Origin of the sequence: Pseudonocardia ailaonensis, from assembly GCF_039531635.1 — a bacterium.
Taxonomy (GTDB): Bacteria; Actinomycetota; Actinomycetes; order Mycobacteriales; family Pseudonocardiaceae; genus Pseudonocardia; species Pseudonocardia ailaonensis.
The window spans coordinates 57,545-114,372 of the sequence record NZ_BAAAQK010000003.1 but is presented as its reverse complement, the minus strand read 5'-3'; the positions used below and the strand labels follow the sequence as shown (position 1 = coordinate 114,372).

Here is a 56,828-nt window from a genome sequence, read left to right as displayed (position 1 = left end):
CCCTCGAGGTCGGTGACAACAGCTACGAGATCTTCCGGCTCTCCGCCGTCGAGGGCTCGCAGTCGCTGCCCTACAGCCTCAAGGTGCTGCTCGAGAACCTGCTGCGCACGGAGGACGGCGCGAACGTCACCGCCGACCACGTCCGCGCCCTGGCGGACTGGGACCCGAGCGCCGAGCCGGACACCGAGATCCAGTTCACCCCCGCCCGGGTGATCATGCAGGACTTCACCGGTGTGCCCTGCGTCGTCGACCTGGCCACCATGCGCGAGGCCGTCACCGAGATGGGCGGCGATCCGGACAAGGTCAACCCGCTCGCCCCGGCCGAGCTGGTCATCGACCACTCGGTGATGATCGACTTCTTCGGCACCTCGGACGCGTTCGAGAAGAACATCGAGTTCGAGTACGGCCGCAACCAGGAGCGCTACCAGTTCCTGCGCTGGGGCCAGGGCGCGTTCGACGAGTTCAAGGTCGTCCCGCCGGGCACCGGCATCGTGCACCAGGTCAACATCGAGCACCTCGCGCGCACGGTCATGGCCCGCAAGGGGCAGGCCTACCCGGACACCCTGGTCGGCACCGACTCCCACACCACGATGGTCAACGGTCTGGGTGTGCTGGGCTGGGGCGTCGGCGGCATCGAGGCCGAGGCCGCGATGCTCGGCCAGCCCGTGTCGATGCTGATCCCGAAGGTGCTGGGCTTCAAGCTCACCGGCGAGATCCCCGCGGGCGTCACCGCCACGGACGTGGTGCTCACGATCACCGAGATGCTGCGCAAGCAGGGCGTCGTCGGCAAGTTCGTGGAGTTCTACGGCGCCGGCGTCTCCGCCGTCCCGCTGGCCAACCGCGCCACCATCGGCAACATGAGCCCGGAGTTCGGCTCCACCGCCGCGATCTTCCCGATCGACGACGAGACCGTCCGCTACCTCAAGCTCACCGGCCGCTCCGCCGAGCAGATCGCGCTCGTCGAGGCGTACGCCAAGGAGCAGGGGCTGTGGCTGGACCCGGCCGCCGAGCCGAAGTTCTCCGAGAAGCTCGAGCTGGACCTGTCGACGGTCGTCCCGTCGATCTCCGGCCCGAAGCGCCCGCAGGACCGCATCGAGCTGTCCTCGGCCAAGGCCGCGTTCCGCAAGGCCGTCACCGCCTACACCGACGACGCCGTCGCCGAGCAGCTCCAGGGCGTCGACGAGTCCTCGGACGAGTCGTTCCCGGCCAGCGACGCCCCCGCCACCTCGACGACCGGTCACGAGGCCGCGCCGGTCGTGTTCTCCGCGGCCGAGGGCTGCGCGGGTCGGCCGTCGAAGCCGACGAAGGTCACCGGCTCGCGCGGCGAGTTCGTGCTCGACCACGGCGCCGTGGTGATCGCCTCGATCACCTCCTGCACCAACACGTCCAACCCGAGCGTCATGCTCGGCGCGGCGCTGCTGGCCAAGAGCGCCGTCGAGAAGGGCCTCACGGTCAAGCCGTGGGTCAAGACGTCGATGGCGCCGGGCAGCCAGGTCGTCACGGACTACTACGAGAAGGCCGGTCTCTGGCCCTACCTCGACAAGCTGGGCTACAACCTCGTCGGCTACGGCTGCACCACCTGCATCGGCAACTCGGGCCCGCTGCCCGAGGAGGTCTCCGCCGCGGTCAACGAGGCCGACCTCTCCGTGGTCTCGGTGCTCTCGGGCAACCGGAACTTCGAGGGCCGGATCAACCCGGACGTCAAGATGAACTACCTGGCGTCGCCGCCGCTGGTCGTCGCGTACGCGCTGGCCGGCACGATGGACTTCGACTTCGAGACGCAGCCCCTGGGCACGGACACCGACGGGAACCCCGTGTTCCTGAAGGACATCTGGCCCGCCACCGAGGACATCAACGCGGTGATGGACAGCGCCATCGACGAGGACATGTTCGCCAAGTCCTACTCGGACGTCTTCCGCGGCGACGACCGCTGGCGCGCGCTGCCCACCCCGGAGGGCAACACCTTCGAGTGGGACCAGAAGTCCACCTACGTGCGCAAGCCCCCGTACTTCGAGGGCATGGCCTCCGAGCCGGCCCCGGTCGAGGACATCGCCGGCGCCCGCGTGCTCGCGCTGCTGGGCGACTCGGTCACCACGGACCACATCTCCCCCGCCGGTGCGATCAAGCCGGGCACCCCGGCCGCGCAGTACCTCGACGAGAACGGCGTGGACAAGAAGGACTTCAACTCCTTCGGCTCGCGCCGCGGCAACCACGAGGTGATGATCCGCGGCACGTTCGCGAACATCCGGCTGCGCAACCAGCTGCTTGACGCGATCGTCGAGGGCGGGGTGTCGGGCGGCTACACCCGGGACTTCACCGTCGACGGTGCCCCGCAGGCGTTCATCTACGACGCCGCGCAGAACTACGCGGCCGCGGGCACCCCGCTGGTCGTGCTGGGCGGCAAGGAGTACGGCTCCGGCTCGTCGCGCGACTGGGCGGCCAAGGGCACCGCGCTCCTGGGCGTCAAGGCCGTGATCGTGGAGTCCTTCGAGCGCATCCACCGCTCGAACCTGATCGGCATGGGCGTCATCCCCCTGCAGTTCCCGCAGGGCGAGTCGGCTGCGTCGCTGGGCCTCGACGGCACGGAGACCTTCGACATCGCGGGCATCACCGCGCTGAACGAGGGTTCCACCCCCCGCACGGTGCACGTCACCGCGACCAAGGAGTCCGGCGAGAAGGTCGAGTTCGACGCGGTCGTCCGCATCGACACCCCCGGCGAGGCGGACTACTACCGCAACGGCGGCATCCTGCAGTACGTCCTGCGCGGCATGCTCGCCGGCTGACCGCGGTGAGTGGTGCTGCCCCTCGACGCGGTAGCACCACTCACCACCCGGGTGACCTGCGGAGACGGGCCCCGCACCTCCGGTGAGGTGCGGGGCCCGCTTCGTCATCGGGTGATGCCGGTGCCCCTGAGAGCCCGGGCACACCTCGAGCCTGTCGCAGGTCGGGCAGTCGTACAGCAGGAGACGCGGCCGATCAGGACGCGAGCCAGTCGAGGGTGACCGCGGCGGTCCAGGACTGCATGGCGGAGCCGAGGGCCTCGCCGGTCATGGGGTCGAAGTACTCGGCGAAGCCGACCTCGTGGAGGGACTCCAGGGACTCCGCGCGCAGGGCCGCGGCGCGGGCGGTGTCGCCGCCGTCCCGCAGGCCGCGCCAGAACAGCCAGTTGACGATCGGCCAGACGGGACCGCGCCAGTAGTTGCGGGGATCGAAGCACCGCTCGCGGGGGCTCGTGCTGGGGATCATCGCCCAGCGCAGGCCGGGGTGGCCGGCGAAGTCCGCGGAGTCCAGGATCGCGCGGCTGCGGGCGCGCAGCGGGGCCGCGGCGCCGGCATCGAGCAGCTGCGAGAGACCGGCGAAGGTCGCGACCTCGATCGGGGCGCCGGTGGCCATGTCGACGTCGTACGCCAGCCCGGTCCGCTCGTCGACGGTCGACGCGATGCCGGCGCGACCGCGCTCCAGCCAGCCCCGGATCGTGCGGCGCTCGGCCTCGGTGGCCCCGACGACCTCCGCCAGTCCCAGCAGCGCCCGGTTCGCCATGATCAGCACGGACGTCAGGAACACGTCCTTGACCAGGAACGGGTAGTGGGCGTGCAGCTCCGCGTCGTCGTAGCGGTGGTGCTTGAGCAGCTCGAGCAGCCAGAGGAAGCGGTCGTAGGTGTCGTTCGTGGGACGCTGGCCGGCGTCGGCGACGTGGGAGAGATCACGCCGCACGTAGGGCGGGACCTCGCCGATCTCGAGCCGCGCCAGCACGCCGTCCCATCGCGGGGAGTTGTCGATGCCCTCCCACGGGTGGTACGTCGTGACCAGGCCGGACCCGGACGGGTCGCGGGTCTCGGCCAGGTAGCGGTGCCAGGCCATCAGCTTCGGGAACAGTGCGCGGATCTCGGCGCGGACGTCGGCCTCCGCCCCGGTCCCCTCGGCGACCTCCCAGATGCGCGCGACCGCGATCGCGTGCACCGGGGGCTGGCAGATCCCGCTGGTCTCGGCGACGCCGACCGGGGCCGCGGGCGAGACCTCGACCGCCCAGCGGGCCGGGTCCGGGAAGTACGACTCCGCGCCGGCGAGCGGGTTGAAGACGATCTGGGGGACCATCCCGTTGGCCCACTGCGCCTCGAACAGCCGCTGCTGCTCGGTCATCGCCCGGCGCACGTCCACCTGGGCCCAGCCGATCGCGACGAACGCGCTGTCCCAGCTCCACTGGTGCGGGTAGAGCAGGGGCGCGGCCTTGGTCCAGCCGCCCATGTCGTTGGTGCGCAGGACTCCCGCGGCCTGGCCGGCGAGCGAGCCGCCGGTCAGGAGGGACACGTGGCCGAGGTCGGTGTCGGTGCTCACGGAGGCTGCGCATCCTTCCGGCGTCGACCGACGCCCGATCTGTCCCGGCGGTACTTAACTCAACGGTAACCGGGCATCGGATGGATCACAACACCCCGCACTCCCTCATCGGAATCGATCCGGCCAGGCGTTACCGCCCGGCGCTCAGACGGCGGTGGCGAGGCTGAGGGCGAAACGGCGGTCGTCGTCGGCCCACCAGCGGACCAGGTCGAAGCCCGCCTCACCGAGCATGGCGCGGACGCCCGCGGGCCGGAACTTCGCCGAGATCTCGGTACGCATCTCCTCGCCCTCGGCGAAGTCCACCTCCAGGTCGAGCTCCGCGACGCGCACCCGGGTCGCCCGGCCCGCGCGCAGCCGCATCTCGATCCACTCGTTCTCGGCGTCCCACAGCGCGACATGGGCGAACGAGTCGGGCTCGAAGTCCGCGCCGAGCTCCCGGTTCAGGACGTGGAGCACGTTGCGGTTGAACTCCGCGGTGACCCCCGCGGCGTCGTCGTAGGCCGCGACGAGCGGCTCCTCGTCGATCACCAGGCCGGTGCCGAGCAGCAGCTGCTCGCCGGGCTCCAGAACGGAGCGGACGTGCGCGAGGAATGCCGCGCGCTCGGCGGGCCGCAGGTTCCCGATCGTGCCGCCCAGGAAGGCGAGCAGCCGCCGGCCGCCACGGGGCAGGAAGCCGAGGTCCCTCGTGAAGTCCCCGACCACCCCGTGCAGCTCCAGATCGGGGTACTCCGCGCCCAGGGCGTCGAGCGCGCCGCGCAGCGCCGCCGCGCTGACGTCCTGCGGGACGTAGCGGCGCAGCGTGCCGGCGCGGAGGAACGCGTCGAGCAGCAGCCGGGTCTTGGCCGACGAGCCGGAGCCGAGCTCGACGATCGTGTCGGCCCCCGAGGCTTCGGCGATCCGGTCGACGGACCCCTCCAGCAGGGCCCGCTCGGTGCGGGTCGGGAAGTACTCGGGCAGCGCGGTGATCTGCTCGAACAGCTCGCTGCCGCGGGCGTCGTAGAAGTACTTGGGCGGCAACGCCTTCGGGGTCGCGGTGAGGCCGGCGCGGGCGTCGGACCGCAGGGCGGCGGCGAGGTCGTCGGGGGTGAGGTGGACGTCCAGCTCGGCCACACGGGGGTGGGCGTTCATCGGTGCGCTCCTCGCGGTTCGGGCAGGTCCTGCCCGGGGTCGTGCGGGCGGGTCGCCGGATCGGCGGCCCGCGGGTCGGTGGGACGGGGGTCGGTGCGACGCGGGTCGGTTTGACGCGGATCGGTGGGATTCGGGTCGGGCCCTGGGACGGATGCCGCGGGGGCGCCGACGGCGGACGGCCCCGCGGCCGCGACGGGGGTGATCGCGCTGTACGACACGCGGTCCGGTGCGGCGATCACCAGGTGCCCCTCGGGAACCGGCTGCCAGCCGGGCCCCTCGTCCGTCGGCTCGGAGGCGACGATCGCCTCGCCGTCGGCGACGCGGACCGAGAGCGCGTGGTCCCACGCGGTGCCCCAGATCGTCGAACCGTCCGTGAGCAGCAGGTTCAGCCGCGAGCCCGGGGCGGCCACGGCGACCTCGGCGACGGTCTCCGCGAGGACGGCACCGGGCTCCTCCCCCGCCCGCAACCGGTGCCGGACCAGGGCCCAGAGCACCGCGGAGTCGGTGGGGGCGTCGAGGGTCAGCAGATCCGTGACGGGCAGCCGGGCGGCGAGGCCCGCGACCGAGCCGGGCCAGCCGCGCACGACCCCGTTGTGGCTGAACAGCCAGCGCCCCTCCGCGAACGGCGCGGCGGCGGTGCCGACGACCGGCATGCCCGTGGTGGCCGACCGGACCGCGGCGAGCACCGCGCCGGTGCGCACCGACGCGGCGAGGGCGGCGAAGGAGGCGTCCGACCAGATCGGCTGGGCGGAGCGGTACCGGGTGGGGCCGGCCGGGCCGGACACCGCACCGGGCACGGGGTCGGATGCGGGGCCGGACACGGGGTCCGGGTACCACCCCGCCCCGAACCCGTCCGCGTTCACCGTCCCGCCCCCGCGCATGTCCGCGGGGGCGTAGGACTGGTGCAGCAGCGAGTGCGCAGGCTCCAGGAGCACCGCGGCGAGCGACGCCGGCGGCCCGATCCGGGCCAGGTGACGGCACACCCGACTACCCCACCGCCTCGCCCGGGCCGACGTCCCGCGCACAGCGGAAGCCCGAGAAGATCTGCCGGCGGATCGGGTGGTCCCAGTTCCGGAAGGTCGCGCGGACCGCCGACGGGTCCGAGCCGAAGGAGCCGCCCCGCAGGACCTTGTAGTCCCCGCCGAAGAACACCTCGGAGTACTCCTTGTACGGGAAGGCCTCGAAGCCCGGGTACGGGTGCCAGCCCGAGTCACACCACTCCCAGACGTCCCCCATCAGCTGCGCCACCCCCAGCGGCGAGGCGCCCTCGGGGTAGGCGCCGACCGGGGCCGGGCGCAGGTGCCGCTGGCCGAGGTTGGCGTGACGCTCGGTGGGTTCGGAGTCCCCCCAGGGGAAGCGGCGGCTGCGGCCCGTCCCCGGGTCCCAGCGGGCCGCCTTCTCCCATTCGGCCTCGGTGGGCAGGCGCTTACCGGCCCAGCGGGCGTAGGCGGCAGCCTCGTGGAAGCAGACGTGCATCACCGGCTCGTCCGCCGGCACCGGCTCCTCGACGCCGAAGCGCCGCCGCCACCACACGTCCCCCGCCTTCTCCCAGAACTGCGGCGCGACCAGGCCCTCGGCCGTGCGGTGCGCCCAGCCCTCCTCGCTCCACCAGCGCGGATCGCGGTACCCGCCGTCCTCGACGAACGCGCTGTACTCACCGTTGGTGACCGGGTGCGCGTCGATCCAGTAGGCGGGCAGGGCGACGGCGTGCGCGGGCCGCTCGTTGTCCAGGGCCCAGGGCTCGGCGGAGGTGCCCTGCACGAACTCCCCCGCCGGGACGAGGACCTCCCGAGGACCCGTCCAGCTCGCGGCGGACGGCTCGGGCGCGTGCAGCACCGGGCTCCCGGTGCGGAGCTGGTGGGTGGCGAGCATCGTCTCGTCGTGCTGCTGCTCGTGCTGCACGATCATGCCGAAGGCGAAGCCCTCCTCCTCGAGGCGGCGTCCGCGCAGCGGGCTGCGCTCCAGCACGTCGAGCGCCTTGTCCCGCACCTCGGCGACATAGGTCCGCGCCTCCGCCGGGGTGAGCAGCGGCAGCGAGACGCGGCTGGAGCGGGAGTGCCGGAACGCGTCGTACAGCCCGTCGATCTCGGGGCGCAGCGGCGCGCGGCCGCCGACGTCCCGGACCAGCCAGAGCTCCTCCTGGCTGCCGATGTGCGCGAGGTCCCAGACCAGGGGGGACATCAGCGGCGAGTGCTGCGCGACGAGGTCGCCCTCGTCCACGGCGTCCGTGAGGGCGGTGCTGCGGGCGCGGGACCGCTCCAGCAGGGCCGCCACCCGGCCCCGCAGCTGCTCCGGTTCCGGACTCATGGCAGGGCTCCCTCGGTCGTCGGGATGGGGGCGGCGGGGACGCCGGGCTCGCCCGGCAACGGGTCGTCCGCGGGGCAGCGGCCGGCGGCGACCCGCCCCTCGGTGATCTCGGCCAGCCTCGCGACGAGTGCGGGCGGTGCGCCCGGCAGACCGGCGAGCTCGGCGCTGGCCAGCGGGAACAGCTCGCGCGCGGCGCGGGCGAGCACCGGGTCCGCGAGGGCGTGCCGGGCGGCGGAGGTCCAGCGGTCCCGGGTGGGCTCGCAGATCTCCCGCGCCCGGTCGAGCGCCGACGGGCTCGCCGAGAGGGCCGCGAGCACCGCGACCGGCAGCTGCCAGTCCGCGCCCTGCTGCCCGTCGACGTACCGGACCTCCAGGAACCCGCGCGGCCGGACCGGCGGGAACAGGGTGGAGACGTGGTACTCGAGATCGTCGACGGTCGGGGGCGGGCCGGGCAGTCCGCCCTCCGCCCAGTCCGCGAAGGTGACGTGCTCCGGCGTGCGCCACTCCCCCTCGCCGCGGATGCACAGCAGCGGCGTGCCGACGACGCGCTCCGCCCAGGCCTGCGCGGGATCGCCCGCGAGCGAGGTGGGCGGCGCGGTGCGCACGGGATCCAGCGCCAGCCAGGTGGCGAGGCGGGTGGACTTCCAGCCGGTGGCCCGGCCGTGCATCACCGGCGAGTTCGCGAAGGCCGCGACCAGCACCGGCCCCAGCTCGTGCAGCCCGGCCCACCGGTCCGCGATCCCGGCGCGTTCGCCCGCGTCGAGCGCCACCTGGACGGCGGACGTGGAGCACATCCCGCTGCGCCCGTGGGGCCCCACCCGGTCGAGACATCGCTCCATCGCGCTGTAGCGCGGGAGCCGCAGCACCCGGTGAGCGGGCCGGACCGGGTCCGCCGCGCGCGGCTCGGGGAAGAGGCCGGCGGCGGCGAGCCGCGAGTGCAGCACGGCCGTGTCGGACTCGACGGCGGCGACCAGCTCGCCGAGGTCGGCGATCGGGGGGCTGGCGAGCTCCACCTGCCCGCCGGGCTCGACGGTGACGAGGGACCCGGAGGGCAGCGGCAGGGCCGGGGACGAGGGATCGAGGCCGGTGGGGGCGTGCGGCCCGAGGGCCCGCACCAGCGCGGGGAGATCGGCGGCGGGGCCGCCCGGACGGTCCGGCGCGGACCGCAGGAGCCATTCCAGCTCCACACCGACGTACCGCGGTGGCCCGTGCTTGAAGCAGACGGACGCGATGTACGCCTCCGCCGCCTCGCGACTGCGCAGCTCGGTGCCGCCCTCGGCCCGCCGGGCCGGGGTGGGTTGCGGCGCGCCCGGCTGTGAGACGAGCGGCGGCGAGGGGTTCGGCGCTGAGGTATCCGGCGCTGACGTATCCGACGCTGAGGTGTTAGGCGTCGGGATGTGCGGCGTTGAGGCGTGCGGCACCTCCGCCGGCGCGTGGCCGGCGGGTGCGATCCCCCCGTCTGCTGTCACCCGAACGACGCTACTCGGGGGGTACGACAATCGCAGGTCGTTCCTCGGCCGTCGCCGACCTTCGCCACCATGTCCTGTGCCACAAGACGTACGTACGGGATACTGGTCCCGTGCCCCGCGTCAGTACCGACCAGCTCGCCGCCCGCCGGCAGCACATCCTGGACGGCGCGCGGCGCTGCTTCGCCGCCCACGGCTACGAGGGGGCGACGGTCCGGCGGCTCGAGCAGAGCACCGGCCTGTCCCGCGGCGCGATCTTCCACTACTTCCGGGACAAGGACGCCCTGTTCCTCGCCCTGGCCGAGCAGGACGCCCGGCGGATGGCGGACGTCGTCGCCGAGCAGGGCCTGGTCCAGGTCATGCGCGACCTGCTCGAGACCGCCCACAAGGCCGATCCGGCCTCCGCCGACGACGAGTCCGACCGCAGCTGGCTGGGCACCCGCCTGGAGGTCTCGCGCCGGCTGCGCACGGACCCGGACTTCCGGGAGCGCTGGGAGGCCCACTCGGCCGCGCTGACCTCGGCCACCCGGGAACGGCTCGAACGCCAGGCCGCTGCCGGGGCGCTGCGCGACGACGTGCCCGTCCCCGTGCTGGCCAGCTTCCTGGAGCTGGTGCTGGAGGGCCTGGTGTCGCACCTGGCCATGGGCCTGCCGGCGGAGGACCTGGACGGCGTCCTCGACGTCGTCGAGCAGGGTGTCCGGCGGAAACGGACCTAGAACGACCCCAGCACGCGGTCCAGCTCGGCGAGATCCGCCGCGGCCAGCGAGCGCAGCTCGGCCGGCGGGTCGTTCATGATCGCGCTGGCCCGCGCCGCCGCCTCGATCCCCTCGGTCGTCGCGCTCACGATCTTGCAGCGGCGGTCCGCGGCGTGCGGGACCCGGCGGACCAGGCCGCGGCGCTGCAGGTCGTCGACAACGACGGTGGCGTAGGGCCGGTCCACCGACAGCCGTTCGGCCAGGTCGGAGAGCATCGCCGGCTCGCGGACGACCTCGAGGAGCGCCCGGACCCGGACGGGGCTGAGCCCGACCGCGTCCGCCGCCGCGCGCCGGCGGTCGTGCTGGTCGATCACCAGGGCGCGCATGCGCTTCCAGACCCGGACCGCCGGATCTGCGTCGTCGACCGTCCGCACGGGTCCGGTCTCCGTCCCCGCTGTCATCGCGCCCCCACCGGCGCCGCCGGTTCCCGGGACAGTGACAGGCCGACCCGGACGGTGCGCTTGCGCCCCACCAGGTCCGGGGTCGATCCGGCGAGGATGAACGGGCTCGAACAGCGGACTGCCGGCACGAGCCGCCGACGATCGAGATCGGGCACGCGCCACCCTCCACACCCTTGCGGACGACAATCGTTAGCACAGTACAACGATGCCGGGCAACGGATCGGTGAAGGAGAGGCAGATCCCTCCGAGGAGGAGGTCGGGAAGGGAGTACGGGCGTACGGGACCCGCCGCCGTGCGCTCGTCGACGAAGGCGGGTCTCGAGCGCTACTTCTTCTTCGTGCGGGTGGCGCCACCGCGACCGCGCAACGTCACCCCGGTCTCGCTGAGTACACGGTGCACGAACCCGTACGAACGACCCGTCTGCTCCGCGAGAGCGCGGATGCTGGCCCCCTTCTCGTACTTCTTCTTCAGATCGGTGGCGAGCTTGTCCCGCTGGGTGCCCGTGATGCGGGCCCCCTTCTTCAGGTCGGCCACGACACTTGACCTCCTCTGCCCACCGCGGGGTCCGCGGCCCGGAGCCACTCGGCTCGTCGGTGCGGCCATGATGATCCATATCGACGAGTGTGACCAGCGCAACTCTGCACATGATCGGTGAACGGTTCGCCCGATCGGATCACGCGGACGGGTGATCACGACTGCCCGGACGTCGGGCCGCTGTCGTCACAGCGTCACGGAACGCCGCTCGCGACACACGACCGGAGGGCCCGGCCGCGCCGCGCGATCACGCTCAGGCGAGCTGGACGAGCTCCAGATAGTCCGCCGACCAGTGGTCCTCCGTGCCGTCCGGCAGCACGATCACCTTGTCCGGCTCCAGCGCCTCGACCGCGCCCGGGTCGTGGGTCACCAGGACGACGGCGCCCTCGAAGCGACGCAGTGCGTCGAGCACCTGCTCGCGGCTCGCCGGGTCCAGGTTGTTGGTGGGCTCGTCGAGCAGCAGCACGTTCGCCGCGCTCGACACCAGGCCGGCCATCGCGAGCCGGGTGCGCTCGCCGCCGGACAGCGTGCCCGCCATCTGCTTGAGCTGCTCGCCCGAGAACATGAACGTGCCCAGGACTGTGCGGAGCTGCTGCTCGGGCGAGTCCGGCGAGGCGTGCCGGATGTTGTCCCAGACGCTCGCGTTCATGTCGAGCGTGTCGTGCTCCTGCGCGAAGTAGCCGGTGCGCAGCCCGTGCCCGGGGACGACCTTGCCGGAGTCGGTCTCCTCGGCGCCCGCGAGCATCCGCAGCAGCGTGGTCTTGCCGGCGCCGTTGAAGCCCAGGACGACGACCTTGGTCCCCCGGTCGATCGCGAGGTCCACGCCGGTGAACACCTCGAGCGAGCCGTAGGCCTTCGAGAGGTTCTCCGCGGTGAGCGGCGTGCGTCCGCACGGGGCCGGCGTGGGGAAGCGGATCTTGGCGACCCGGTCGGCCTGGCGCTCCGGCTCGAGGTTCGCGAGCAGCTCGTCGGCTCGGCGGGCCATGTTCTTGGCCGCGACCGCCTTGGTGGCCTTGGCGCCCATCTTCAGCGCCTGGGTGTGCAGCACGGACGCCTTCTTCTCGGCGTTCGCCCGCTCGCGGCGGCGGCGCTTCTCGTCCGTCGCCCGCGCCTCCAGGTAGCGCTTCCAGTCCATGTTGTACTGGTCGACCTCGCCGCGGGTGGCGTCGAGGAACCAGACCTTGTTGACGACGTCCGCCAGCAGCTCCGTGTCGTGGCTGATCACCACGAGGCCGCCCTCGTGCGACTTCAGGAAGCCGCGCAGCCAGGTGATCGAGTCCGCGTCGAGGTGGTTGGTGGGCTCGTCGATCAGCAGCGTGGTGGCGGACTGGGAGCCGCCGTCGCTCGCCGCGAACAGGATGCGCGCCAGCTCGACGCGGCGGCGCTGACCACCGGACAGCGTCTCGATCTGCTGGTGCAGCACGCGGTCCGGCAGGCCGAGGTTCGTGCAGATCCGCGCCGCCTCGGACTCCGCCGCGTACCCGCCGAGCGCGGAGAAGCGCTCCTCGAGGCGGCCGTACTCGCGCACGGCCTTCTCGTTCTCCGGCCCGTCGACCAGCTCGGCCATCCGGGTCTGGACCTTCTCCAGCTTGCGGAGCAGGTCGTCGAGCCCGCGGGCCGAGAGCACCCGGTCCTTCGCGGTGACGGTGAGGTCGCCCTCGCGCGGGTCCTGCGGCAGGTAGCCGATCGGGGAGTTGCTGACGACCGACCCGCCGTACGGCTCGCCCTCCCCCGCCAGCACCCGCATCGACGTGGTCTTGCCCGCGCCGTTGCGGCCGACGAGGCCGATCCGGTCGCCGGGCTGGACGCGCAGGGTGGCGCCGGACAGCAGGATGCGGGACCCGGCACGCAGCTCGAGGTCGGTGGCGGTGATCACGGGAGAGCTCCAGGGAATCGAACGAGAGGGGGCGACCTGCGGGCACGGAGGACAGAGACGCAGCCGTGCCGCGGCGCGGCGCCTACTCGATCAGGATCACGGCACCAGGCTACCCGGGCGCGCACCGGGTTTCGGGGCATAGGGTCCCCGGCATGACCGATCTCACCGGCAGGGCGGCCCTGATCACCGGCGCGAGCCGCGGGATCGGGTACGCCGCGGCCGCCGCCCTGCTCGCCCGCGGCGCCTCCGTGACGATCACCGGACGCAAGGCCCCGGAGCTCGAGGCCGCGGCGCGGGAGCTGGGGGCGGGTGGGGGTGGCCGAGTGCTGGCGGTGGCCGGGAACGCCGGGGACGCCGACCACCGCGCGGACGCCGTCGCCCGCACCGTCGAGCGCTTCGGCAGCCTCTCGATCCTGGTCAACAACGCCGGCATCAACCCCCAGTACGGGCCCCTCGTCGACGCCGACCTCGACGCCGTCACCAGGATCTTCGACGTCAACGTGGTCGCCGCGCTGGGATTCGTGCAGCTCGCGTACCGGGCGTGGATGGGCGAGCACGGGGGCGCGATCGTCAACGTCGCCTCGCTCGGCGGCCTCCGCTCGACCGGGGTCATCGGGGCCTACGGCGCCTCCAAGGCCGCCCTGATCCGGCTCACGGAGGAGCTCGCGGGCCAGCTCGGCCCGGGCATCCGCGTCAACGCCGTCGCCCCCGCCGTGGTGAAGACGCGCTTCGCCGCCAAGCTCTACGAGCACGACGAGCAGGCCGTCGCGAACGCCTACCCGATGAAGCGCCTGGGCACCCCGACTGACGTCGCCGAGGCGATCGCCTTCCTGGTCTCGGACGCCTCGGGCTGGATCACCGGCGAGACCCTCCGCATCGACGGCGGCGCCGTCGCCTCCGGCCGCAACGCCTGAGTGCCCCCGATGAGCGAACGACACTCTCGCTCATACCTAGTGAGCGAGCGGCCCGTTCACCGCGCGACCCTCCGAATGAGCGAGCGGCGCGGTGGCTCATACCTAGTGAGCCAGCGGCCCGTTCGCTCATCGGGGAGCGGGCGGTGACGGGGCTCGATGTGGTTGTCGCCGGGGGCGGGCCGGCGGGTCGGGCCCTCGCGGCGGCGTGTGCGGCGGCGGGGCTGGAGACGGCGCTCGCCGATCCGGCGCCGGACCGGCACTGGCGGTCCACCTACGCCGCGTGGGCCGGGGAGCTGCCGGGGTCGCTTCCGCCGCAGGTCGTCGCGGCCCGGGCGCGGGGGCGGGCGATCGCGCTCGGGGAGCACGACCTCGGCTGGGAGTACGCGGTGCTCGACACCGCGGCGCTCCGCTCTCACCTGGACGACGGGCTGGCCGGGGTCGCGGTGCACCGCGCGCGCCTGCGCCCCGACGGGCGGGTCGTCGACGAGGTGGGGCGGGCGGTGCCCGCGAGGATCGTCGTCGACGCGACGGGACACCGGGTCGCGACCCGAACCGGGTCCGGGGAGACGGCGGCCGGCGGGAGCGGGGTCGCTCGGGGCGGCCGGGCCACGATGTCGAGCGGCAGGCCGGCAGCAGACCACCGGTGGCGCCGACGCAGCCCGGCCGCGGAGCAGACCGCCTACGGGATCGTGGTCGACGAGGGCACCGCCTCGGCGGTCGTCGAGCCGGGCTCGGCGCTGTTCATGGACTGGCGTCGCGACCACGGGCGACCCGGCTGGCCGAGCTTTCTCTACGCCGTCCCCCTCGGCGAGGGGGAGGTGCTGCTGGAGGAGACCTCCCTCGCCCGCCGCCCGGGGCTGCCGCTGCCCGAGCTGCGGGAACGTCTTCACGCCCGGCTCGCGCACCACGGGATCACGGTCCCGGAGGGGGCGCGGGAGGAACGGGTGCGGTTCCCCGTCGACGGCCCGCTCCACCCGTCCCCGTCAGCGCTCACCCGCGACGCCGTGGGTGCCCTGCCCGGGCCCGTCGCCGACGCGCTGCTCCGTCACCTCCCGCGTCGGGGAGCCGGATCGGTCCGCTCCGGGACCGACCCCGGCCGCGCGGGCGCGGACGTGGGCGTGGGCGTCCGTTCGGTCGCCGACCTCGGCGCCCTTCCGGACGTGGCGCCGATCGCGTTCGGGGCGGCGACTCCGCTCGTCCATCCGGCGACGGGTTTCAGCGTGGCCACCGCCCTGGCGCTCGCGCCTCGGCTCGCCGCCGCACTCACGAGCGACGACCCGCACCGGGCCGCGCGGCGCGTGCTCTGGTCGCCCGCCGCCCTGGCCGTGCATGCCCTGCGCCGGCGGGGGCTGGAAGCGTTGCTGCGCATGCCGTCCCACGACGTCCCGGCCTTCTTCGAGACCTTCCTGGGCCTGCCGGCCCGGCACCGGTGGGCCTATCTCACCGGCCGCGAGGACCTGCCCGGCACCCTCGCCGCGATGGGCGCGCTCTACCGGCACGCCGGCCACGGGCTGCGGGCCCGGCTGGTCGGCCCCGCGTTCCTGCCCGCCGCGGCGCCCCTCCCGACCGGGTGACGTGCGGCGGGGCGGACCCACCCCCGCCCCTACCCCTCGGTAACCTCCACGGACGTTCAGCGGCGAACCGTGTGAGACAACCCGGAGGCTCCCCATGTCCGCCTACACGACCGTCGTCGTCGGCACCGACGGCTCCCCCACCTCGTACCGCGCCGTCGAGCGGGCCGCCGCCGTGGCCCGGGACTCCGACGCCGAGCTGGTGATCGTCTCCGCCTACACACCGGCCTCGCGCGAGGACACCCTCGCCGCCGAGGACGCCCTGGGCACCGAGGCCTACCAGGTGCGCGGCTTCTCCCCCGCCGACGAGGCCCTGCGTACCGCCGAGGACAAGGCCGCCGCGATCGGTGCCACGAAGATCACGAAGCACGCCGAGGACGGCGCCCCGGCCGACGTGCTGCGCAAGGCAGTGCAGGAGCGCAGCGCGGACCTGCTGGTCGTCGGCAACAAGGGCCTCAACACCCTCAGCGGCCGCCTCCTGGGCTCCGTCCCTGCAGACGTCGCCCGCCGCTCCGGCGTCGACGTCCTCATCGTCCACACCACCTGAAAACGCATTATGGAGCCATAACTGTCGATTCCGACCCCGGAAACGACAGTTGTGGCTCCATAATGCGGAGGGACAGCGCTGCCCTCCTGCGGAGCAGGGTCAGACGCGGAAGCCCAGTGCGCGGAGCTGCTCGCGGCCGTCCTCGGTGATCTTCTCCGGGCCCCACGGGGGCATCCAGACCCAGTTGATCGCGATCTCGTCGACCAGGTTGCCGTTGGACGGGCCGGTGAGGGCGCTGCGGGCCTGCTCCTCGATGACGTCCGTCAGCGGGCAGGCCGCGGACGTGAGCGTCATGTCGATGATCGCCTTCTTGTCCTCGACCTTCAGGCCGTAGACCAGCCCCAGGTCGACGACGTTGATCCCCAGCTCGGGATCGACGACGTCGCGCATCGCCTCTTCGATGTCGTCGAGCGACACCCCGCCCTCGGCCGGCGGCTCGGGCATCCCGGCGGCACCCCGCACGACCTCGGTCTCCGCCGTGTCGTCCGCCGTGCCGTCCGCAGTGACGTCCTGAGCACTCATGATGCCTCCTCCTTCACCCGCGCCACGGCGTCCTTGAACGCCATCCAGCCCAGCAGAGCACACTTGACCCGGGCCGGGTACTTGGACACCCCGGCGAAGGCCACGCCGTCCCCGATGACGTCCTCGTCGCCCGCGATCTTCCCGCGGCTCTGCGCCATCTCCTGGAAGGACTCCAGGATCGTGAACGCCTCGCTGATGCTCTTCCCGACCACCAGGTCGGTGAGCACCGAGGTCGAGGCCTGGGAGATCGAGCAGCCCAGGGTCTCGTACGAGACGTCCGCGACGGTGTCCCCGGTGAGCTTGACGCGCAGGGTCACCTCGTCCCCACAGGTGGGGTTGATGTGGTGGGTCTCCGCGTCGAACGGTTCCCGCAGGCCCGCCCCGTGGGGCTGCCGGTAGTGGTCCAGGATGATCTCCTGGTACATCTGCTCGAGCTTCATCTACGACACTCCGAAGAACGCCCTGGCGGCCCGCACGCCGTCGGCGAGCTGGGCCACCTCCTCCACCGTGGTGTACACGTGGAAGGACGCCCGGACGGTCGCCGCAATTCCGAATCGGCGGTGCAGCGGCCACGCGCAGTGGTGACCGACACGCACGGCGATGCCCCGGTCGTCGAGCACCTGGCCGACGTCGTGCGCGTGCACCCCGTCGACGACGAACGCCACGGCGCCGCCCCGGTCGGTCAGGTCCGCGGGCCCGACGATCCGCACGCCCGGCACCTCGGCGAGCGTGTCCAGCGCGACGCGGGCGAGCTCCTGCTCGTGGGCGAAGACCGTGTCCATGCCGATGGCGGACAGGTAGTCGACCGCCGCCCCCAGACCCACGGCCTGCGACGTCATGGGCACGCCGGCCTCGAAGCGCTGCGGCGGCGGGGCGTAGGTCGAGCCCTCCATCCGCACCATCTCGATCATCGATCCGCCGGTGAGGAAGGGCGGCATGGCCTCGAGCAGCTCGGTGCGCCCGTAGAGCACGCCGACGCCCGAGGGACCCAGCATCTTGTGCCCGGAGAACGCGGCGAAGTCCACGCCGAGCCCGGTGAGGTTCACCGGCATGTGCGGCACGGACTGGCAGGCGTCGAGCACCGTGAACGCGCCGACCGCGCGTGCCCGGCGGACCAGCTCGGCCACCGGCGCGATCGCGGCGGTGACGTTGGACTGGTGCGCGAACGCCACGACCTTGGTGCGCTCCGAGAGCTCGAGCGAGTCCAGGTCGATCCGGCCGTCGTCCGTGATCCCGTACCAGCGCAGGGTCGCCCCGGTGCGGCGGCACAGCTCCTGCCAGGGCACCAGGTTGGCGTGGTGCTCCAGCTCGGTGACGACGATCTCGTCCCCCGGCCCGAGCACGAACCGCTCCGACTCGGCGGACAGGGCGGTCCGGATGGACGAGTTCGAGAACGCGTAGGCGACGAGGTTGATCCCCTCGGTGGCGTTCTTGGTGAACACCAGCTCCTCGGGCTCGGCGCCGACGAGCACGGCGATCTTCGCCCGCGCGGCCTCGTAGTCGTCCGTGGCCTCCTCGGCCAGCTGGTGCGCGCCGCGGTGGACCGCCGCGTTGTGCGTCTCGAGGAAGGTGCGCTCGGCGTCGAGCACCTGGCGGGGCCGCTGCGAGGTGGCCCCGGAGTCCAGGTAGACGAGTGGGCGGCCCTCGCGGACCGTGCGGTGCAGGATCGGGAAGTCGTCGCGGATCGCGGCGAGGTCCAGACCCGTGCTCGGGGCCTGGAGCGCGGTCACGAGGTCGCCGCGCCGATGGTCGACCTCGCAGGCTCCGTCGCCTTCACGAACCGCTCGTAGCCGTTCTTCTCGAGGTCGTCCGCCAGCTCCGGGCCGCCGGAGAGGACGACCTGGCCCGCCGAGAACACGTGCACGAAGTCCGGCTTGATGTGCTGCAGGATCCGCGTGTAGTGCGTGATCAGCAGGACGCCGTTCTCCTCGGTGCGGAAGCGGTTCACGCCCTCGGAGACGACGCGCAGCGCGTCGACGTCGAGGCCGGAGTCCGTCTCGTCGAGGATCGCGATCTTCGGGTTCAGCAGGGCGAGCTGGAGCACCTCGTGGCGCTTCTTCTCCCCGCCGGAGAAGCCCTCGTTGACCGAGCGGTCCGCGAACTCGTCCGAGATCTCGAGGTCGGCCATGGCGCCCTTGACCTCCTTGACCCAGGTGCGCAGCTTGGGCGCCTCGCCGCGGACGGCGGTGGCCGCCGAGCGCAGGAAGTTCGCCATCGACACGCCGGGGACCTCGACCGGGTACTGCATGGCGAGGAACAGGCCCGCGCGGGCGCGCTCGTCGACGCTCATGTCCAGCACGGACTCGCCGTCGAGCAGCACCTCGCCGGAGGTGATCTGGTACTTCGGGTGGCCCGCGATCGCGTAGGCCAACGTGGACTTGCCGGAACCGTTGGGCCCCATGATCGCGTGGGTCTCGCCGGCCTTCACGGTCAGGTTCACGCCGCGCAGGATCGGCTTGGGACCCTCGTCGGTCCGCACCGACGCGTGCAGGTCCTTGATCTCCAGGGTGGACACGTTCTTCTACTCCAGTGGTCAGACGCCGGCCACGGCGAGCTCGGCCTCGATGGCCTGCTCGAGCCGTTCGCGCAGCTCGGGGAAGGTGGTGCTCGGGATGCGGTGCAGGATCTCGCCGAAGAAGGCCCGGACGACGAGCCGGCGGGCGGCCTCGGAGTCGATACCGCGGCTCTGCAGGTAGAAGAGCTGCTCGTCGTCGAACCGGCCGGTGGCGGAGGCGTGCCCGGCGGAGACGATCTCGCCGGTCTCGATCTCCAGGTTCGGCACGGAGTCCGCGCGGGCGCCCTCGGTGAGGACCAGGTTGCGGTTGAACTCGAAGGTCTCGGTGTTCTCCGCGGCGGCTCGGATGAGCACGTCGCCGATCCAGACCGTGTGCGCGCCCTCGCCCTGCAGGGCGTTCTTGTAGAGCACGTTGCTCTTGCACTGCGGCACCGCGTGGTCCACGAAGAGCCGCTGCTCCAGGTGCTGCCCGGCGTCGGCGTAGCCCAGGCCGACGAGCTCGACGTCCCCGCCCGGGGCGCGGTAGGTGACGGTCGGGCTCACCCGGACCAGGTCACCGCCCAGCGCGACCGAGACGATCTTCAGCACCGCGTCCCGCCCGATCGACAGGTGCTGCGCCGAGACGTGCACCGCGTCGTCCGCCCACTCCTCGGTGACGACCAGGGTGAGGCGCGAGGCGTCCCCGAGGACGATCTCCAGGTTGTCCGCCAGCACGCCGGACCCGCGGTGCTCCAGCACCACGGTGGCCTCGGCGTGCGTGGTGGTGCGCAGCTGCAGGTGCCCGGCCGCCGACCTGCCCTCGCCGGGGCCGTCGACCGTGATCGCGGCCGACGGGGTCCCGTCGAGGGTGACGATCGTGGCCTCGGTGAACGCGGACCAGGCCTGGGCCGCCACGCGGTCGGCGGGCGTACCGCCCTCGCCGATCCGCGGGTCGTCCCGGCCGACGGTCTCGGCGGTCGCGCCGGTCACCGTGACCTGCGCCGTCCCCGAGAGGTCCGCCGTGCCGTCGTGCAGGCCCTTCAACCGCTTGAGCGGGGTGAACCGCCAGTTCTCCTCGCGTCCGCTCGGGACCTCGAAGGCCTCGACGTCGTACGAGGTGAAGCGCTCGCCCGCGCTGGCGGCCGGCGCCACACCCTGGCCTTCCTTGGCGCCCTTGAGCTCCGGCGCCAGCCCTGCGACCTCGGTGTTGATCGGAGCGGTCATCCGACCGAACCCTCCATCTGCAGCTCGATCAGGCGGTTCAGCTCGAGGGCGTACTCCATGGGCAGCTCGCGCGCGATGGGCTCGACGAACCCGCGCACGACCATGGCCATGGCCTCGTCCTCGGTGAGCCCGCGGCTCATCAGGTAGAAGAGCTGGTCGTCGCTCACCTTGGAGACGGTGGCCTCGTGGCCCATCTGCACGTCGTCCGTGCGGATGTCGACGTACGGGTAGGTGTCGGAGCGGCTGATCGTGTCGACCAGCAGCGCGTCGCACTTCACCGTGCTCTTCGAGTTCTTGGCCCGGGGGTTGACCCGGACGAGGCCGCGGTAGGACGTGCGGCCGCCGCCCCGCGCCACCGACTTCGAGATGATCGTCGACGACGTGTTGGGCGCCAGGTGCGTCATCTTCGCGCCGGCGTCCTGGTGCTGGCCCTCGCCCGCGAACGCGATCGAGAGGACCTCGCCCTTGGCGTACTCGCCCATGAGCATCACGGCCGGGTACTTCATCGTGACCTTGGAGCCGAGGTTGCCGTCGACCCACTCCATGGTCGCGCCCTCCTCGGCCTTGGCGCGCTTGGTGACCAGGTTGTAGACGTTGTTCGACCAGTTCTGGATGGTCGTGTACCGCACCCGGGCGTTCTTCTTGACGATGATCTCGACGACGGCGGAGTGCAGCGAGTCCGACTTGTAGATCGGCGCGGTGCAGCCCTCGACGTAGTGCACGTACGAGCCCTCGTCCGCGATGATCAGCGTGCGCTCGAACTGGCCCATGTTCTCCGTGTTGATCCGGAAGTAGGCCTGCAGCGGGATCTCGACGTGCACGCCCTTCGGCACGTAGATGAACGAGCCGCCCGACCACACGGCGGAGTTCAGCGCGGAGAACTTGTTGTCCCCGGACGGGATGACCGAGCCGAAGTACTCCCGGAAGAGCTCCGGGTGCTCCTTGAGCGCGGTGTCCGTGTCGAGGAAGATCACGCCCTGCTGCTCGAGGTCCTCGCGGATCGAGTGGTAGACGACCTCGGACTCGTACTGCGCCGCGACGCCGGCCACCAGGCGGGCCTTCTCGGCCTCCGGGATGCCCAGCTTGTCGTAGGTGTTCTTGATGTCCTCGGGCAGGTCCTCCCAGGAGGCCGCCTGCTTCTCCGAGGAGCGCACGAAGTACTTGATGTTGTCGAAGTCGATCCCGCTCAGGTCCGAGCCCCAGCGGGGCATCGGCTTGCGCTCGAACAGGTCGAGCGCCTTGAGCCGGAAGTCGAGCATCCACTGGGGCTCGCTCTTCAGGCGGGAGATGTCCGCCACCACGTCCGCGGACAGTCCGCGGCGCGCGGTGGCGCCGGCGGCGTCCGAGTCCGCCCAGCCGAAGTCGTACCGGCCGAGCGTCGCGAGCGTCTCCTCCTGCGTCAGCGACTGCTGGACCTCAGGAGTGGTCGTCATGCTGCCTCCCTCTCGGGGACGTGGTGGTCGCTTGCTGTCCCGGATCGCGTTCGGGTGCGGTCACGGGTACGTGGGTGGTGCACGCGGAGTCTCCGCGCGCGATGGTGGCGAGCCGCTGCACGTGGGTGCCCAGCAGCACGGCGAAGGCCTCGGTCTCGGCCTCGCAGAGCTCGGGGAACTCGGCCGCGACGTGGGCCACCGGGCAGTGGTGCTGGCACAGCTGGACGCCGATGCCGCCCTCCCGGGTCGCGGCCGCGTAGCCCCGGCCGCTGAGCACCGTGGCCAGCGCCTCGGCGCGGGCCTCGGGGCCCTCGGCCGCGAGGATCTCCGCCTCGCCGCCGCCGAGCAGCTCGCGCACCCGGGAGCGGGCGAAGTCCTCGAGGGCCTGGGGCCCGGCGTGCTGCGCGAGGAAGCGCAGCGCCGAGGTGGCGAGATCGTCGTAGCCGTGGCCGAAGCGGACGCGGCCGGCGTCCGTGAGCAGGAAGTGCCTGGCCGGACGGCCCCGGCCCCGGCGCCCGCGGTGCGGTGCGTCCCGGGTCTCGGCCTCACCGTCGGCGATCAGCGCGTCGAGGTGCCGGCGGACGGCGGCGGCGGAGAGCTCCAGCTCGGCCGCCACCTCGGCGGCCGTGACCGGGCCCTGCTCCATGAGCAGGCGGGCGACGGCGACCCGGGTACGGCCCTCGCCGGCGGAGGCGGAGCTTGCGGAGCTCGCGGAGCCGACCATCGGCCCGGAGGCGGAGCTTGCGGAGCCGACCATCGGCCCGGAGGCGGAGCCCGCGGCGGCGATCGTCGATCCCGGCGGGGACAGCACGACGTCGACGGGGCCCGTGGGCACCGTCTCGGTCGTGGCTCCGCCTGTTTTCACAACACCAGTGTTGCGTATTTGGTCGCGGCGGGCAAAGGCGACCCGCCCGGCTGGTGAGGTGACTCACCTCGAACGTGGTCGCGGGCCGTCGGGAGGGGTGTCGGCGCCCGGAGCGGTGTCGGTGGTCCGCGGGCCACGCTCTACCCTCGTCGCATGGCCGCCCCCGCCCTGGATCCGAGTGGATCCACCGTGGTGGAGCCGGGTGTGCGCCGGGCCGACCCCGCGCGGCTCGCCCGCCGGCTGGGTCTCACGGGGGCCCTGCTCATGGCGATCGGGGCGCTGGGGGCCGGGGCACTGCCCGTCCCCAATCCGCTCAACGGCCTGCGGCTCATCGGTCTGCCCGCCCGCAACGCGACCCTCGCGATCGCCCTGACCTACGCGGGTATGGGCATGCTCGTGCTGGCCTGGCTGTGGATCGGGCGGATGCTGTCGGCGCGGGGCGCGATCCCCCCGGCGCCGGACCGGTTCTCCCTCGGCCGCACCGGGATCCTGTGGGCGATCCCGCTGGCCATGGCGCCGCCGATGTTCTCCAAGGACGTCTACAGCTACCTCGCCCAGTCGGCGATCACGGCCCGCGGCATCGACCCGTACGTCTTCGGCCCGGCCCAGGCCCTGGGCGTCGACGATCCGCTGACCCGCACGATCCCGACGATCTGGCGGGAGACACCGGCGCCGTACGGGCCGCTGTTCCTGATGGCGGGCCGCGGGATCACGGCGCTGACCGGCAACGACGTGGTGTTCGGGGTGCTGGCCCACCGGGCGCTGGCCCTCTGCGGCATTGCGCTCATCCTCTGGGCGCTGCCCAAGCTGGCCCGGCGCTGCGGGGTCGAGCCCGGGCTCGCCCTCTGGTTGGGTGTCGCGAATCCGCTGGTGCTGTTCCACCTGGTCAGCGGCATCCACAACGAGGCGCTGATGATCGGCCTGCTGCTCGCGGGCCTGCACCTGGCGCTGGGCGGAGGCGGAGCTGACCGTCGGATGCTGGGTGGAGCTCGCGGTGCCGATCATCGGGTGGGGCTCGACGATCCGCCGGACTGGCCCCGGGTGGTCGCGGGCACGGTGCTGATCACCCTCGGCGCGTCCGTCAAGATCCCCGCCTTGCTGGCGCTGGGTTTCGTGGGGATGGACCTCGCCCGCCGGCTCGGCGGGGGCTGGAGACGGGTGGGCGGCGTGGCCGCCCTGCTCGGTGTCGTCGTGGTGGCGGTCTACGCCGCCATCGGCTTCGGGACCGGCCTGGGCTTCGGGTGGATCAACACCCAGGGTACGGCCAACACGATCCGTAGCTGGATGTCGTTGTCCACGGACCTCGGCCAGCTCTCCGCGCAGCTCGGCATCCTGGCCGGGCTCGGCGACCACACGGACACCACCCTCACCATCGCCCGCGGGATCGGGGGGCTCGCCGCCGCGCTGGCCTGCGGCTGGCTGCTCTGGGCGACCCTGAAGGGCCGGGTGGACCCGGTGACGGGCGTGGGCGTCGGGCTGGGCGCGGTCGTCCTGTTGGGCCCGGTCGTGCACCCCTGGTACCTGCTGTGGGCCGCGATCCCGCTCGCCGCGACCAAGGGCCTGCCGCGCTACCGGCGGTTCGCGCTGGCGGCCTCGGCCGTCATCGCGGTGGTGGTCCCGCCGACGGGTGCGGACTTCAACTTCCGGGCCTTCCAGCTGCCCCTGGCGATCGTCGCCGGGATCGTGATGTTGCTGGTCGCGCTCGTCTGGGTGCGCCGGGACCTCCGGCGCGAGCAGGCCCGTGACGCCGCGGTGACCCAGCTCCCATCGTGACGCCGGGCGCGCCCGGCGGCGGGGCGCCCGGGGCCGCTGCCTAGAATCGCACCTCGTGCACACCCCTCCGTCGGTCCCTCGGTCGGATGCTGCCGTGTCGACCGCGGTGTCGGTCCGGGGCCTGGTGAAGCGCTTCGGCGGGACCACCGCCGTCGACGGTCTGGACCTCTCGCTCGAGCGAGGCACCGTGCTCGCGCTCCTCGGGCCGAACGGCGCCGGCAAGACCACGACCATCGAGGTCTGCACCGGTTTCCAGCGGGCGGACGCGGGCGAGGTGCGCGTCCTCGGGCAGGACCCGGCGGGCGCCCCGGACTCCTTGCGGGCCCGGATCGGCGTGATGCCCCAGGGCGGCGGGGCGTACCCGGGTGTGAAGGCCCGCGAGATGCTCGAGCTCGTCGCGGCCTGCGCCGCGCAGCCGCTCGACGCGAGCTGGCTGATCGAGGTCCTCGGCCTCGGCAGCTGCGCGAAGACGCCGTACAAGCGCCTCTCCGGCGGGCAGCAGCAGCGCCTCGCGCTCGCCTGCGCCGTGATCGGCCGCCCCGAGCTGGTGTTCCTCGACGAGCCGACGGCGGGCATGGACCCCCAGGCCCGGCGGGTCGTGTGGGAGCTGGTGTCCGCGCTGCGCCGGGACGGCGTCGCGGTGCTGCTGACCACGCACCTGATGGAGGAGGCCGAGGCGCTCGCGGACCAGGTCGTGATCGTCGACCACGGCAGGGTGGTCGCCGAGGGCACCCCGGCCGAGCTGACCTCGGGTGGTGACGAGCAGGAGCTGCGGTTCCGCGCCCGCACCGGCATGGACGTCGACGCGCTGGCCGCCGCGCTGCCCGCGGGCTACCGCGCGGCCGAGACGGTGGCCGGGCGGTACGTCGTGCGCGGGCGGATCGATCCCTCGGTGCTCTCCGCCATCACCGGCTGGTGCGCCGGACAGGGCGCCCTGGCGGACGACGTGCAGGTCGCCCGGCGCAGCCTGGAGGACGTCTTCCTCGACCTCACGGGGCGGGAGCTGCGATGAGCGACCTGACGGACGGGGCGGCCCGGCGCGGGACCTTCGCGCCCGGGACCTTCCTCCCCGCTCCAGGGCGGGGGTCGCTCGGCCGGATGCTGCGGATCCAGGCGGCCACCGAGACCCGGCTGGCGCTGCGCAACGGCGAGCAGGTGCTGCTCACGCTGCTCATCCCGATCGTGCTGCTCGTCGGCCTCACCGGCCTGCGGTTCATCCCGCTGCCCGAGCCGCGGGTCGCGTCCGTCACGGCGTCCGTGCTCGCGCTGGCGGTGATGTCCACGGCCTTCACCAGCCAGGCGATCGCCTTCGGCTTCGACCGGCGCTACGGGGTGATCCGGCGGCTCGCGGCCACCGCGCTCCCCCGCTGGCTGCTCGTGGCGGGCCGGATCGCGGCGGTGCTGGCCGTCGTCGTCGTGCAGCTCGTGGTGCTGGGGCTGATCGCGGTGGCGCTGGGCTGGCGCCCGGACGCCGCGGGCCTGGGCTGGACGTTGCTGCTGATGCTGCTGGGCTGCGCGGCCTTCGGGGCCCTGGGCATCCTGCTCGGCGGCACCCTGCGGGCGGAGATCGTGCTCGCCGTCGCCAACCTGGTGTGGTTCGTGCTGCTGCTCGGCGGGGGCATCGTGATCCCGCTGGACCAGCTGCCCGCCGGGGTCGCCGCGGTCGCGTCCGCGCTGCCGTCCGGGGCGCTGGCGAGCGGGCTGCGCTCGGCGCTCGTCGAGGGGACGGCGCCCGGGATCGGGCCGGTGCTCGTGCTGGTGGCCTGGGCGGTGGTCGCCGCGGGCGTCGCGGCCAGGACCGTGCGGCTGCGCTGAGCGAGCGGGGACCTTCTACGATGCGTAGTATGTTGCAGCGGATCCCGGCGACGTCGCCGGCCTGGATGTTCCGGCTCGCGGTCCTGTCGCTGATCGGCCAGGCCGGGATCATGGTCACCGGCGCGGTCGTGCGGGTCACGGGATCCGGGCTCGGCTGCCCGACCTGGCCGAACTGCTTCCCGGGCTCGCTCGTGCCGGTGGCGCATCCCGAGGTCGCGGTGTTCCACCAGTGGGTGGAGTTCGGCAACCGGCTCCTGTCGGGCTTCCTCGTGGTCGTCGCGATCCTGACGTTCCTGGCCGCGCTCAACGTCCATCCGCGCCGCCGCCGCCTCACCTGGCTCGCGCTCGCGATGCCGCTCGGTGTGGTGGCCCAGGCCGTCATCGGCGGGTTCACCGTGCTCGCCGGGCTGGCCTGGTGGAGCGTGATGCCGCACTTCCTCGCCTCCACCGTGCTCGTGTGGCTCGCCGCCGCGCTGGTCGACGAGGCGCGGGCGGGCGGTGCGGTGACCCGGGTCGTCGGGCGGCCGGTCCGACTGCTCACGGTGGTCAGCAGCGTGGTGCTCGGGGCCCTGCTGATCGCGGGCACGCTCGTCACCGCGGCCGGCCCGCACGCCGGCGACGCGGCGACCCCGCGGCTCGACCTCGGCATCGCGGCCCTCGCGCAGCTGCACGCGGACCTGCTCTTCGCCTACCTCGGGCTGCTCGTCGGCCTCGGGTTCACGCTGTGGGCCGTCGGAGCGCCTCGCCCGGTCCGCCGCCGCTACGTCGTGCTCGTGGTGGTCGTGCTGGCCCAGGGGGCCCTGGGCGGGATCCAGTACGGGCTCGGGGTGCCGGAGGTCCTGGTGACCTTCCACGTCCTCGGCGCGGCCCTCACCACCGCGGCGGCCGGCTCCCTCTGGTCGGGCCTGACACACCGCGCCCCCCTCCCGACCGAGGTCCCGTCGGAGACCGCCGACCGCGAGCGAACCCCCGCGCACTGACCCCGCGCCCCGACCCGCTCGCACACCACTCCGGGCCTGCGCACAGCGGTCACGACGGGTGGGCGAGCGCGCGGACCGGTGTGCGGGCCCCGATCAGAGCTCGCGGGCGCTCAGGACCAGGGCCAGCAGGGCCAGCGCGCCGACGATCGCCGAGAAGACCACCCCCGCCGTCGCCATGCCGACGGCGTGCGCCGCCGCGCCCACACCGATGACCGGCAGCGACAGGGCGGTGTAGAGGACCAGGAAGAACGTCGCGACCACCGCGCCCCGCACCCGCTCCGGGGCCGCGCCGCCGACCGCCACGATGCCGGCCCGCAGCGTCGTCCCCAACCCGGCGCCGCCGACGACCGCGCCGGCCGCGAACAGGGCGAGCGACGCCCGTCCGATCCCGGCCCCGATCAGCCCGGTGCCCACCACCAGCACCGCGCACCCGACGACGGGAACCACCCGCTCCGGCAGGTGGGTCGATGCGACCTGCCCCACCGCGGCGCCGACGCCCATCGCGAACACCACCAGCCCGACGGCGACGTGCTCGGGCCGGTGCAGCACCTCGACCATCACCTGGGGCGACACCCCCGTGAGCAGGCCCAGCACGGCGAAGCCGGCGAAACCCGCCGTCGACGCCCGCACGAACACCCGTCGCGCCTGCGGCGGCACCGACCCGACCCGCAACGGCACGATCCGGAAGGTCCCCCGCGAGACGGTCTCCGGGACCGTCCACAGCGCCCCGGCGGACAGCACCAGCAACGCCGCGTGCACGAGGTACGGCAGCACGAGCGGCCAGGGCGCGAACTGGGCCAGCACCCCGCCGACCAACGGGCCGGTCCCGAGACCCGTCATGGTCACCACCGAGGCGACCAGGCCCGCCCGGGCCTTGCCGCCCTCGTCGGACAGGTCCAGCAGCGCCGCCGTCGCCGTCCCGGTGAAGACGCCGGCGGACAGACCCGACAGGAACCGGCCCACGAACAGCGCCGGCTCCGCCGGGACCAGGAACACCAGGCCGCTGAGCAGCGAGAACGCGAGCCCGGCCGCGAGCACCGGGCGCCGCCCGATCCGGTCGGAGAGCCCGCCGGTGAGCACCAGCGCGGTGCCGACGCCCACGGCGTAGGTCGCGAACACGACCGTCACGACCACGCCGCCGAAGCCGTCACGCTGCGCGTAGAGGGGATAGAGCGGGGTGGGCAACGTGGTGCCCGTCATGGTCACGAGGAAGGCCCCGGCGACGGCGAGGCGACCCCGCCGGCTCGCGACGGGACGGGTGATCGTTCCGGTCATCACCGCCAGTCTCCCTCCCGATCACCCCCGGCGCGACGGTCCCCGCCCGACCGGACGGGCCCGACCGTGTAGGCATGAGCATGTGGCCGACACCTGCTTCCACGATCTGCAGCGCTACGTCGAGCTCCCGCGCCTGGCGGGCCTCGCCCTCTCCCCCGACGGCTCCCGGCTGGTCACCACCGCCGCCGCGCTGAACCGCGAGCGGACGGCCTGGACGCCGGCCCTGTGGGAGATCGATCCCACCGGGGCCGAACCCGCCCGGCGGCTGACCCGCGGCGCGAAGGGCGAGTCCGCGCCGGCCTTCACCCCCGACGGCGACCTGCTGTTCGTCTCCGCCCGCCCCGATCCCGACGGCGACCCGGACGCCCCCGAGGCCGCCGCCCTGTGGCGGCTGCCGCTCCGCGGCGAGGCGACGGTCGCGGGCACGCGCCCCGGCGGCGTCTCGTCGCCGATCGTGGCCCGGGAGGCCGGCACGGTACTGCTGACGTCGATGACACTGCCGGGCGCGGTGACCGCCGAGGACGACACGGCCCGGCGCACGGCACGCAAGGAACGCAAGGTCGCCGCGGTCCTCCACGACGGCTACCCGGTGCGGTTCTGGGACCACGACCTGGGCCCGGACGAGCCGCGGCTCGTGGCCGGCCCCGTGGACCCCACCGCAGGCCCCTGGCAGGACCTCACGCCCGCGCCCCGCCGGGCCCTGGTCGACTCCGCAGCGGACCTCTCGCCGGACGGGCGCACCGCCGTCGCGGTCTGGGCGATCGACCTGCCGCACGGCGCGACCCGGGCCACCCTCGTGGCGATCGACACCGCCACGGCCGAGCACCGCACGCTGCTCGACGATCCCGCATTCGACGCCGGCACGCCCCGGATCAGCCCCGACGGGCGCACCGTGGCGGCGATCCGCTCGCGGCGATCCACCCCGCAGAGCGCACCGCGCTTCGACATCGTGCTGCTGCCGCTCACCGGCGGCGAGGCCGCTGTGCCCACCGGCGGCGAGGCCGCTGTGCCCACCGGCGGCGAGGCCGCTGTGCTCGCCGGCGACTGGGACCGCTGGCCCGCCGACCTGGTCTGGACGCCCGACTCGGCCGCCCTCGTCGTCGTCGCGGACGAGGGCGGGCGGTCACCACTGTTCCGGATCACCCCGGAGGGGACGGTCACCCGGCTCACCGGGGACCACGGGGCCTACACGAACCCGGTCGTCTCCCCCGACGGGAGCACGGTCTACGCCCTGCGCTCGGCCGTCGACCACCCGCCCGCACCCGTCCGGCTCGACGCGCACACAGCCGACCAGCAGCCCACCCTGCTCCCCGGTCCGGCCGACGCGCCGCTGCTGCCCGGGACCCTCACCGAGGTCACCGCGACCGCGGAGGACGGCTCGCCGCTACGGGCCTGGCTGGTCCTCCCCGACACCTCCGGGCCGGGCCCGACGGTCGGGTCCGCAAGCTCCCCCTCCGCACCGACGGTCGGGTCCGCGAGCTCCCCCTCCGCACCGACGGTCGGGTCCGCAAGCTCCACCTCCGCCCCCTTGCTGCTCTGGGTCCACGGCGGCCCCCTCGGCAGCTGGAACGCCTGGCAGTGGCGCTGGAACCCCTGGCTGATGGCCGCGCGCGGCTACGCCGTCCTGCTGCCCGACCCGGCGCTGTCGACCGGCTACGGGCAGGACTTCGTGCAGCGCGGCTGGGGCGCCTGGGGCGGCCCGCCCTACACCGACCTGCTCGCGCTCACCGACGCCGCCGAGGCCCTCCCCGAGATCGACGCCACCCGGACGGCCGCGATGGGCGGCTCCTTCGGCGGGTACATGGCGAACTGGATCGCCGGACACACGGACCGCTTCCGGGCGATCGTCACGCACGCGAGCCTGTGGGCGCTCGACCAGTTCGGCCCGACGACGGACTTCGCGGACTACTGGCTCACCGAGATGACCGCGGAGATGGCCGAGGCCAACAGCCCGCACCGGCACGCCGACGCGATCACCACGCCGATGCTGGTGATCCACGGCGACAAGGACTACCGCGTGCCGATCGGCGAGGCCCTGCGGCTGTGGTGGGACCTGCAGTACCGCGTCGCCGACCCGGCCGACAACCCGCACCGCTTCCTGTACTTCCCCGACGAGAACCACTGGGTGCTCACCCCGCAGCACTCCGCGCTCTGGTACGAGACGGTGCAGGCCTTCCTGGCCCACCACGTCCTCGGGGAGGAGTGGGAGACGCCCGACCTGCTCAGATGAGGGTGGGCAGGCCCACGGCCGCGTCGACGGCGATCGCGAGGAAGAGGGCGCAGAGGTAGAGGTTCGAGAGGTGGAACAGCCGCATGGGCGCCACCTCCTTGCCCGCCTTGACCCCCGCGTGCAGCACGTGCGCCCGGATCACGAAGTAGGCGCCGCCCAGCACCGCCACGGCCAGGTAGATCCAGGACGTGACCGGCAGGAGCAGCAACGTCCAGGCGAACATCACCCAGCTGTAGATCACGATCCGGACCGAGACCTGCCGGGCCGTGGCCACCACCGGCAGCATCGGGACCTCGGCCGCCGCGTAGTCGTCCTTGTACTTCATGGCCAGCGCCCAGAAGTGCGGCGGCGTCCAGAAGAAGATCACACCGAACATCACCAGGGCGGGCCAGCCGACCGTGCCGGTCACCGCGGACCAGCCGATGACGACGGGCATGCAGCCCGCGGCCCCGCCCCAGACGATGTTCTGCGAGGTCCGGCGCTTGAGCCACATCGTGTAGACGAGCACGTAGAACGCGATCGCCCCGACGGCCAGCACCGCCGAGAGCAGGTTCGTCGTCCACCACAGCCACACCGCGGACAGCGCACCCAGGACCAGGCCGAAGATCAGCGCGTTGCGCGGGGCGACCTCGCCGCGGGCCGTGGGCCGCTTCGAGGTGCGCTTCATCTTCGCGTCGATGTCCGCGTCGACCACGCAGTTCAGGGCGTGGGCCGCGGCCGAGGCCATCGCGCCGCCGACCAGGGTCGCGAGGATCAGCCAGACCGACGGGATCTCGCGCTTCGCGAGGATCATCGCCGGCACGGTGACCACGAGCAGCTGCTCGATGATCCGCGTCTTGGTGAGCCCCACGTAGGCCCGCACCGTGTCCGCGAACCGGGCGCCCCGGGACGGGCCCGCGGCCGACCCGGCAGCGGAATCGGCACCGGATCCTGCCCGGTCCGGCCGCTCGGCCGCTCCCCGGTGTGACACGGGTGCGCTCACCAGTTGCTACCTCGCTCGCCGACAGGGTCCGTGGTGGGTGCCGCAGGCGACGGCCACCGGCCGGCGGCCCGTCTTCTACAGCGTGTCGATGCTAACCCCTGGAATGCGCGCGGGAGTCGGCGGGTGGTCCTGCTGTGGACAACCCGGCGTGATCTGCTCCCGGAGCGGTCCGGCGGTGGGCCGATGTGGCTAAGGTTCGAGGTCGAGAGCCGGACGCGCCGATCGCGCCCCCGGTCCACGGCCCCCGTGACCGGGTCGCCGGACGGGGCATGGACGGCGTCCGCCCGGGTAGATCCGCATCACACCCACGAGGACAGGAGCTTCAGCCGTGTCTGTTACGGAGCCCGACTTCGCCGCGCTCACCCGCGCCGAGGTCCCGGACGACTGGACGGAGCTGGACCGCCGCGCCGTCGACACCGTCCGCGTACTGGCGGCGGACGCGGTGCAGCGCTGTGGCAGCGGCCACCCCGGTACCGCGATGAGCCTCGCGCCGCTCGCGTACACGCTGTTCCAGCGCGTCCTGCGACACGACCCGCAGGACCCGAACTGGGTGGGCCGGGACCGCTTCGTGCTGTCCGCGGGCCACTCCAGCCTCACCCTCTACATCCAGCTCTTCCTCGCCGGCTACGGCCTGGAGATCGAGGACCTCGAGCAGCTGCGCAAGTGGGGCTCGCTCACCCCGGGGCACCCGGAGTGGCAGCACACCAAGGGCGTCGAGATCACCACCGGCCCGCTCGGCCAGGGCCTCGCCTCCGCGGTGGGCATGGCCATGGCCGCGCGCCGCGAGCGCGGCCTCTTCGACCCGGACGCCCCCGAGGGCACCTCCCCCTTCGACCACCACATCTACGTGATCGCGTCGGACGGGGACATCGAGGAGGGCGTCACCAGCGAGGCGTCGTCGCTCGCCGGCCGCCAGGAGCTGGGCAACCTCACCGTCGTCTACGACGACAACAAGATCTCCATCGAGGACGACACCGCGATCGCGCTGTCCGAGGACACCGCCAAGCGCTACGAGGCCTACGGCTGGCACGTGCAGGTCGTCGAGGGCGGGGAGAACGTCTCCGGCATCCTTGCCGCGCTCGAGGCCGCCAAGGCCGAGACCACCCGGCCGTCGTTCATCCTGCTGCGCACGATCATCGGGTTCCCCGCCCCCACCAAGATGGGCACCGGGAAGGCGCACGGCGCCGCGCTGGGGGCCGAAGAGGTCGCCGAGACCAAGAAGGTCCTCGGCTTCGACCCCGACAAGAGCTTCGTCGTGGAGCCGGAGGTGCTCGCGCACACCCGGGACGTCCGGGAGCGCGCGTTCGCCACCATCGACGCCTGGCAGAAGTCCTACGAGGACTGGGTGGCGCGCGAGCCCGAGCGCAAGGTGCTGTTCGACCGGCTCGTCGCCGGCGCGCTGCCCGAGGGCTGGGCGGACGTGCTGCCGGTCTACCCCGTCGACCCCAAGGGCATCGCGACCCGCAAGGCCTCGGGCGAGACGCTCACCGCCCTGGCGCCGGTGCTGCCGGAGCTGTGGGGCGGCTCGGCCGACCTGGCCGAGAGCAACAACACCACGATGGAGGGGGCGGACTCGTTCGGCCCCAAGGACGCGGCCACGAAGATGTGGAACGCGAACCCCTACGGCCGCACGCTGCACTTCGGCGTCCGCGAGCACGCGATGGGCGCGATCCTCAACGGCATCGCCCTGCACGGCCCGACCCGCCCCTACGGCGGCACGTTCCTGCAGTTCGCGGACTACATGCGCGGCGCGGTCCGGCTGGGCTCGCTCATGAAGTCGTCGGCGATCTTCGTGTGGACGCACGACTCCATCGGCCTGGGCGAGGACGGCCCCACGCACCAGCCGATCGAGCACCTCGCGGCGCTGCGGGCCATCCCGAACCTGTCCATGCTGCGCCCGGCGGACGCCAACGAGACCGCCTTCGGCTGGAAGGCCACCCTCGAGTGGCGGGACGGCCCGGTCGGCATGGCCCTGAGCCGGCAGAACCTGCCGACGCTGGAGGGCACCTCGGCCGAGGGCGTCAAGAAGGGCGGGTACGTCCTCGCGGACGCCTCGGACGGGGAGCCGCAGGTCCTGCTCATCGCCACCGGGTCCGAGGTCCAGCTCGCCGTCGCCGCCCGCGAGACGCTGGAGGCCGACGGCATCCCGACCCGCGTGGTGTCGATGCCGTGCGTCGAGTGGTTCGACGCCCAGGACGCCTCCTACAAGGACTCGGTCCTGCCGCCGTCGGTCAAGGCGCGCGTCTCGGTCGAGGCCGGGATCGCGATGCCGTGGTACCGGTTCCTGGGCGACGCCGGCCGCCCGGTGAGCATCGAGCACTACGGCGCCAGCGCGGACGCCGCGACCCTGTTCCGCGAGTTCGGGTTCACGCCGGAGGCCGTCGTCGACGCCGCCCGCGCGAGCCTCGGCAAGTCCTGAGAGGGATGACATGAGCACCCACCCGAAGCTCGCCGCGCTGTCCGAGGCGGGCGTGTCCATCTGGCTCGACGACCTGTCGCGCGAGCGCATCACCTCCGGCAACCTGGCCGAGCTGATCGCGGACTGGAACGTCGTCGGCATCACCACCAACCCGACCATCTTCGCGGGCGCGCTGAAGGACGGCGCGGCCTACGACGCGCAGGTCCGCGAGCTCGCCTCGCGCGGGGCGGACGTCGCCGCGTCGATCCGCGAGATCACCGTGGCGGACGTCCAGCAGGCCTGCGACATCTTCTCCGGCACCTGGGAGGCCACGGGCGGGGTCGACGGGCGCGTGTCGCTCGAGGTCGATCCCACGCTGGCGCGGGACACCGAGGCCACCGTCGCGCAGGCCCTCGACCTGTGGAAGTCCGTCGACCGGCCGAACCTGCTGGTCAAGATCCCCGCCACCGAGCCGGGCCTGCCGGCCATCACCCGGGCGCTCGCCGAGGGCGTCTCGGTGAACGTCACGCTGATCTTCTCGGTCGAGCGCTACCGGGCCGTCATGGCGGCCTACCTCGACGGCGTGGAGCAGGCGGCGGCCAACGGCGTGGCAGTCGCCTCGCTGCACTCCGTCGCCTCCTTCTTCGTGTCCCGGGTGGACACGGAGATCGACGCGCGCCTCGACGCGATCGGCACGGACGAGGCGAAGGCGCTCAAGGGCAAGGCGGGCGTCGCCAACTCCCGGCTCGCCTACGCCGCCTACCAGGAGGTCTTCTCCTCGGACCGCTACGCGGCACTCGAGGCGAAGGGCGCGACCGCCCAGCGGCCGCTCTGGGCGTCGACCGGCGTGAAGAACCCGGAGTACCCGGACACGCTGTACGTCTCCGAGCTGATCGTCGCGAACGTCGTCAACACCATGCCGGAGAAGACCCTGCAGGCCTACGCCGACCACGGCGTGACCTCCGGCGACACCGTCACCGGCACGGCCGCCGAGGCCCAGCAGGTGTTCGACGCGCTCGAGCAGGTGGGCATCGACATCCCGGACGTCTTCCTCACCCTCGAGAACGAGGGCGTCGAGAAGTTCGAGAAGTCCTGGTCGGAGCTGCAGGAGTCCGTCCAGGGGCAGCTCGACGCCACACAGAAGTAGGCGAACCGCACGTGACGTCCCGACCCGCCGTCGGGCTCCCGGTCGTGGAGCTCGGCGGCGGAGCCGTGTCCACCCCTCTCCTGCCCGAGGTGTGGCGGGTCGCGGGGCTCCTGGCCGACGACTCGGTGGCCTCCCGGATCGCCGAGGCCGATCCGTCGGTGTGGGGGCCCGCGCCGCGCGCGCCCGAACCGCGCCCCGAGGCGGACACCGATCCGAGGGCCGGCTCCGCCGAGGACCCGAGGGCCGGCTCCGCCGAGGATCCGAGGGTCGGCTCCGCCTCCGCCGAGGACGGGCTGGGCTGGGCGGCACTGCCGCGGACGTCGCGACCGCTGATCGGGCAGGTCGACGCGCTGCGCGAGGCGTTCCGGGTGGCCGGAGCGGCCCGGGTGCTGCTGGTCGGGGACGCGCGCTGGACCCTCGGCGCGCGGGTGCTCGCGTCGGTGGCGGTCCCGGCCGGCTCCGGGGCGTCCCCGCGCAGCCTGCTGACCGTCGTCGACTCCCCGGACCCCGGGGCCGTGTCGCACGCGCTCGCGACCGACCTCGACGGGATCGTCCTGGTCGTCGCCGATCCGTTCGGCGACACGGAGTGGGTCGCCGCCGTCCACGAGCTGCTCGCCGAGGCCCTCGCCGCCGAGATCGGCCCGGAACGCGCCCACGCCCGCACCGTCGTCCTCACCGAGGCCGGGTCGCGTCTCGACGAGCGGGCGCGCGCGACCGGATCCGTCGTGATCACCACCGAGCGGGACGTACCAGGGGTGTTCTCCGTCCTCGGGGCCCCCGGGATCGTGCCCGCGGGGCTCGCCGGCGCGCCGGTCGGCACGGTCCTCGACGAGGCCCGCGAAGTCGTCGAGCTGCTCGCCGCGGACGACGCGGCCAATCCCGCCCTCGAGCTCGCCGGGGCGCTCGTCGCGACCGCGGACGGGCCGGTCCGGATCGTCCCGCCGCTCGACCGCCCCGAGCTCGCCGAATGGGTCGCGGCGCTCGTCGGCGCCGCCGGCGGCCGGCCCGTGCTGGTCGATCCCACGGACGACACCGGGCTCCCCTTCGGACCGGTGTTCGCCCCGGCCACCGCCGAGGAACCGACCGAGGACACCCCCACCGCGGCACCCGAACCCGGTACGGATGCGGACGCGGTCCGCACCGGCGGCTCGACCGGGGCGGAGCTGCTGCTCTGGCAGATCGCCGCCGCGGCCGCCGCCCGGCTCCTCGACGCGGACGCCTTCGCCCCCGACGCGCCCGCGAGTCCCGTCCGCGCGCCGTCCCCGGACCCCGGACCGGTGCTCCGGGAGATCGGCACCGACGGCATCGTCACCACCCACGCCGGGGACTGGTTCTCGGGGGCGGCGGACGAGGCGCTGCAGGCGCTGGTCCGGGCCGTGCCGGAGGACGGCCATCTCGCCGTCTGGGGCTGGCTCGATCCGGCCGACGACGCGTCCGTCGCGGTCCTGCGCGCCGAGCTGGCCCGGCGCACGGGGCTGCCCGTCACCTTCGGCTGGGGCCCGCGGGACCGCGCCGTCCTCGCCCCGTTCCGCCGGGACACCCCCCGACCGGGTGCCGTGCTGCTGCTCACGGGGGACGCGCCGGACGATCTGGCGCCCGATCCCGGTCCGGCCCTGGCTAGTCTGGCGCTGCGCGAGGCGGGCGTCGTCGCCGCCGACATCGCGACGCGAGGTGTCCCCGTGCTCCGGCTGCACCTGCACGACCGCGTCGCCGGGCTCGTGGTGCTCGCCCGCGCCGTGCAGGCCCTGCAGCTGCCGCAGACCCCCTGACCAGCACGTTCGACGTACGGAAGCAAGAGACGGAGCGTGACATGACCAGCGGCACGAAGGGCATCCCGGCCCACACGGCCCACTGGGTGAACCCGCTGCGCGATCCTCGGGACAAGCGGCTCCCCCGCATCGCAGGCCCCTGCGGCCTGGTGATCTTCGGTGTCACCGGGGACCTGTCCCGCAAGAAGCTCATGCCGGCGATCTACGACCTCGCCAACCGCGGGCTGCTGCCGCCCGGCTTCGCGCTCACCGGTTTCGCCCGCCGGGACTGGGACGAGCAGGACTTCGGCGAGGTCGTCTACGAGGCGGTCAAGGCCCACGCGCGCACCCCGTTCCGCCAGGAGGTGTGGGACCGGCTCGCCGAGGGCTTCCGGTTCGTGCAGGGCTCCTTCGACGACGACGACTCGTTCGACCGGCTCGAGCGCACCGTCCGGGACCTGGACCGCGTCCGCGGCACCGGCGGCAACCACGCGTTCTACCTGTCGATCCCGCCGTCGGCGTTCCCCGTCGTCTGCAAGCAGCTGGCGCGGTCCGGGCTGTCCTCGCAGGACGACGACCAGTGGCGCCGCGTGGTGATCGAGAAGCCGTTCGGGCACGACCTGGCCTCGGCGCGCGAGCTCAACGCGATCGTCAACGACGTGTTCCCCGAGGACTCGGTCTTCCGGATCGACCACTACCTCGGCAAGGAGACGGTGCAGAACGTCCTCGCGCTCCGCTTCGCCAACCAGCTGTTCGAGCCCATCTGGAACAGCCACTACGTGGACCACGTGCAGATCACCATGGCCGAGGACATCGGCCTGGGCGGGCGCGCGGGGTACTACGACGGCATCGGGGCGGCCCGGGACGTCATCCAGAACCACCTGCTCCAGCTGCTCGCGTTCACCGCGATGGAGGAGCCGACGTCGTTCTCCTCCGACGAGCTGCGCACCGAGAAGATCAAGGTGCTCAACGCCACCAAGCTCGTGCATCCGCTCGACGAGACCACCGCACGCGGCCAGTACGCCGGCGGCTGGCAGGGCGGCGAGCTCGTGCGGGGGCTCAAGGAGGAGGAGGGCTACGACCCGAACTCCACCACCGAGACCTTCGCCGCCATCACCTGCGAGATCGACACCCGGCGCTGGGCCGGCGTGCCGTTCTACCTGCGCACGGGCAAGCGGCTCGGCCGCCGCGTCACCGAGATCGCCGTGATCTTCAAGCGGGCCCCGCACCTGCCGTTCGACTCCACGATGACCGAGGAGCTCGGGCAGAACGCCCTGGTCATCCGCGTGCAGCCGGACGAGGGCGTGACCATGCGCTTCGGGTCCAAGGTGCCGGGCAGCCAGATGGAGGTCCGGGACGTCACGATGGACTTCGGCTACGGCACGGCGTTCACCGAGGCGTCACCGGAGGCCTACGAGCGGCTGATCCTCGACGTGCTGCTCGGCGAGCCGTCGCTGTTCCCGGTCAACGACGAGGTCGAGCGTTCCTGGGAGATCCTCGATCCGGTGATCGACTACTGGCACGCGCTGCCCGAGGGCCCGCCGCCGTACCCCGCCGGTTCGTGGGGCCCGGACCAGGCCAACGACATGCTGGCGCGCACCGGCCGCACGTGGCGCCGGCCGTGAGCCCGCGAACGGCCGCACCGGCACAGCCCGTGGAAGGAGATCCGCGATGATCGTCGATCTTCCGTCGAGCAACACCTCGGCGGTCAACAAGAAGCTGGTCGAGCTGCGCGAGAAGGGCGGCGTGCTCGCCCTCGGCCGGGTGCTCACCCTCGTGGTCGTCACCGACGACGGGGCGAGCATCGAGCAGGCGATCGAGGCCGCGAACACCGCGAGCCGCGAGCACCCCTGCCGGGTGATCGTGCTGGCCCGCGGGCAGCGCCGGGCCGCACCGCGGATGGACGCGCAGATCCGCGTGGGCGGGGACGCCGGGGCGTCCGAGGTGATCGTGCTGCGCGGGTACGGCGCGCTGGCGGGCGGTGAGGCGGGTGCCGGCATGGTGATGCCGCTGCTGCTGCCGGACGCACCCGTCGTCGCGTGGTGGCCGAACGAGGCCCCGGCCGTGCCCGCGGAGGATCCGATCGGCGAGCTCGCGCAGCGGCGGATCACCGACGCGCTGTCGTCGAAGAACCCGACCAGGGCCTTCGAGCAGCGCCGGGCCGGGCACGTCGCCGGCGACACGGACCTCACCTGGACCCGGCTGACCCAGTGGCGGGCGCTGCTCGCCGCCGCGCTCGACTTCCCGCCGCACGACGACGTCACCTCCGCCGTGGTCGCGGGAGAGACGGTCTCGCCGTCGACGGACCTGCTGGCCGGCTGGCTCGCGACGCGGTTGGGGGTGAAGGTCAAGCGGTCGCCCGCGGCCAACGGCGAGGGGATGACGCTGGTCAGGCTGGTCCGGGCGTCGGGCAGGGTCGAGCTGGTCCGCCCGGACGGCAAGACGGCCACGCTGTCGCAGCCCGGCCAGCCGGACCGGATGATCGCGCTGGCCCGTCGTGGGGTGCCGGACTGCCTGGCCGAGGAGCTGCGCCGGCTCGACCCGGACGAGACCTACGGCGAGGCGCTCGCCGGTGTGGACGCGGTGTCGCGCGGGCGTTCGGCGGTGTCGGTCTGATGGGCGCGGGAGCCACCCCCGAGATCGCGGTCCACTCCGACTCCGACGTGCTGGCCGCCGCCACCGCGGCCCGGCTCGTCACCCGGCTCGTCGACCTGCAGGCCACGGGCGGGATCCCGCGGATCGTGCTGACCGGCGGCGGGGTCGGGATCAAGCTCCTCGAGGAGATCCGGGACTCCCCCGCCCGCGCGGCGGTGGACTGGTCGCGGATCGAGTTCTACTGGGGCGACGAGCGGTTCCTGCCGGCCGGGGACCCGGAGCGGAACGAGACGCAGGCCCGGGCGGCGCTGCTCGACCACGTCGACGTCGATCCGGCCCTGGTCTACCCGATGGGGGCGGACGTGGGCACCGGGCCGTCGGGTGCGGACGAGGCGGCCGCCGAGTACGCGGACCTGCTGGCGCGCAAGGCACGCCCGGAGGACCACGGTGAGGTGCCGGCCTTCGACGTGCTGATGCTCGGAATGGGCCCCGAGGGTCACTGTGCGTCGATCTTCCCGGAGTCGCCGGCGGTGTACGAGACCGACCGGACCGTCGTGCCCGTCCACAACTGCCCGAAGCCGCCGCCGACGCGGGTCTCGCTGACGCTGCCGGCGATCCGGACCGCCGCCGAGGTGTGGATCATCACCGGCGGCGAGGGCAAGGCGGCCGCGGTGAGCATGGCGCTGGGTGGCGCGGGCGAGGTCGCGATCCCGGTCGCGGGGGCGCGGGGCCGCCGGCACACCCGCTGGCTGCTGGACCGGGGGGCGGCGGCGAAGCTGCCGAAGGACCTGCTCGGCCGGGGCTGATGCTGCTGGGTGCCGGATGCTTCTCGTGATCGACGGGGCCAACGTGGTGGGCTCCCGTCCGGACGGCTGGTGGAGAGACCGCGCGGGCGCGGCCTCCCGCCTCGCCGCCCAGCTGGCCGCGGCGCGGTCCAGGGGCGCCCTCGACGACCTCTGCGCTGCTCACGGACCCGTATCGGACGCGGCAGCGGTGCGGCCAGGGGGCGACGGCGTGCGGGTCGTGCTGGTGCTGGAGGGGGCGGCGAAGCGGGCCGCGATCCCCGACGGTCTGGAGGTCCGCCTCGCCCCGCGCGACGGCGACTCCGCAATGGTCGAACTCGCCCACGAGGCCGGCGAACGCGACGAGGACGTCGTCGTGGTGACGGCCGATCGCGAGCTCACCCGACTCCTGCACGCCGTGGGCGCCCGCACGATCCGCCCCGGCACCCTCCTCGCCCGCCTCTGACGAGGAGCCGCGGCACCGAAGATCATCATCACCGTGCCGTCGGGGCAGTCGTCGGGCCGCCGTCTCCGGCGCACGGCCACGGCCACGGCCACGGCCACGGCCACGGCCACGGCCACGGCCACGGCGATCATGGTCGCCGTGGCCTCGGATCGTCGACGCCACTCGGAAGATCACTGTTTCAGTGCGCCGCTACGGTGCTGCGGGCGGCGTGGGTGCACGGAAACGGTGATCATGACCGAGGCCCGTCGACCGAGGACGGGGCCAGCGCTCGCAGGCGGAGTCGCCCGGGCACCGTCCGGCTCGCGGTCGAGCGACGGCAGGACGCTGAAGATCGCCGGTTCAGTGCCACCAAGGCTGCTGGCCCCACCGTCAGCGCACCGGAACAGCGATCTCCGCGCACGAACTGCCGTTGGCTGCGACAGCGCAACAGCGCAACAGCGCAACAGCGACGCATGATCGGCGTTCACGTGCGCTCAGAGGGGTGCCCGCGCCGTCAGAACACCGAATCGCCGATCACCGACACCCGCGCCGTTGACCACCTCGCCAGCGGCGGCCGGCTGACCACTCAGCGGCGCAGGCCGGCCCGCCGCTCCGCGGCAGCGGCTCTCAGCACACGGCAGCAGCGCTCGGCACACGGCAGCAGCGCCGGACGGCAGCGGCGCACGGCACGCGGCAGCGCCGGCCGACCTCGAACTCAGCGGCGGCGGCTGGTCGCGGCGGCTGCGGCGCTCGCCCCCACCGCGCTCGCGACGACCGAGCGGCGTGGGAGCGGGCTCGAGTAGACGACGCTGGTGGTCACCCCGCCGAGGCCCGCGATCCGGCCCGTGACCTCCTCCAGGTGGCGCATGGAGCGCGCCCGGACCGTGATCACGAAGCAGTCCTCGCCGGTGACGTGGTGCGCCTCGATGATCTCCGGCGTGGTGCCGAGCAGGTCCCGGAAGGGCTTGTAGTTGCCGCTCGGGTACCGCAGCCGGACCAGCGCCATGATCGGCAGGCCGAGCTTCTCGGCGTCGACCTCGCAGGCGTAGCCGGTGATCACGCCGGACTCCTCGAGCCGCCGGACCCGTTCGGTGACGGCGCTGGGCGACAGCCCGACCAGGCGGCCGAGGTCGGCGTAGCTCGCCCGGCCGTCGCGCTGCAGGGCTTCCAGCAGGCGCCAGTCGAGATCGTCGAGGGATTCCACGGACATGTCGCGATCCTAGCGACGAATCCATGGCAGCCGATGAGTCCCGGAGAACAGGCCCGTCTCTCCTGCGACACCCCTCGAGAAGGAGCCCACCATGAAGCAGCTCGCCACCTGTCTCTGGTTCGACGGCCAGGCCAGGGCCGCCGCCGAGTTCTACTGCTCGATCTTCCCGAACTCGCGGATCACGAGCGTCATGACCTACCCGGACGGTGCGCCGGGGCCCGCGGGCGAGGAGATGTACGTCGAGTTCGTCCTCGACGGCGCCGAGTTCGCCGGGCTCAACGGCGGCCCCCAGTTCCCGCACACCGAGGCCATCTCGATCGTGGTGCCGTGCGAGACGAGCGAGGAGAACGACCGCTACTACGCCGCGCTGGTCGAGGGCGGCTCGGAGCAGCCGTGCGGCTGGCTCAAGGACAGGTTCGGCGTGTCCTGGCAGGTCGTCCCGCTCGAGGCCGACGCGTGGATGCGCGATCCCGACCAGGAGAAGGCGGCGCGCACCACCGCGGCGATGCTCCAGCAGTTCGGCAAGCTCGACATCGAGGCCCTCCGGAAGGCCTACGACGGTGAGGGCTGACGGTGAGAGCTGACCCTCTGGCACCGAGGGTGACGACCTAGGCTGGGCGGCATGCAGATCGGCACGCCGCTCAGCCCCGCCGCCACCCGCGTGATGCTGCTGGGAGCGGGTGAGCTGGGCAAGGAGGTCGTGATCGCCTTCCAGCGGCTCGGTGTCGAGGTGATCGCCGTGGACCGCTATCCCGCGGCTCCCGGCCACCAGGTCGCCCACCGCGCCCACACGATCGACATGACGGACCCGGTGGCGCTCGCCGCCCTGATCGAGCAGGAGCGCCCGCAGTACGTCATCCCCGAGATCGAGGCGATCGCGACGCAGGCCCTGCAGCGGGTCGAGGACGAGGGCCTCGCCACCGTCATCCCGACGGCACGTGCCACCCGCCTGACCATGGACCGCGAGGGCATCCGGCGGCTCGCCGCCGAGGAGCTGGGGCTGCCGACCTCGCCGTACGCCTTCGCGGACACCCTCGACGAGGTGCGGGCCGCCGTCGACGGCGGCATCGGCTACCCGTGCGTGATCAAGCCGGTGATGTCGTCGTCGGGCAAGGGCCAGTCCGTGCTCCGCTCGGCCGCGGACCTGCAGCCCTCGTGGGACTACGCGATGGCCGGCGGACGCGTGGCCGGGACCAGGGTGATCGTCGAGGGCTTCGTGGAGTTCGACTACGAGATCACCCAGCTGACGGTCCGGGCACCCGCTGCGGACGGCACCGGCCTGGTCACGCTCGCCACCCAGCGGCTCTCCGAGTTCGAGCTCCACGCCCGCGCGGTGCTGGGCCTGCCGGTCGACGTGGCGCTGCGCAACGCGGGCGCGTCGGCGGTCATCTACGGCGGTGTCGACGCGAAGGCCGTCGCGTTCGAGGGCGTGGACGAGGCCCTCGCGGTCCCCGGCACGGACATCCGCCTGTTCGGCAAGCCCGAGAGCTTCCGGAAGCGCCGGATGGGTGTGGCGGTCGCGGGTGCGGACGACGTCGACGTGGCCCGGGAGCGGGCGACGAAGGCTGCCGGGCTGGTCCGGGTCGTCACGGACTGAGCTCGCCCGGCTGCACGATCGGCGCGCCTGTCCGGAGAGCGATCGATCTGGCGGATCATCGGACACGGACGTCGATCATGCGGACACGGGGCGGGCGGCGCTGGGCCCGTTCATGCCGTGGATTCCACGGTCGCAGATGTCTTCGGCCGTGGAATCTGCCTTCAGATCGTCGGCCGGCGGGCCTAGCGTCGGCGCCATGACAGTCTCTCCCGCTCTCGCCGTCCCGCCGGCTCCGCCCGCCGAGGCGGCCGCCTTCTTCGCCGGCCGGCTCGCGTTCTTCACCGACGTCGCGGACGTGCACGCCTCCCTCGCCGGCGATCCGGGGTTCGTGCTCGTCGACACCCGGGGGCCTGCGGCCTGGGACCAGGGGCACGTGCCGGGCGCGGTGCACCTGCCGACCGCCCAGCTGCCGGCCGACCTCGATCCGGCCGTCCCGGTCGTCACCTACTGCTGGGGGCCGGGGTGCGACGGCGCCACGCGCGGGGCGCTCGCCCTGGCCCGGGCCGGGTTCCGGGTGAAGGAGATGCGGGGCGGGATCGAGTACTGGATCCGGGAGGGCTTCCCGGTGGAGTCCGCCGCGGGCCCGCTGCACCGCCCGGCCGACCCCCTGACCGCACCCTGCGCCTGTTGATCACCCCTCGGGAGATCACCAGGACCTCACTGTCGGATGATCAAGGAAAATCAGCGCTGACGCCCTGTTGATCACTGTGGAGAAGGACGGGCTGGGCAAGGGGCGGGGCAGGGGAGCCCGATCAGTGGCTCGGGACCGCGCCCGGCGGGAGCTCCTCCTCCGGGTGCCCGTGCCAGTGGGGCGGGGTGAGGTGGACCTGGGCCGCGTAGACGATCCAGCCCGCGACCGACAGGCCGAGCCAGGTGATCAGCCGGTACATCAGGACGGTGGCGGCGGCCGGGGCCGGCGGGGCGCCCGCGGCCAGCAGCACCCCGAGCAGGCCCGTCTCCGCGAGCCCCGCCCCGCCCGGGAGAACCTGCAGCGCGATGGACAGCTGCACGGCGAGGAAGCCCAGGGCCAGCGCCGTCCACGGCACCGACAGGCCCATCGCCTCGCCCACGGCGTGGAGCGCGATGTAGTCCCCCGCCCAGCTCACGAGCGCCACCCCGACGAGCGCGACCCACTGCAGCGGCGACGGGCGCAGGATCCCGATGCGCGCGGCGAGCGAGGTCGCCATGCCCTCCGGATCGGCCGCCCACGAGCCACGACACGGCCGGCACAGCCCCGGCACCCGACGCCCGACGTGCACGGCGACGAGCAGGATCCGGCGCAGCACCGCGGCGTGGGTCAGCACCGACCAGAAGCCCATGGCACCCAGCGCGACGGCCGCGGCGGCCACCACGGCCAGCCAGATCGGGAACCAGCCCGCAGCCCCGACGATCAACACGCCGCCGACGATCAGCACCACGGTGGACAGCACCCCGGGCAGGAACACCGCCCAGGACGCCCGCGCCCCGTCGACCCCGCGGCTGCGCAGCCGGGTGAGCGAGTAGGCCAGCGCCCCGGCCCCACCGACGACCGGGACGGTGTTGGAGATCGCGTTCTCGGCGAACGTGATCGCCTGCACCGTGCGGGCCGGCACCGGGCTCCCGCCGATCGCCAGCAGCATGCGGTGCATCTCGCCGTAGGCCACCAGCGCGACGACGGCCAGCACGACGGCCAGCGCGATCCAGCCGGGGTCCATCGCCGCGAGGACGGGGCCCGCCTCGCGGACCGCGCCGATCATGTCCGGCAGCTGCCAGCCGATGTAGCCCAGGGCGGCGAGCACGAGCACCCAGTGCAGCAGCGACTTCCCGTGCCGCAGCGGCCACGACAGGACCGCGCGCATGCCCGTCCGCGTCGTCGCCGCCATCACCGCCCCCTTCGTCCCAGGCTAGCCCCGGACCCCGACAGAAAGTCGCGAGACCCGCCTCACCCCTGCTCGTCCGGCAGCCGTCCGTGCAGGTAGTCGTCGTAGGCGGAGAGGTCGAGGAAGCCGTGCCCGCTGAAGTTGAACAGGATGACCTTCTCCTCGCCGGTCTCCTTCGCGGCCAGCGCCTCGTCGATCGCGGCCCGCACGCCGTGCGCGCACTCGGGCGCGGCGATCTTGCCCTCGGCCTTCGCGAACTGGACCGCCGCCTCGAAGACCTTGCCCTGCGGGTAGGCGACGGCCTCCATCCGCCCGGCCTTGACCAGCGCCGACACCAGCGGCGAGTCGCCGTGGTAGCGCAGGCCGCCGGCGTGGATCGAGGGCGGCACGAAGTCGTGGCCGAGGGTGTACATCGGCATCAGCGGGGTCATCCCGGCGACGTCGCCGAAGTCGTACTCGAAGCGGCCCTGCGTCAGGGTGGGGCAGGACGTGGGCTCGACGGCGAGCAGCCGCACCTCGGCGTCCGGCACGAACGGGAACGAGATCCCACCCAGGTTGGAGCCGCCCCCGCAGGGCGCGATGACGACGTCCGGCAACCGTTCGCCGGCCATCTCCAGCTGCTCGCGCGCCTCCAGCCCGATCACGGTCTGGTGCAGCAGCACGTGGTTGAGCACGGAGCCGAGCGCGTAGTGCGTGTCCTCGCGGCCCACGCAGTCCCGCACCGCGTCGGAGATCGCGGAGCCCAGCGAGCCGGGGTGGTCCGGCTCGTCGACGGGTGAGGCGACGACCGAGCCGCCCCAGGTCTCCATCGCGACCCGGCGGTACGGCTTCTGCTCGTAGGAGGCCCGCACCATGTAGACCTGCAGCTCCAGGTCGAACTGGGCCGCGGCGAACGACAGGGCGGTGCCCCACTGACCCGCACCCGTCTCCGTGGTGAGCCGCCGGATGCCCTCCTTGGCGTTGTAGAACGCCTGAGGGACGGCGGTGTTGGTCTTGTGGCTGCCCGACGGCGAGACGGACTCGTCCTTGAAGTAGATCCGCGCGGGCGTGCCGAGCAGGCGTTCCAGCCGTTCGGCCCTGACCAGCGGGGTGGGCCGCCAGAGCCGGAGGATGTCGAGGACCTCACCGGGGACGTCCACCCACGGGGCCGTGGACACCTCCTGCCCGATCAGCTCCATCGGGAACAGCGGGGCGAGGTCCGCCGGCCCGACCGGCTCCCGGGTGCCGGGGTGCAGCGGCGGATCGAGGGGCACCGGCAGGTGGGGCGCCACGTTGAACCAGGCGCTGGGGATCTTCGAGGGAGGAAGCGTCCACCGACTCATCCCGCGGACGCTAGCGCTCGACCCCGGGTCAGGGAACCCCCTGACATGCGAGAACGCCGCGCCCCTCGGGGGTCCGCGGCGTTCTCGGGAGGTGTGTCAGAGCTCGCGGCTCGCCCGCAGGCGGGCCAGCGCCTCGTCGAGGATGGCGGCGCCGTCCTCGTCGCTGCGGCGCTCCTTCACGTACGCGAGGTGCGTCTTGTACGGCTCGTTGCGCGGCGCCGCGGGCGGCGCGGTCTGCTCGCGACCGGCCGGCAGGCCGCAGCGCGGGCAGTCCCAGAACTCGGGGATCTCCGCCTCGGCCGCGAACGACGGCCGGGTCTCGTGGCCGTTGGCGCAGAAGTACGGGATCCGCTCGCGCGGCGCGGTCTCGCCCCGCTCGGACTCCCCCATCGGACCGGCACCGACACGGGTGCCGCGGATCGCGTTGCCACCGGACATCGCCATGGTGTTCTCCTTCGCCCGCTCCGCTAGCCGGAGGGCTCGCTCAGACGCCGACCTTGACCAGCACGCCGATCCCGACGATCGCCACCACCCAGATCGCGGCGGTGAACAGGGTCAGCCGGTCCAGGTTCTTCTCGACCACGCTCGAGCCCGACAGGCTCGACTGGACGCCGCCGCCGAACAGGCTCGAGAGCCCGCCGCCACGGCCGCGGTGCAGCAGGATCAGGAGCACCAGCACGACGCTGGCCACGATCAGCACGATCTGCAGCGCGAAGATCATTCGACGTCCATTCCGCCTCGACGTTCCGGCAAGGGTTGTCAATCTACCCGTGCCCGCTCGCCCGCTCCCCTCGGGTGGTGTCCGGGAGGTCGCATCGCGCGGACGGGGCGTTACCGCCCGCTCACCGTCCCCGACCGACCAACGATCGCCGCGACGGCGGAGTTCCGCGGGGTCGTGAGTGGCAATAGTCGCCATGGCGACTATTGCCACTCACGGGGGCTACGGCAGCGGGCCGCCCGCGGCGATGGCGCAGAGCTGCGAGAACTCGTCGCCGTCCAGGGAGGCCCCGCCGACGAGCGCGCCGTCGACATCGGTCTCGGCGACGATCTCGCCGACGTTCTTCGCCTTCACCGAGCCGCCGTAGAGGATGCGGGTCGCCTCCGCCACCGGGGCGCCGTACAGCTCCCGGACCTGCTCGCGCAGCGCGTGGCAGACCTCCTGCGCGTCCGCAGGCGAGGCCACCTTGCCGGTGCCGATCGCCCAGACGGGCTCGTAGGCGACGACCACCTCGCCGATCTGCTCGGCCGTGACCTTCTCCAGCGCCGCCACCAGCTGCGCGGTGCAGTGGGAGACGTGCGCGGCGGACTCCCGGACGTCCAGGCCCTCGCCGACGCAGAGGATCGGCTTGAGGCCGTTCTTCAGCGCGGCGTGCACCTTGGTGTTGACGGTCCGGTCGTCCTCGCCGTGGATCTCCCGGCGCTCCGAGTGCCCGACCACCACGTAGGTGCAGCCGAGCTTCGCGAGCATCGCCCCGGAGATGTCGCCGGTGTAGGCCCCGGAGGCGTGCGGGGACAGGTCCTGCGCGCCGTGGACGAGCTTGAGCTTGTCCCCGTCGATCAGGGTCTGCACGCTGCGGATGTCCGTGAACGGCGGGATCACCGCCACGTCGACGTGGTCGTAGTACTTCTCCGGCAACGCGAAGGCGATCTTCTGCACCAGCCCGATGGCCTCGAGGTGGTTGAGGTTCATCTTCCAGTTGCCCGCGATCAGCGGCGTCCGGGCCATCAGTCGAGCACCGCCACTCCGGGGAGGGACTTGCCCTCGAGGTACTCCAGGGACGCGCCGCCCCCGGTGGAGATGTGCGAGAACCCGTCCTCGGGCAGGCCGAGCGCGCGCACGGCCGCGGCCGAGTCACCGCCGCCGACCACCGAGAAGGACGACGAGTCGACGATCGCCTGCGCGACGCCGCGGGTGCCCTCGGCGAACGGCGCGAGCTCGAACACGCCCATCGGCCCGTTCCAGAACACCGTCTTCGCCCCGGCGAGCACGGAGGAGAACTCCCCGACCGACGCCGGGCCGATGTCCAGGCCCATCCAGCCGTCCTCGATCGCGTCCACCGGGACGGTCTTGGTGTTCGCGTCCGCCGAGAAGGCGTCCGCCACCACGACGTCCAGGGGCAGGACGATCTTCCCGGACTCCAGGAGCTTGCGGGACGTGTCGATCTGGTCCTTCTCGAGCAGCGACGAGCCCACGCCGTAGCCCTGCGCGGCCAGGAAGGTGAAGCACATCCCGCCGCCGACCAGCAGCGAGTCCACCTTCGGCAGCAGCGCCTCGATCACGGCGAGCTTGTCCGACACCTTGGAGCCACCGAGCACGACCGCGTACGGCCGCTCGGGCGTCTCGGTCAGCTTCTTCAGCACCTCGACCTCGGACAGGACGAGCCCGCCCGCGTAGGCCGGCAGCTCCTGCGCGACGTCGTACACCGAGGCCTGCTTGCGGTGCACCACGCCGAAACCGTCGCTCACGAACGCCTCGGCGCCCGTGCGCTCGATCAGCTCGCGGGTGAACGCCGCACGCTCGTCGTCGCTCTTCGAGGTCTCGCGCGGGTCGAACCGGATGTTCTCCAGCAGCACCACGTCGCCCTCGTGCAGGTTCGGCAGGTCCGCGCCGTGCGGAACGAGCTTCACCGGCGCGCCGAGCAGCTCACCGAGCCGCGCGGCCACCGGGGCCAGCGAGAACTGCGTGTCCGACGGGGACTTCGGCCGGCCGAGGTGGGCCGTGACGACGACCTTCGCGTCCGCCTCGGCGAGCGCGGCGATCGTCGGCACCGAGGCCCGGATGCGCCCGTCGTCGGTGATGGTCTCGCCGTCGAGGGGGACGTTGAGGTCCGAGCGCACCAGCACGGTCTGCCCGGCCACCCCCTCGTCGACGAGGTCGGCGACGGTCCTCACAGCTTCGACGCCACCAGCGCGGTGATGTCGGCGAGGCGGTTCGAGTAGCCCCACTCGTTGTCGTACCAGCCGACGACCTTCACCTGGTTGCCGATGACCTTGGTCAGGCCGGCGTCGAAGATCGTGGAGTGCGGGTCGGTGACGATGTCCGACGACACGATGGGGTCCTCGGTGTACTTGAGGATGCCCTGGAGCGGGCCGCTCTCGGCGGCGGCCTTGTACGCGGCGTTGATCTCCGCGGCCGAGGCCTCCTTGCGCACCTCGACCGTGAGGTCGGTGGCCGAGCCGGTGGGGATCGGCACGCGCAGGGCGTACCCGTCGAGCTTGCCCTTGAGGTGCGGCAGGACCAGCGAGATCGCCTTGGCGGCACCGGTCGAGGTCGGCACGATGTTGATCGCGGCGGCGCGCGCGCGACGCAGGTCGGAGTGCGGCCCGTCCTGCAGGTTCTGGTCCTGCGTGTAGGCGTGGATCGTGGTCATCAGACCCTTCTCGATCCCCAGCAGGTCGTCGAGCACCTTGGCCAGCGGCGCGAGGCAGTTGGTGGTGCAGGACGCGTTCGAGATGATCGACTGCGAGCCGTCGTACTCCGCGTCGTTGACGCCCTTGACGATGGTGAGGTCCTCACCGCTCGCCGGCGCCGAGATGACGACCTTCTTCGCGCCCGCGTCGAGGTGCTTCGAGGCACCCTCGCGCTTGGTGAAGAAGCCGGTGGACTCGACCACGACGTCCACGCCGAGGTCCTTCCAGGGCAGCTCGGCCGGGTCGCGGAACGACAGCGCCTTGATCGACTTCCCGTCGACCACGATCTCGTCATCGCCCTTGAGCTCCACCGAGTACGGCAGGCGGCCGAGGATCGAGTCGTACTTGAGCAGGTGTGCGAGCGTCGCGTTGTCGGTGAGGTCGTTCACCGCGACGATCTCGATGTCGCTGGTGCCGGCGGCGCGCTGGGCGTCCACCGCCCGCCAGAAGTTGCGGCCGATGCGGCCGAAGCCGTTGACGCCTACCCGGACGGTCACACGAACCTCCACTGGTCGTTGCTGGGAACGGCCCAACCCTATCGGGCCCGGAGTGACCCTGCGCGTGACCTGTATGGCATTTGCCCAGGTCTCACGCGTCCTCGAGCATCTCCGGCGTGACGGCCGACTCGGTGTCGGGGATGCCGAGGTCCGCGGCCCGCTTGTCCGCCATGTGCAGCAGCCGCCGGATCCGGCCCGCCACCGCGTCCTTCGTCATCGGCGGCTCCGCGAGCTGACCCAGCTCCTCCAGGGACGCCTGGGTGTGCTCGGCGCGCAACCGGCCGGCGGCGAGCAGGTGGTTCGGCACGTCCTCGCCGAGGATCTCCAACGCACGCTGCACGCGGGCCGCGGCCGCCACGGCCGCGCGGGCCGAGCGGCGCAGGTTCGCGTCGTCGAAGTTCGCGAGCCGGTTCGCGGTGGCCCGGACCTCGCGGCGCATCCGCCGCTCCTCCCACGCCAGGACGCACTCGTGGGCGCCCATCCGGGTCAGCAGGGCGCCGATGGCGTCCCCGTCCCGGACGACCACGCGATCGGCCCCGCGGACCTCGCGGGCCTTGGCCGTGACCCCGAGCCGCCGGGCGGACCCGACGAGGGCGAGCGCGGCCTCCGGTCCGGGGCAGGTCACCTCCAACGCCGAGCTGCGCCCGGGCTCGGTCAGCGAGCCGTGGGCGAGGAACGCGCCGCGCCAGGCCGCCTCCGCGTCGTCCAGGTCGCCGGAGACGACGGCCGGCGGCAGCCCCCGGACCGGGCGGCCACGCTGGTCGAGCAGGCCGGTCTGGCGGGCCAGGCCCTCGCCGTCGCGCACCACGCGGATCACGTACCGGGCGCCGCGCCGGATCCCGCCCGCGGAGATGACGTGGGCCTCGCACTGGTGGCCGTAGAGATCATGGATCTCCTTGCGCAGCCGCCGCGCGACCGATCCCGTGTCGACCTCGGCCTCGATCACCACCCGGCCGCCCACGATGTGCAGGCCCCCGGCGAAGCGCAGCAGCGACGCGACCTCCGCGCGCCGGCACGACGGCTTGGTCACGGTGAGCCTGCTCAGCTCGTCCTTCACCGCCGCGGTCATCGCCATACCGGAGGCCTCCCCCTGTCGAACCGTTCCCTCGTGCCGCCCGGCTGTCCACGCGGCCGTCACGTACTCGCGCCCGACCGGGGCCGTGTTGCGGCCCCCGGTCCCCCGGGCGGCCCGGACAGGACCTCCCGAAGCGCCGCCGCCAGCGCCGTGGGCTCGTGCCGGGGCACGAGCGGGCCCGCCGCCACCGGGGCGAGATGGACCCGTCCACCCGCCCCCATCATCGTCTCCGCCTCCCGGCGCAGGCGACGGGGTACCGCAACACTGCCCGAATCGGCCAGGACCACGTCGAACCGGAGCTCCGGGGCGTGCGCCGCCAGGACCGCGAGATGCTGCTCGGGTGAGAAGTCCGGGGTCTCCCCCGGCTCCGGCGCGAGGTTGAGGACGACGACGCGCCGCGCCGCCGTCTCCTGCAGGGCGGCGCGCAGGGCGGGCACCAGCAGGTGCGGCAGGACGGACGTGAACCAAGAGCCCGGACCGAGCAGCACCAGGTCCGCCGCCCGGACGGCCTCGACCGCCTGGGTGCACGCCGGCGGATCCTCCGGGAGCAGGCGTACCCGCTCCACCCGGCCGGGGGTGGACGCCACCGCCACCTGCCCGCGGATGCGGTGGGTCCGGCCGGCGTCCGCGGCGTCCGCGGCGTCCTCGCCCTCGGGGTCCAGCCCGCTGACCTCGGCCTCGATGTCGAGCGGCACGGCGCACATCGGCAGCACGCGGCCACGGACCCCGAGCAGCTCGCACATGGCGTCCAGCGCGGCCACCGGATCGCCGAGCGTCTCCATCAGGCCGGCCAGCACGAGATTGCCCACGGCGTGCCCGGCCAGGGCGCCGGTGCCGCCGAACCGGTGCTGGACGAGCTCGGTCCAGCCGGGCTCGTGGGCCAGGGCCGCGAGGGCCATCCGCAGGTCGCCGGGGGGCAGCAGGCCGCCGATCTCGCGGCGGATGCGGCCGGAGGAGCCGCCGTCGTCCGCGACCGTGACGACGGCGGTGACGTCGGAGACCTCGGGCATGAGCCGCAGGGCGCCCAGCGTGGCGGCCAGCCCGTGACCGCCGCCCAGGGCGACGGCCCTCACTCGCGACCCAGATCCCGGTGCGCGACGCTCACCGCGACACCCTCCGATCCCGCCAGCCGCCGCGCCAGCTCCTCGCTGATCGCGACGCTGCGGTGCTTGCCACCGGTGCAGCCCACCGACACCGCGAGGTAGCGCTTGCCCTCGCGCCGGTAGCCCGCGCCGACGAGCCTCAGCAGGTCGAGATAGCGGCCGATGAACTCCTCGGCGCCCTCCTGGGAGAGCACGTAGTCCCGCACGTCCGCGTCCTTGCCGCTGTGCTCGCGCAGCTCCGGGATCCAGTGCGGGTTCGGCAGGAACCGCATGTCGACGACCAGGTCCGAGTCCATCGGCAGCCCGTACTTGTAGCCGAACGACAGGAAGTTGACCCGGGTGGCCTGGGGCGCGTCCCGCTCGAACCCCTGCTCGATGCGCGCCCGCAGCTGGTGCACGGACAGGTTCGAGGTGTCCAGCACCAGGTCCGCGGCCTCGCGCAGCGGGCTGAGCAGCTGGCGCTCGGCGGTGATGCCGTCGACGAGCCGGCCGTCGCCCTGCAGGGGGTGGCCGCGGCGGTTGGCCTCGAAGCGGCGCACCAGCACGCTGTCCGCGGCCTCCAGGAACAGCAGGCGGGGCTTGTAGCCGCGCGCGTCGAGATCCTTGATCACGGCGCCGAGGTCCGCGCTGAAGGCGCGGCTGCGCACGTCCATCACCACGGCGATCCGGGTGACCTCACCGCGCGCGCGGGCGCCCAGGTCGACCATCGTGGCGATCAGCTCGGGCGGCAGGTTGTCCACCACGAACCAGCCGAGGTCCTCCAGGACCTTCGCCGCGGTGCTCCGCCCCGCGCCGGACAGGCCGCTGACCAGCGCGACCTCGATGCCCTTCGTGACCGGATCGGTCATGGCGTGGCCTCCGTCGACGGGTGCAGGGCCGCCACCACGGCCTCGGCGGTGCGCTGCCCGAAGCCGGGCAGCCCGGCGATCTCGGAGGCCTCCGCCGCCCTGATCTTCTTCATCGAGCCGAAGTGCTTGAGCAGCGCCTGTCGCCGCGCCGGGCCGAGGCCCGGCACGGCGTCCAGCTCGGAGGCCACCATGCCCTGGGAACGACGCTGGCGGTGATAGGTGATGGCGAAGCGGTGTGCTTCGTCCCTCAACCGCTGCAACAGGTAGAGCCCCTCGGAGGTGCGCGAGAGGATCACCGGGTCCGGGTCGCCGGGCAGCCAGACCTCCTCCAGGCGCTTGGCCAGCCCGCACAGCGCGACGTCCTGGATGCCGAGCTCGGCCAGCACGTCCGCGGCCGCCTCGACCTGGGGCTGGCCGCCGTCGACCACCAGCAGGTTGGGGGCGTAGGCGAACTTGCGGGGACGGCCGGTGGTCGGGTCGATCCCGGTGCGCACCTTGGCCGCGGACTCCGCGTCGTCGGCCTCGTCGGGGGTGGTCTCGCTCAGGTAGCGGCGGAACCGGCGGCGCACGACCTCGGCCACCGACGCGACGTCCCCGCCCTCGGCGCCCTCGCGGATCTCGAAGCGCCGGTAGTCCGACTTCTTCGCCAGCCCGTCCTCGAACACCACGAGGCTCGCGACGACGTTCGTGCCCTGCACGTGGCTGACGTCGATGCACTCGATCCGCAGCGGTGCCTGGTCCAGGCCCAGCGCGTCCTGGATCTCCTGCAGCGCGGCCGAACGGGCGGTGAGGTCCCCCGCGCGCCGCAGCTTGTGCTGGGTGAACGCCTCCTTGGCGTTGCGCTCCACGGTCTCCGCGAGCGCCCGCTTGTCCCCGCGGTGCGGCACGCGCAGCGACACCCGGGAGCCGCGCAGGTCACCGAGCCAGTCCTGGAGCGCCTCGTGCTCCGGCGGCAGCTCGGGGACCAGGATCTCCTTCGGCACGGGCTGGGACGCGTCGTCCGCCTGGTCGGCCAGCGCCGCCTGCTCGCCGTAGAACTGGGTGACGAACCGCTCCACCAGGGCGACGGTGTCCGGTGTCTCGTCCGTCTTGTCGATCACCCAGCCGCGCTGGCCCCGCACCCGGCCGCCGCGGACGTGGAAGACCTGGACGGCGGCCTCCAGCTCGTCCTGGGCGAACGCCACGACGTCCGCGTCCGTGCCGTCGCCGAGGACCACGGCCTGGCGCTCCATGGCCCGCTTGAGGGCGCCGACGTCGTCCCGCAGGCGGGCGGCCTTCTCGAACTCCAGCTCCTCGGACGCCTGCTGCATCCGCCGCTCGAGCTCGCGCACCATCCGGTCCGTGCGGCCGGAGAGGAACTCGGCGAAGTCGTCGACGATCCCGCGGTGCTCCTCGGCGGTGACCCGCCCGACGCAGGGCGCCGAGCACTTGTCGATGTAGCCGAGCAGGCAGGGACGGCCGATCTGCCCGTGCCGCTTGAACACGCCCGCGCTGCAGGTGCGCGCGGGGAACACCCGCAGCAGCAGGTCCAGGGTCTCGCGGATCGCCCACGCGTGCGCGTAGGGGCCGAAGTACCGGACGCCCCTGCGGCGCGGGCCGCGGTAGACGTGCAGGCGCGGGAACTCCTCGTTCAACGTCATCGCCAGCACCGGATAGGTCTTGTCGTCCCGGTAGCGGACGTTGAAGCGCGGGTCGTACTCCTTGATCCAGTTGTACTCGAGCTGGAGCGCCTCGACCTCGGTGCCGACGACCGTCCACTCCACGTGCCCGGCCGTGGTGACCATCTGGCGCGTGCGCGGGTGCAGGCCCGCGAGGTCCGCGAAGTAGGAGTTGAGCCGCTGGCGCAGGCTCTTCGCCTTCCCCACGTAGATCACGCGGCCCGTCGGGTCGGAGAACCGGTACACGCCGGGGGCCTCCGGGATCGTCCCCGGGGCCGGGCGGTAGGTGGCGGGGTCGGGCATAGGACTCTCAGCGTAGAACCGCGGTCCGACAGTTCGCGCCGGACCGCCCCTGTGGGGACGGGTGGGGCGTGGGTGTATCCAGGTGACCCGAAACTGTCGGTGCGGTCGGGTACATCTCCTGCTCGACGACGAACGCCCGTTCGAAGGAGGCTCCCCGTGACCGTCCCGACCGCTCCCCTCACCCGCACGGACCGGCTCGACCGCGTGCGCAAGCTGCTCGCCAAGGCCGAGCGCGCCGGCACACCGGAGGAGGCGGAGACCTACAACGCCAAGGCCGTCGAGCTGATGGCCCGGCACGGGATCGACGAGGCGCTGCTGGCGGCCTCGCTCGCGGCGGACGACCCGCGGCGGGACGGGATCGGCATGGTGCGGGTGGAGATGGACGACCCGTACTCGGCCGGCAAGGCCCGGCTGCTGGGCTGGACGGCCTCGGCGCTGCGCTGCCGCTGGGTCATGCACGGCGCGAGCGGCGGCCGGGTCGAGGCGGTCACCGTGTTCGGCTTCGCGGCCGACCGCGAACGGGTCGAGCTGCTCTACACCTCGCTGCTGCTGCAGGCCACGGGCCGGATGGTGCGGCTGCGGCCACCGCGTCCCGACGAGTCGGTGGCCGCGTACCGGCGGTCGTGGCTGCAGGGTTTCGCGGCGCAGGTGCACCAGCGGCTCCTCGAGGCGGAGGAGCGGGCTGCCGCCTCCGCGTCGGCCGACCGGGTCGCGGCCGCCGGGACCGCGCTGGTGCTGGTCGACCGGGGCGCCCAGGTGGACCGGGCCTACGCGGAGGCGTTCCCCGATCTCGCGCGGGCCCGCCGGCCGTCGCTGTCGGGCAGCGGGTTCGCCGAGGGGGCGGCCGCCGGGCGGCAGGCGGACCTCGGCGGCACGCGCCTCGATCCGGCCACCCGGCGGGAGCTCGCCTGACCGGCTCCCCGGGCCGCGCCTCACCCGGGCAGGGCGAGGAGCCGCTCGGCGACCTCGACCAGGCTGGGCCCGGTGACGTGCGGCGGGTCCACGGCGTCGGGCGGGCGGGCGCCGTGGCGGAGCACCAGGCCTCCGATCAGGCCGGCGCGCATCGCCCCGTGCACGAGGTCCGCCTGTGCGGACACGAAGGCGGTCTCGGCCGGCTCGCTGCGCACGCCGCGGCAGGCGAGCAGGTAGGCGTCGGGATGCGGGAGGAGGAAACCGAGATCGTCCGTGGCCACCGCGCCGCGCAGGAAGCTGCGCAGGCCGGTGGTGTGCAGGGCCGCGACGATGTGGCTCCCGTTGCCCTGGGCCAGCGCCCAGGCCGGCACGTGGGCCCGGACGAGGACCGCGAAGGCCGGCTCGGCGTCGGGGAAGCTGGGCAGCTCCGCGAGGCCGGCCGTCAGGTGGGCGATCGCGTCGTCGCCGAGGGTGTGGCCGGTGGCGGAGCG

General features: G+C 73.3%; 50 protein-coding genes and 1 pseudogene (2 of these 51 running past the window's edge). 21 read left to right on the top strand and 30 right to left on the bottom strand.

Annotation, left to right across the window (positions count from 1 at the left end; genetic code table 11):
* Positions 1–2,783: the 3' portion of an aconitate hydratase AcnA gene (acnA, locus tag ABD324_RS03350; protein ID WP_344412201.1), read on the top strand. Its footprint begins 34 nt before the window's first position; 2,783 of the gene's 2,817 nt are visible here — the last part of the coding sequence; its start codon lies off the left edge, out of view; it ends in the stop codon at positions 2,781–2,783.
* 193 nt (positions 2,784–2,976) lie between these two features.
* Here the strand turns inward: acnA and ggh are convergent, their stop codons facing one another.
* The 5 genes and pseudogenes from ggh to egtA all read right to left on the bottom strand — a co-directional run bounded on the left by ggh (position 2,977) and on the right by egtA (position 9,032).
* Entirely contained in the window at positions 2,977–4,335 is a 1,359-nt protein-coding gene (gene ggh / locus ABD324_RS03345) for a glucosylglycerate hydrolase (protein ID WP_344412199.1), read from the bottom strand.
* Between the two features lie 144 nt (positions 4,336–4,479).
* The gene (gene egtD / locus ABD324_RS03340) at positions 4,480–5,463 is read right to left on the bottom strand and encodes an L-histidine N(alpha)-methyltransferase (protein WP_344412197.1); all 984 of its coding nucleotides are present in this window, start codon (positions 5,461–5,463) and stop codon (positions 4,480–4,482) included.
* A gap of 197 nt (positions 5,464–5,660) precedes the next feature.
* Positions 5,661–6,446, bottom strand: a pseudogene (gene egtC, locus ABD324_RS03335) (ergothioneine biosynthesis protein EgtC); the annotation flags it as partial.
* 4 nt (positions 6,447–6,450) lie between these two features.
* Positions 6,451–7,770 (bottom strand): ergothioneine biosynthesis protein EgtB, encoded by a 1,320-nt coding sequence (gene egtB / locus ABD324_RS03330; RefSeq protein ID WP_344412195.1) that lies wholly within the window; start codon positions 7,768–7,770, stop codon positions 6,451–6,453.
* Complete coding sequence (egtA, locus tag ABD324_RS03325; RefSeq protein ID WP_344413377.1) at positions 7,767–9,032, bottom strand: ergothioneine biosynthesis glutamate--cysteine ligase EgtA; 1,266 nt, start codon at positions 9,030–9,032, stop codon at positions 7,767–7,769. Before egtA ends, egtB begins: the two co-directional genes overlap by 4 nt.
* Before the next feature lie 317 nt (positions 9,033–9,349).
* Here egtA and ABD324_RS03320 point away from each other — a divergent pair, with 317 nt between their 5' ends.
* Entirely contained in the window at positions 9,350–9,952 is a 603-nt protein-coding gene (locus ABD324_RS03320; protein ID WP_344412193.1) for a TetR/AcrR family transcriptional regulator, read from the top strand.
* On the opposite strand, the gene ABD324_RS03315 is transcribed toward ABD324_RS03320, so the two are convergent.
* The 3 genes from ABD324_RS03315 to ABD324_RS03305 all read right to left on the bottom strand — a co-directional run bounded on the left by ABD324_RS03315 (position 9,949) and on the right by ABD324_RS03305 (position 12,802).
* On the bottom strand, positions 9,949–10,392 hold the full coding sequence (locus ABD324_RS03315) for a MarR family winged helix-turn-helix transcriptional regulator (RefSeq protein WP_344412191.1): 444 nt from the start codon (positions 10,390–10,392) through the stop codon (positions 9,949–9,951). The two genes, ABD324_RS03320 and ABD324_RS03315, sit on opposite strands and share 4 nt — an antisense overlap.
* Positions 10,393–10,716: 324 nt before the next feature.
* Positions 10,717–10,926, bottom strand: coding sequence for a helix-turn-helix domain-containing protein (locus tag ABD324_RS03310; RefSeq protein ID WP_028932228.1), 210 nt, complete (start codon positions 10,924–10,926; stop codon positions 10,717–10,719).
* A 253-nt stretch (positions 10,927–11,179) separates the two neighbouring features.
* Entirely contained in the window at positions 11,180–12,802 is a 1,623-nt protein-coding gene (locus ABD324_RS03305) for an ABC-F family ATP-binding cassette domain-containing protein (protein ID WP_344412189.1), read from the bottom strand.
* A gap of 152 nt (positions 12,803–12,954) precedes the next feature.
* Here ABD324_RS03305 and ABD324_RS03300 point away from each other — a divergent pair, with 152 nt between their 5' ends.
* From ABD324_RS03300 to ABD324_RS03290, 3 genes are all read left to right on the top strand, one after another.
* Entirely contained in the window at positions 12,955–13,716 is a 762-nt protein-coding gene (locus tag ABD324_RS03300; RefSeq protein ID WP_344412187.1) for an SDR family oxidoreductase, read from the top strand.
* A 143-nt stretch (positions 13,717–13,859) separates the two neighbouring features.
* The gene (locus tag ABD324_RS03295; RefSeq protein WP_344412185.1) at positions 13,860–15,290 is read left to right on the top strand and encodes a lycopene cyclase family protein; all 1,431 of its coding nucleotides are present in this window, start codon (positions 13,860–13,862) and stop codon (positions 15,288–15,290) included.
* Positions 15,291–15,384: 94 nt separating this feature from the next.
* Positions 15,385–15,834: a universal stress protein gene (locus tag ABD324_RS03290; RefSeq protein WP_344412183.1), complete on the top strand. Its 450-nt coding sequence runs from the start codon at positions 15,385–15,387 to the stop codon at positions 15,832–15,834.
* Between the two features lie 99 nt (positions 15,835–15,933).
* On the opposite strand, the gene ABD324_RS03285 is transcribed toward ABD324_RS03290, so the two are convergent.
* Genes ABD324_RS03285 through ABD324_RS03255 form a run of 7 tightly spaced genes read right to left on the bottom strand, consistent with a single transcriptional unit; the run spans position 15,934 to position 22,231 of the window.
* On the bottom strand, positions 15,934–16,356 hold the full coding sequence (locus ABD324_RS03285; RefSeq protein ID WP_344412179.1) for a metal-sulfur cluster assembly factor: 423 nt from the start codon (positions 16,354–16,356) through the stop codon (positions 15,934–15,936).
* Positions 16,353–16,796: a Fe-S cluster assembly sulfur transfer protein SufU gene (gene sufU, locus ABD324_RS03280; protein ID WP_344412177.1), complete on the bottom strand. Its 444-nt coding sequence runs from the start codon at positions 16,794–16,796 to the stop codon at positions 16,353–16,355. The genes ABD324_RS03285 and sufU overlap by 4 nt, the downstream gene beginning before the upstream one ends.
* Positions 16,797–18,086, bottom strand: coding sequence for a cysteine desulfurase (locus ABD324_RS03275; RefSeq protein ID WP_344412175.1), 1,290 nt, complete (start codon positions 18,084–18,086; stop codon positions 16,797–16,799). It lies immediately after the preceding gene.
* Complete coding sequence (sufC, locus tag ABD324_RS03270; protein WP_344412174.1) at positions 18,083–18,871, bottom strand: Fe-S cluster assembly ATPase SufC; 789 nt, start codon at positions 18,869–18,871, stop codon at positions 18,083–18,085. Before sufC ends, ABD324_RS03275 begins: the two co-directional genes overlap by 4 nt.
* 18 nt (positions 18,872–18,889) lie before the next feature.
* Positions 18,890–20,074, bottom strand: coding sequence for a Fe-S cluster assembly protein SufD (gene sufD, locus ABD324_RS03265; protein WP_344412173.1), 1,185 nt, complete (start codon positions 20,072–20,074; stop codon positions 18,890–18,892).
* Entirely contained in the window at positions 20,071–21,507 is a 1,437-nt protein-coding gene (gene sufB, locus ABD324_RS03260) for a Fe-S cluster assembly protein SufB (protein ID WP_344412172.1), read from the bottom strand. Before sufB ends, sufD begins: the two co-directional genes overlap by 4 nt.
* Positions 21,491–22,231 carry a helix-turn-helix transcriptional regulator gene (locus tag ABD324_RS03255; protein WP_344413375.1) on the bottom strand — a complete coding sequence of 247 codons (741 nt, stop codon included), beginning with the start codon at positions 22,229–22,231 and terminating at the stop codon, positions 21,491–21,493. The genes sufB and ABD324_RS03255 overlap by 17 nt, the downstream gene beginning before the upstream one ends.
* 294 nt (positions 22,232–22,525) lie before the next feature.
* Between ABD324_RS03255 and mptB the strand changes: the two genes are divergently transcribed.
* The 4 genes from mptB (at position 22,526) to ABD324_RS03235 (ending at position 26,940) form a co-directional block, all read left to right on the top strand.
* Entirely contained in the window at positions 22,526–24,145 is a 1,620-nt protein-coding gene (gene mptB, locus ABD324_RS03250) for a polyprenol phosphomannose-dependent alpha 1,6 mannosyltransferase MptB (RefSeq protein WP_344412170.1), read from the top strand.
* 94 nt (positions 24,146–24,239) lie between these two features.
* Positions 24,240–25,157 (top strand): ABC transporter ATP-binding protein, encoded by a 918-nt coding sequence (locus tag ABD324_RS03245; protein WP_344412168.1) that lies wholly within the window; start codon positions 24,240–24,242, stop codon positions 25,155–25,157.
* Complete coding sequence (locus ABD324_RS03240; protein ID WP_344412166.1) at positions 25,154–25,960, top strand: ABC transporter permease; 807 nt, start codon at positions 25,154–25,156, stop codon at positions 25,958–25,960. Before ABD324_RS03245 ends, ABD324_RS03240 begins: the two co-directional genes overlap by 4 nt.
* Positions 25,961–25,989: 29 nt before the next feature.
* Positions 25,990–26,940, top strand: coding sequence for a COX15/CtaA family protein (locus ABD324_RS03235; RefSeq protein ID WP_344412164.1), 951 nt, complete (start codon positions 25,990–25,992; stop codon positions 26,938–26,940).
* Between the two features lie 93 nt (positions 26,941–27,033).
* Here the strand turns inward: ABD324_RS03235 and ABD324_RS03230 are convergent, their stop codons facing one another.
* Entirely contained in the window at positions 27,034–28,215 is a 1,182-nt protein-coding gene (locus ABD324_RS03230; RefSeq protein ID WP_344412162.1) for an MFS transporter, read from the bottom strand.
* Positions 28,216–28,297: 82 nt separating this feature from the next.
* Between ABD324_RS03230 and ABD324_RS03225 the strand changes: the two genes are divergently transcribed.
* Positions 28,298–30,445, top strand: coding sequence for a prolyl oligopeptidase family serine peptidase (locus ABD324_RS03225; RefSeq protein WP_344412160.1), 2,148 nt, complete (start codon positions 28,298–28,300; stop codon positions 30,443–30,445).
* Here ABD324_RS03225 and ABD324_RS03220 read toward each other — a convergent pair.
* Positions 30,438–31,427 (bottom strand): heme o synthase, encoded by a 990-nt coding sequence (locus tag ABD324_RS03220; protein WP_344412158.1) that lies wholly within the window; start codon positions 31,425–31,427, stop codon positions 30,438–30,440. The genes ABD324_RS03225 and ABD324_RS03220 overlap by 8 nt on opposite strands.
* Before the next feature lie 328 nt (positions 31,428–31,755).
* Between ABD324_RS03220 and tkt the strand changes: the two genes are divergently transcribed.
* The 7 genes from tkt to ABD324_RS03185 are packed head-to-tail and all read left to right on the top strand — an operon-like array spanning position 31,756 to position 40,563.
* The gene (gene tkt / locus ABD324_RS03215) at positions 31,756–33,846 is read left to right on the top strand and encodes a transketolase (RefSeq protein WP_344412156.1); all 2,091 of its coding nucleotides are present in this window, start codon (positions 31,756–31,758) and stop codon (positions 33,844–33,846) included.
* Positions 33,847–33,856: 10 nt separating this feature from the next.
* Positions 33,857–34,972, top strand: coding sequence for a transaldolase (gene tal / locus ABD324_RS03210; protein WP_344412153.1), 1,116 nt, complete (start codon positions 33,857–33,859; stop codon positions 34,970–34,972).
* 11 nt (positions 34,973–34,983) lie between these two features.
* Positions 34,984–36,741: a hypothetical protein gene (locus ABD324_RS03205; protein ID WP_344412150.1), complete on the top strand. Its 1,758-nt coding sequence runs from the start codon at positions 34,984–34,986 to the stop codon at positions 36,739–36,741.
* A gap of 41 nt (positions 36,742–36,782) precedes the next feature.
* The gene (zwf, locus tag ABD324_RS03200) at positions 36,783–38,345 is read left to right on the top strand and encodes a glucose-6-phosphate dehydrogenase (protein WP_344412147.1); all 1,563 of its coding nucleotides are present in this window, start codon (positions 36,783–36,785) and stop codon (positions 38,343–38,345) included.
* A gap of 46 nt (positions 38,346–38,391) precedes the next feature.
* Positions 38,392–39,336 (top strand): glucose-6-phosphate dehydrogenase assembly protein OpcA, encoded by a 945-nt coding sequence (opcA, locus tag ABD324_RS03195; protein ID WP_344412145.1) that lies wholly within the window; start codon positions 38,392–38,394, stop codon positions 39,334–39,336.
* On the top strand, positions 39,336–40,121 hold the full coding sequence (gene pgl / locus ABD324_RS03190; RefSeq protein ID WP_344412143.1) for a 6-phosphogluconolactonase: 786 nt from the start codon (positions 39,336–39,338) through the stop codon (positions 40,119–40,121). The genes opcA and pgl overlap by 1 nt, the downstream gene beginning before the upstream one ends.
* Before the next feature lie 16 nt (positions 40,122–40,137).
* Positions 40,138–40,563 carry a hypothetical protein gene (locus tag ABD324_RS03185; protein WP_344412141.1) on the top strand — a complete coding sequence of 142 codons (426 nt, stop codon included), beginning with the start codon at positions 40,138–40,140 and terminating at the stop codon, positions 40,561–40,563.
* 694 nt (positions 40,564–41,257) lie between these two features.
* Here ABD324_RS03185 and ABD324_RS03180 read toward each other — a convergent pair.
* Entirely contained in the window at positions 41,258–41,752 is a 495-nt protein-coding gene (locus ABD324_RS03180; protein WP_344412139.1) for an Lrp/AsnC family transcriptional regulator, read from the bottom strand.
* A 91-nt stretch (positions 41,753–41,843) separates the two neighbouring features.
* On the opposite strand from ABD324_RS03180, the gene ABD324_RS03175 reads away from it, so the two are divergent.
* From ABD324_RS03175 to ABD324_RS03165, 3 genes are all read left to right on the top strand, one after another.
* On the top strand, positions 41,844–42,323 hold the full coding sequence (locus ABD324_RS03175) for a VOC family protein (RefSeq protein WP_344412137.1): 480 nt from the start codon (positions 41,844–41,846) through the stop codon (positions 42,321–42,323).
* Positions 42,324–42,374: 51 nt separating this feature from the next.
* Positions 42,375–43,349, top strand: a complete 975-nt coding sequence (gene purT, locus ABD324_RS03170) for a formate-dependent phosphoribosylglycinamide formyltransferase (protein WP_344412135.1) — start codon at positions 42,375–42,377, stop codon at positions 43,347–43,349.
* 196 nt (positions 43,350–43,545) lie between these two features.
* The gene (locus ABD324_RS03165; protein WP_344412133.1) at positions 43,546–43,980 is read left to right on the top strand and encodes a rhodanese-like domain-containing protein; all 435 of its coding nucleotides are present in this window, start codon (positions 43,546–43,548) and stop codon (positions 43,978–43,980) included.
* A gap of 121 nt (positions 43,981–44,101) precedes the next feature.
* Here the strand turns inward: ABD324_RS03165 and ABD324_RS03160 are convergent, their stop codons facing one another.
* The 11 genes from ABD324_RS03160 to uvrC form a co-directional block, all read right to left on the bottom strand.
* Positions 44,102–45,211 (bottom strand): lysylphosphatidylglycerol synthase transmembrane domain-containing protein, encoded by a 1,110-nt coding sequence (locus ABD324_RS03160; protein ID WP_344412131.1) that lies wholly within the window; start codon positions 45,209–45,211, stop codon positions 44,102–44,104.
* A 59-nt stretch (positions 45,212–45,270) separates the two neighbouring features.
* Positions 45,271–46,530 carry a TrpB-like pyridoxal phosphate-dependent enzyme gene (locus ABD324_RS03155; RefSeq protein ID WP_344412129.1) on the bottom strand — a complete coding sequence of 420 codons (1,260 nt, stop codon included), beginning with the start codon at positions 46,528–46,530 and terminating at the stop codon, positions 45,271–45,273.
* A gap of 96 nt (positions 46,531–46,626) precedes the next feature.
* On the bottom strand, positions 46,627–46,968 hold the full coding sequence (locus ABD324_RS03150) for an RNA polymerase-binding protein RbpA (protein ID WP_344413373.1): 342 nt from the start codon (positions 46,966–46,968) through the stop codon (positions 46,627–46,629).
* 46 nt (positions 46,969–47,014) lie between these two features.
* Positions 47,015–47,251, bottom strand: a complete 237-nt coding sequence (gene secG / locus ABD324_RS03145; RefSeq protein WP_344412127.1) for a preprotein translocase subunit SecG — start codon at positions 47,249–47,251, stop codon at positions 47,015–47,017.
* A 219-nt stretch (positions 47,252–47,470) separates the two neighbouring features.
* On the bottom strand, positions 47,471–48,256 hold the full coding sequence (gene tpiA, locus ABD324_RS03140; RefSeq protein WP_344412125.1) for a triose-phosphate isomerase: 786 nt from the start codon (positions 48,254–48,256) through the stop codon (positions 47,471–47,473).
* On the bottom strand, positions 48,256–49,422 hold the full coding sequence (locus ABD324_RS03135) for a phosphoglycerate kinase (RefSeq protein ID WP_344412123.1): 1,167 nt from the start codon (positions 49,420–49,422) through the stop codon (positions 48,256–48,258). Before ABD324_RS03135 ends, tpiA begins: the two co-directional genes overlap by 1 nt.
* Positions 49,419–50,438 (bottom strand): type I glyceraldehyde-3-phosphate dehydrogenase, encoded by a 1,020-nt coding sequence (gene gap, locus ABD324_RS03130; protein ID WP_344412121.1) that lies wholly within the window; start codon positions 50,436–50,438, stop codon positions 49,419–49,421. The genes ABD324_RS03135 and gap overlap by 4 nt, the downstream gene beginning before the upstream one ends.
* 91 nt (positions 50,439–50,529) lie before the next feature.
* Complete coding sequence (gene whiA / locus ABD324_RS03125; RefSeq protein ID WP_344412119.1) at positions 50,530–51,513, bottom strand: DNA-binding protein WhiA; 984 nt, start codon at positions 51,511–51,513, stop codon at positions 50,530–50,532.
* 59 nt (positions 51,514–51,572) lie between these two features.
* Positions 51,573–52,586, bottom strand: a complete 1,014-nt coding sequence (locus ABD324_RS03120) for a gluconeogenesis factor YvcK family protein (protein WP_344412116.1) — start codon at positions 52,584–52,586, stop codon at positions 51,573–51,575.
* Positions 52,583–53,464 carry an RNase adapter RapZ gene (gene rapZ, locus ABD324_RS03115; RefSeq protein ID WP_344412114.1) on the bottom strand — a complete coding sequence of 294 codons (882 nt, stop codon included), beginning with the start codon at positions 53,462–53,464 and terminating at the stop codon, positions 52,583–52,585. The genes ABD324_RS03120 and rapZ overlap by 4 nt, the downstream gene beginning before the upstream one ends.
* A complete protein-coding gene (gene uvrC / locus ABD324_RS03110; protein ID WP_344412112.1) occupies positions 53,461–55,425 on the bottom strand; it encodes an excinuclease ABC subunit UvrC in 1,965 nt (654 codons plus the stop codon). The genes rapZ and uvrC overlap by 4 nt, the downstream gene beginning before the upstream one ends.
* Positions 55,426–55,581: 156 nt before the next feature.
* Here uvrC and ABD324_RS03105 point away from each other — a divergent pair, with 156 nt between their 5' ends.
* A complete protein-coding gene (locus tag ABD324_RS03105) occupies positions 55,582–56,337 on the top strand; it encodes a DUF2786 domain-containing protein (protein WP_344412110.1) in 756 nt (251 codons plus the stop codon).
* Positions 56,338–56,357: 20 nt separating this feature from the next.
* On the opposite strand, the gene ABD324_RS03100 is transcribed toward ABD324_RS03105, so the two are convergent.
* Positions 56,358–56,828 carry the 3' portion of an HAD family hydrolase gene (locus tag ABD324_RS03100; protein ID WP_344412108.1) on the bottom strand. 366 nt of this gene lie beyond the right edge of the window, so only the last 471 of its 837 coding nucleotides appear in the window; the start codon falls outside the window, past its right edge; its stop codon occupies positions 56,358–56,360.

Excerpts from the sequence above, each read along its gene's own strand:
- ABD324_RS03175 (WP_344412137.1), top strand. The coding sequence starts at position 41,844 with ATGAAGCAGCTCGCCACCTGTCTCTGGTTCGACGGCCAGGCCAGGGCC.
- opcA (WP_344412145.1), top strand. The coding sequence starts at position 38,392 with ATGATCGTCGATCTTCCGTCGAGCAACACCTCGGCGGTCAACAAGAAG.
- zwf (WP_344412147.1), top strand. The coding sequence starts at position 36,783 with ATGACCAGCGGCACGAAGGGCATCCCGGCCCACACGGCCCACTGGGTG.
- ABD324_RS03185 (WP_344412141.1), top strand. The coding sequence starts at position 40,138 with ATGCTTCTCGTGATCGACGGGGCCAACGTGGTGGGCTCCCGTCCGGAC.
- ABD324_RS03160 (WP_344412131.1), bottom strand. The coding sequence starts at position 45,211 with ATGGCGGCGACGACGCGGACGGGCATGCGCGCGGTCCTGTCGTGGCCG.
- ABD324_RS03150 (WP_344413373.1), bottom strand. The coding sequence starts at position 46,968 with ATGTCCGGTGGCAACGCGATCCGCGGCACCCGTGTCGGTGCCGGTCCG.
- ABD324_RS03255 (WP_344413375.1), bottom strand. The coding sequence starts at position 22,231 with ATGGTCGGCTCCGCGAGCTCCGCAAGCTCCGCCTCCGCCGGCGAGGGC.
- ABD324_RS03165 (WP_344412133.1), top strand. The coding sequence starts at position 43,546 with ATGACAGTCTCTCCCGCTCTCGCCGTCCCGCCGGCTCCGCCCGCCGAG.
- secG (WP_344412127.1), bottom strand. The coding sequence starts at position 47,251 with ATGATCTTCGCGCTGCAGATCGTGCTGATCGTGGCCAGCGTCGTGCTG.
- ABD324_RS03285 (WP_344412179.1), bottom strand. The coding sequence starts at position 16,356 with ATGAGTGCTCAGGACGTCACTGCGGACGGCACGGCGGACGACACGGCG.
- purT (WP_344412135.1), top strand. The coding sequence starts at position 42,375 with ATGCAGATCGGCACGCCGCTCAGCCCCGCCGCCACCCGCGTGATGCTG.
- sufD (WP_344412173.1), bottom strand. The coding sequence starts at position 20,074 with ATGACCGCTCCGATCAACACCGAGGTCGCAGGGCTGGCGCCGGAGCTC.
- sufU (WP_344412177.1), bottom strand. The coding sequence starts at position 16,796 with ATGAAGCTCGAGCAGATGTACCAGGAGATCATCCTGGACCACTACCGG.
- whiA (WP_344412119.1), bottom strand. The coding sequence starts at position 51,513 with ATGGCGATGACCGCGGCGGTGAAGGACGAGCTGAGCAGGCTCACCGTG.
- ABD324_RS03180 (WP_344412139.1), bottom strand. The coding sequence starts at position 41,752 with ATGTCCGTGGAATCCCTCGACGATCTCGACTGGCGCCTGCTGGAAGCC.
- pgl (WP_344412143.1), top strand. The coding sequence starts at position 39,336 with ATGGGCGCGGGAGCCACCCCCGAGATCGCGGTCCACTCCGACTCCGAC.
- ABD324_RS03290 (WP_344412183.1), top strand. The coding sequence starts at position 15,385 with ATGTCCGCCTACACGACCGTCGTCGTCGGCACCGACGGCTCCCCCACC.
- ABD324_RS03235 (WP_344412164.1), top strand. The coding sequence starts at position 25,990 with ATGTTGCAGCGGATCCCGGCGACGTCGCCGGCCTGGATGTTCCGGCTC.
- ABD324_RS03155 (WP_344412129.1), bottom strand. The coding sequence starts at position 46,530 with ATGAGTCGGTGGACGCTTCCTCCCTCGAAGATCCCCAGCGCCTGGTTC.
- tal (WP_344412153.1), top strand. The coding sequence starts at position 33,857 with ATGAGCACCCACCCGAAGCTCGCCGCGCTGTCCGAGGCGGGCGTGTCC.
- ABD324_RS03315 (WP_344412191.1), bottom strand. The coding sequence starts at position 10,392 with ATGACAGCGGGGACGGAGACCGGACCCGTGCGGACGGTCGACGACGCA.
- ABD324_RS03300 (WP_344412187.1), top strand. The coding sequence starts at position 12,955 with ATGACCGATCTCACCGGCAGGGCGGCCCTGATCACCGGCGCGAGCCGC.
- ABD324_RS03230 (WP_344412162.1), bottom strand. The coding sequence starts at position 28,215 with ATGACCGGAACGATCACCCGTCCCGTCGCGAGCCGGCGGGGTCGCCTC.
- tpiA (WP_344412125.1), bottom strand. The coding sequence starts at position 48,256 with ATGGCCCGGACGCCGCTGATCGCGGGCAACTGGAAGATGAACCTCAAC.
- egtD (WP_344412197.1), bottom strand. The coding sequence starts at position 5,463 with ATGAACGCCCACCCCCGTGTGGCCGAGCTGGACGTCCACCTCACCCCC.
- sufB (WP_344412172.1), bottom strand. The coding sequence starts at position 21,507 with ATGACGACCACTCCTGAGGTCCAGCAGTCGCTGACGCAGGAGGAGACG.
- egtB (WP_344412195.1), bottom strand. The coding sequence starts at position 7,770 with ATGAGTCCGGAACCGGAGCAGCTGCGGGGCCGGGTGGCGGCCCTGCTG.
- mptB (WP_344412170.1), top strand. The coding sequence starts at position 22,526 with ATGGCCGCCCCCGCCCTGGATCCGAGTGGATCCACCGTGGTGGAGCCG.
- uvrC (WP_344412112.1), bottom strand. The coding sequence starts at position 55,425 with ATGCCCGACCCCGCCACCTACCGCCCGGCCCCGGGGACGATCCCGGAG.
- rapZ (WP_344412114.1), bottom strand. The coding sequence starts at position 53,464 with ATGACCGATCCGGTCACGAAGGGCATCGAGGTCGCGCTGGTCAGCGGC.
- ABD324_RS03240 (WP_344412166.1), top strand. The coding sequence starts at position 25,154 with ATGAGCGACCTGACGGACGGGGCGGCCCGGCGCGGGACCTTCGCGCCC.